At 61.2% G+C, this 56,758-nt stretch carries 49 protein-coding genes and 3 rRNA genes (2 of these 52 running past the window's edge); 31 read left to right on the top strand and 21 right to left on the bottom strand.

Translation table 11 applies throughout. The annotated features are described in order from the left end of the window. Positions 1–1,330, top strand: the end of a protein-coding gene (leuS, locus tag G7Y31_RS11485) for a leucine--tRNA ligase (RefSeq protein ID WP_165009926.1). The gene continues 1,514 nt to the left of window position 1, outside the view; only the last 1,330 of its 2,844 coding nucleotides appear in the window; the start codon falls outside the window, past its left edge; the stop codon is at positions 1,328–1,330. Between the two features lie 4 nt (positions 1,331–1,334). On the opposite strand, the gene G7Y31_RS11480 is transcribed toward leuS, so the two are convergent. Beyond that, positions 1,335–2,537 (bottom strand): hypothetical protein, encoded by a 1,203-nt coding sequence (locus G7Y31_RS11480; protein WP_165009924.1) that lies wholly within the window; start codon positions 2,535–2,537, stop codon positions 1,335–1,337. Between the two features lie 10 nt (positions 2,538–2,547). Next, on the bottom strand, positions 2,548–3,822 hold the full coding sequence (locus G7Y31_RS11475) for a hypothetical protein (RefSeq protein ID WP_165009922.1): 1,275 nt from the start codon (positions 3,820–3,822) through the stop codon (positions 2,548–2,550). 128 nt (positions 3,823–3,950) lie between these two features. On the opposite strand from G7Y31_RS11475, the gene G7Y31_RS11470 reads away from it, so the two are divergent. Next, on the top strand, positions 3,951–4,586 hold the full coding sequence (locus tag G7Y31_RS11470; protein ID WP_235923123.1) for a VanZ family protein: 636 nt from the start codon (positions 3,951–3,953) through the stop codon (positions 4,584–4,586). A gap of 88 nt (positions 4,587–4,674) precedes the next feature. Here G7Y31_RS11470 and G7Y31_RS11465 read toward each other — a convergent pair whose 3' ends face one another. Both G7Y31_RS11465 and G7Y31_RS11460 read right to left on the bottom strand, forming a co-directional pair. Next, positions 4,675–5,271 (bottom strand): hypothetical protein, encoded by a 597-nt coding sequence (locus tag G7Y31_RS11465; RefSeq protein ID WP_165009921.1) that lies wholly within the window; start codon positions 5,269–5,271, stop codon positions 4,675–4,677. A gap of 10 nt (positions 5,272–5,281) precedes the next feature. After that, positions 5,282–6,985 carry an FAD-binding dehydrogenase gene (locus tag G7Y31_RS11460; protein WP_165009919.1) on the bottom strand — a complete coding sequence of 568 codons (1,704 nt, stop codon included), beginning with the start codon at positions 6,983–6,985 and terminating at the stop codon, positions 5,282–5,284. Between the two features lie 215 nt (positions 6,986–7,200). On the opposite strand from G7Y31_RS11460, the gene G7Y31_RS11455 reads away from it, so the two are divergent. Beyond that, complete coding sequence (locus G7Y31_RS11455; protein WP_413227983.1) at positions 7,201–8,508, top strand: MFS transporter; 1,308 nt, start codon at positions 7,201–7,203, stop codon at positions 8,506–8,508. A 161-nt stretch (positions 8,509–8,669) separates the two neighbouring features. Here G7Y31_RS11455 and G7Y31_RS11450 read toward each other — a convergent pair whose 3' ends face one another. Beyond that, the gene (locus G7Y31_RS11450) at positions 8,670–8,840 is read right to left on the bottom strand and encodes a hypothetical protein (RefSeq protein ID WP_165009917.1); all 171 of its coding nucleotides are present in this window, start codon (positions 8,838–8,840) and stop codon (positions 8,670–8,672) included. Between the two features lie 196 nt (positions 8,841–9,036). Then, positions 9,037–10,080 (bottom strand): ABC transporter permease, encoded by a 1,044-nt coding sequence (locus G7Y31_RS11445; RefSeq protein ID WP_165009915.1) that lies wholly within the window; start codon positions 10,078–10,080, stop codon positions 9,037–9,039. 252 nt (positions 10,081–10,332) lie between these two features. Between G7Y31_RS11445 and G7Y31_RS11440 the strand changes: the two genes are divergently transcribed. After that, positions 10,333–11,001 carry a TetR/AcrR family transcriptional regulator gene (locus G7Y31_RS11440; RefSeq protein ID WP_165009913.1) on the top strand — a complete coding sequence of 223 codons (669 nt, stop codon included), beginning with the start codon at positions 10,333–10,335 and terminating at the stop codon, positions 10,999–11,001. 29 nt (positions 11,002–11,030) lie between these two features. Here the strand turns inward: G7Y31_RS11440 and G7Y31_RS11435 are convergent, their stop codons facing one another. Together G7Y31_RS11435 and G7Y31_RS11430 are read right to left on the bottom strand one after the other, a co-directional pair. Continuing rightward, positions 11,031–11,663: a response regulator gene (locus G7Y31_RS11435; RefSeq protein ID WP_165009911.1), complete on the bottom strand. Its 633-nt coding sequence runs from the start codon at positions 11,661–11,663 to the stop codon at positions 11,031–11,033. Continuing rightward, positions 11,660–13,126: a sensor histidine kinase gene (locus tag G7Y31_RS11430; RefSeq protein WP_165009909.1), complete on the bottom strand. Its 1,467-nt coding sequence runs from the start codon at positions 13,124–13,126 to the stop codon at positions 11,660–11,662. The genes G7Y31_RS11435 and G7Y31_RS11430 overlap by 4 nt, the downstream gene beginning before the upstream one ends. Positions 13,127–13,240: 114 nt before the next feature. Here G7Y31_RS11430 and G7Y31_RS11425 point away from each other — a divergent pair, with 114 nt between their 5' ends. The 3 genes from G7Y31_RS11425 to G7Y31_RS11415 all read left to right on the top strand — a co-directional run bounded on the left by G7Y31_RS11425 (position 13,241) and on the right by G7Y31_RS11415 (position 15,530). Beyond that, positions 13,241–14,323 (top strand): ABC transporter permease, encoded by a 1,083-nt coding sequence (locus G7Y31_RS11425; protein WP_165009906.1) that lies wholly within the window; start codon positions 13,241–13,243, stop codon positions 14,321–14,323. Position 14,324: 1 nt separating this feature from the next. Continuing rightward, entirely contained in the window at positions 14,325–15,089 is a 765-nt protein-coding gene (locus tag G7Y31_RS11420) for an ABC transporter ATP-binding protein (RefSeq protein ID WP_165009903.1), read from the top strand. Positions 15,090–15,293: 204 nt separating this feature from the next. Beyond that, complete coding sequence (locus G7Y31_RS11415; protein ID WP_165009901.1) at positions 15,294–15,530, top strand: hypothetical protein; 237 nt, start codon at positions 15,294–15,296, stop codon at positions 15,528–15,530. A gap of 198 nt (positions 15,531–15,728) precedes the next feature. On the opposite strand, the gene G7Y31_RS11410 is transcribed toward G7Y31_RS11415, so the two are convergent. Then, positions 15,729–17,384, bottom strand: coding sequence for an NAD(P)H-hydrate dehydratase (locus tag G7Y31_RS11410; RefSeq protein ID WP_165009899.1), 1,656 nt, complete (start codon positions 17,382–17,384; stop codon positions 15,729–15,731). A gap of 10 nt (positions 17,385–17,394) precedes the next feature. Next, the gene (locus G7Y31_RS11405) at positions 17,395–18,264 is read right to left on the bottom strand and encodes an Fpg/Nei family DNA glycosylase (RefSeq protein WP_165009897.1); all 870 of its coding nucleotides are present in this window, start codon (positions 18,262–18,264) and stop codon (positions 17,395–17,397) included. 208 nt (positions 18,265–18,472) lie between these two features. On the opposite strand from G7Y31_RS11405, the gene G7Y31_RS11400 reads away from it, so the two are divergent. Next, the gene (locus tag G7Y31_RS11400; protein ID WP_165009894.1) at positions 18,473–19,969 is read left to right on the top strand and encodes a DUF1846 domain-containing protein; all 1,497 of its coding nucleotides are present in this window, start codon (positions 18,473–18,475) and stop codon (positions 19,967–19,969) included. Between the two features lie 10 nt (positions 19,970–19,979). Here the strand turns inward: G7Y31_RS11400 and G7Y31_RS11395 are convergent, their stop codons facing one another. Both G7Y31_RS11395 and G7Y31_RS11390 read right to left on the bottom strand, forming a co-directional pair. Then, positions 19,980–21,164 carry an ABC transporter permease gene (locus G7Y31_RS11395; protein WP_165009892.1) on the bottom strand — a complete coding sequence of 395 codons (1,185 nt, stop codon included), beginning with the start codon at positions 21,162–21,164 and terminating at the stop codon, positions 19,980–19,982. A gap of 1 nt (position 21,165) precedes the next feature. Beyond that, the gene (locus G7Y31_RS11390) at positions 21,166–22,044 is read right to left on the bottom strand and encodes an ABC transporter ATP-binding protein (protein WP_165010010.1); all 879 of its coding nucleotides are present in this window, start codon (positions 22,042–22,044) and stop codon (positions 21,166–21,168) included. A 118-nt stretch (positions 22,045–22,162) separates the two neighbouring features. Between G7Y31_RS11390 and trhO the strand changes: the two genes are divergently transcribed. Then, positions 22,163–23,092 (top strand): oxygen-dependent tRNA uridine(34) hydroxylase TrhO, encoded by a 930-nt coding sequence (gene trhO, locus G7Y31_RS11385; RefSeq protein ID WP_165009890.1) that lies wholly within the window; start codon positions 22,163–22,165, stop codon positions 23,090–23,092. 27 nt (positions 23,093–23,119) lie between these two features. Here trhO and G7Y31_RS11380 read toward each other — a convergent pair whose 3' ends face one another. From G7Y31_RS11380 to G7Y31_RS11370, 3 genes are all read right to left on the bottom strand, one after another. Further along, entirely contained in the window at positions 23,120–23,599 is a 480-nt protein-coding gene (locus G7Y31_RS11380) for a hypothetical protein (RefSeq protein WP_165009888.1), read from the bottom strand. Positions 23,600–23,653: 54 nt separating this feature from the next. Further along, positions 23,654–24,673: a universal stress protein gene (locus G7Y31_RS11375; protein WP_165009885.1), complete on the bottom strand. Its 1,020-nt coding sequence runs from the start codon at positions 24,671–24,673 to the stop codon at positions 23,654–23,656. A gap of 115 nt (positions 24,674–24,788) precedes the next feature. After that, entirely contained in the window at positions 24,789–25,277 is a 489-nt protein-coding gene (locus G7Y31_RS11370) for a MarR family winged helix-turn-helix transcriptional regulator (protein ID WP_165009883.1), read from the bottom strand. A 216-nt stretch (positions 25,278–25,493) separates the two neighbouring features. Between G7Y31_RS11370 and G7Y31_RS11365 the strand changes: the two genes are divergently transcribed. The 8 genes from G7Y31_RS11365 to dnaB all read left to right on the top strand — a co-directional run bounded on the left by G7Y31_RS11365 (position 25,494) and on the right by dnaB (position 33,636). Continuing rightward, a complete protein-coding gene (locus G7Y31_RS11365; RefSeq protein WP_196823575.1) occupies positions 25,494–25,892 on the top strand; it encodes a DUF5318 family protein in 399 nt (132 codons plus the stop codon). 242 nt (positions 25,893–26,134) lie between these two features. Further along, the gene (locus G7Y31_RS11360; protein WP_165010005.1) at positions 26,135–28,288 is read left to right on the top strand and encodes a transglycosylase domain-containing protein; all 2,154 of its coding nucleotides are present in this window, start codon (positions 26,135–26,137) and stop codon (positions 28,286–28,288) included. Between the two features lie 3 nt (positions 28,289–28,291). Further along, positions 28,292–29,662 carry a glycosyltransferase family 87 protein gene (locus tag G7Y31_RS11355; RefSeq protein ID WP_165009881.1) on the top strand — a complete coding sequence of 457 codons (1,371 nt, stop codon included), beginning with the start codon at positions 28,292–28,294 and terminating at the stop codon, positions 29,660–29,662. Beyond that, a complete protein-coding gene (locus tag G7Y31_RS11350; RefSeq protein ID WP_165009879.1) occupies positions 29,659–29,859 on the top strand; it encodes a hypothetical protein in 201 nt (66 codons plus the stop codon). The genes G7Y31_RS11355 and G7Y31_RS11350 overlap by 4 nt, the downstream gene beginning before the upstream one ends. A 170-nt stretch (positions 29,860–30,029) precedes the next feature. Beyond that, positions 30,030–30,320 (top strand): 30S ribosomal protein S6, encoded by a 291-nt coding sequence (gene rpsF, locus G7Y31_RS11345; RefSeq protein WP_196823668.1) that lies wholly within the window; start codon positions 30,030–30,032, stop codon positions 30,318–30,320. 42 nt (positions 30,321–30,362) lie between these two features. Next, positions 30,363–30,947 carry a single-stranded DNA-binding protein gene (locus G7Y31_RS11340; protein WP_165009875.1) on the top strand — a complete coding sequence of 195 codons (585 nt, stop codon included), beginning with the start codon at positions 30,363–30,365 and terminating at the stop codon, positions 30,945–30,947. 54 nt (positions 30,948–31,001) lie between these two features. Further along, entirely contained in the window at positions 31,002–31,454 is a 453-nt protein-coding gene (rplI, locus tag G7Y31_RS11335) for a 50S ribosomal protein L9 (RefSeq protein WP_165009873.1), read from the top strand. 721 nt (positions 31,455–32,175) lie between these two features. Continuing rightward, positions 32,176–33,636, top strand: a complete 1,461-nt coding sequence (dnaB, locus tag G7Y31_RS11330) for a replicative DNA helicase (RefSeq protein ID WP_165009871.1) — start codon at positions 32,176–32,178, stop codon at positions 33,634–33,636. 48 nt (positions 33,637–33,684) lie between these two features. On the opposite strand, the gene G7Y31_RS11325 is transcribed toward dnaB, so the two are convergent. From G7Y31_RS11325 to G7Y31_RS11310, 4 genes are all read right to left on the bottom strand, one after another. Then, the gene (locus G7Y31_RS11325; RefSeq protein WP_165009869.1) at positions 33,685–34,248 is read right to left on the bottom strand and encodes a VanZ family protein; all 564 of its coding nucleotides are present in this window, start codon (positions 34,246–34,248) and stop codon (positions 33,685–33,687) included. Positions 34,249–34,283: 35 nt separating this feature from the next. After that, positions 34,284–35,618, bottom strand: a complete 1,335-nt coding sequence (locus tag G7Y31_RS11320; protein ID WP_165009867.1) for an MFS transporter — start codon at positions 35,616–35,618, stop codon at positions 34,284–34,286. 36 nt (positions 35,619–35,654) lie between these two features. Then, positions 35,655–38,051, bottom strand: a complete 2,397-nt coding sequence (locus G7Y31_RS11315; protein ID WP_165009865.1) for a heavy metal translocating P-type ATPase — start codon at positions 38,049–38,051, stop codon at positions 35,655–35,657. Positions 38,052–38,133: 82 nt separating this feature from the next. Continuing rightward, a complete protein-coding gene (locus G7Y31_RS11310) occupies positions 38,134–38,331 on the bottom strand; it encodes a heavy-metal-associated domain-containing protein (protein ID WP_165009863.1) in 198 nt (65 codons plus the stop codon). Positions 38,332–38,652: 321 nt separating this feature from the next. Between G7Y31_RS11310 and trxA the strand changes: the two genes are divergently transcribed. Next, positions 38,653–39,024 (top strand): thioredoxin, encoded by a 372-nt coding sequence (trxA, locus tag G7Y31_RS11305; RefSeq protein ID WP_165009861.1) that lies wholly within the window; start codon positions 38,653–38,655, stop codon positions 39,022–39,024. A 150-nt stretch (positions 39,025–39,174) separates the two neighbouring features. Further along, positions 39,175–39,921 carry a PspA/IM30 family protein gene (locus tag G7Y31_RS11300; RefSeq protein WP_165009859.1) on the top strand — a complete coding sequence of 249 codons (747 nt, stop codon included), beginning with the start codon at positions 39,175–39,177 and terminating at the stop codon, positions 39,919–39,921. On the opposite strand, the gene G7Y31_RS11295 is transcribed toward G7Y31_RS11300, so the two are convergent. Next, on the bottom strand, positions 39,918–41,228 hold the full coding sequence (locus G7Y31_RS11295; protein ID WP_165009857.1) for an NYN domain-containing protein: 1,311 nt from the start codon (positions 41,226–41,228) through the stop codon (positions 39,918–39,920). The two genes, G7Y31_RS11300 and G7Y31_RS11295, sit on opposite strands and share 4 nt — an antisense overlap. Positions 41,229–41,375: 147 nt before the next feature. Between G7Y31_RS11295 and G7Y31_RS11290 the strand changes: the two genes are divergently transcribed. From G7Y31_RS11290 to G7Y31_RS11250, 8 genes are all read left to right on the top strand, one after another. Then, complete coding sequence (locus tag G7Y31_RS11290) at positions 41,376–41,750, top strand: GntR family transcriptional regulator (RefSeq protein WP_165009855.1); 375 nt, start codon at positions 41,376–41,378, stop codon at positions 41,748–41,750. 67 nt (positions 41,751–41,817) lie between these two features. After that, the gene (locus G7Y31_RS11285; protein ID WP_244977399.1) at positions 41,818–42,675 is read left to right on the top strand and encodes an ATP-binding cassette domain-containing protein; all 858 of its coding nucleotides are present in this window, start codon (positions 41,818–41,820) and stop codon (positions 42,673–42,675) included. Further along, positions 42,675–43,733 carry a hypothetical protein gene (locus G7Y31_RS11280; RefSeq protein ID WP_165009853.1) on the top strand — a complete coding sequence of 353 codons (1,059 nt, stop codon included), beginning with the start codon at positions 42,675–42,677 and terminating at the stop codon, positions 43,731–43,733. Before G7Y31_RS11285 ends, G7Y31_RS11280 begins: the two co-directional genes overlap by 1 nt. Positions 43,734–44,474: 741 nt before the next feature. Continuing rightward, a 16S ribosomal RNA gene (locus G7Y31_RS11275) occupies positions 44,475–45,994 on the top strand. A 458-nt stretch (positions 45,995–46,452) separates the two neighbouring features. Continuing rightward, a 23S ribosomal RNA gene (locus G7Y31_RS11270) occupies positions 46,453–49,537 on the top strand. Between the two features lie 125 nt (positions 49,538–49,662). Continuing rightward, positions 49,663–49,780: ribosomal RNA gene (gene rrf, locus G7Y31_RS11265) — 5S ribosomal RNA — on the top strand. Together the 16S, 23S and 5S rRNA genes form the textbook arrangement of a ribosomal RNA operon. A gap of 1,106 nt (positions 49,781–50,886) precedes the next feature. Beyond that, positions 50,887–52,548, top strand: a complete 1,662-nt coding sequence (locus G7Y31_RS11255; protein WP_165010944.1) for a hypothetical protein — start codon at positions 50,887–50,889, stop codon at positions 52,546–52,548. 646 nt (positions 52,549–53,194) lie between these two features. Next, positions 53,195–54,013: a serine hydrolase gene (locus G7Y31_RS11250; RefSeq protein ID WP_196823574.1), complete on the top strand. Its 819-nt coding sequence runs from the start codon at positions 53,195–53,197 to the stop codon at positions 54,011–54,013. 50 nt (positions 54,014–54,063) lie between these two features. Here the strand turns inward: G7Y31_RS11250 and G7Y31_RS11245 are convergent, their stop codons facing one another. Continuing rightward, positions 54,064–55,119, bottom strand: coding sequence for a pseudouridine synthase (locus tag G7Y31_RS11245; RefSeq protein WP_165011004.1), 1,056 nt, complete (start codon positions 55,117–55,119; stop codon positions 54,064–54,066). Here G7Y31_RS11245 and G7Y31_RS11240 point away from each other — a divergent pair. The 4 genes from G7Y31_RS11240 to G7Y31_RS11225 all read left to right on the top strand — a co-directional run. Continuing rightward, on the top strand, positions 55,055–55,204 hold the full coding sequence (locus G7Y31_RS11240; RefSeq protein ID WP_165010948.1) for a hypothetical protein: 150 nt from the start codon (positions 55,055–55,057) through the stop codon (positions 55,202–55,204). The two genes, G7Y31_RS11245 and G7Y31_RS11240, sit on opposite strands and share 65 nt — an antisense overlap. A 58-nt stretch (positions 55,205–55,262) precedes the next feature. Beyond that, on the top strand, positions 55,263–56,159 hold the full coding sequence (locus G7Y31_RS11235; protein ID WP_165010950.1) for a universal stress protein: 897 nt from the start codon (positions 55,263–55,265) through the stop codon (positions 56,157–56,159). Positions 56,160–56,404: 245 nt separating this feature from the next. Then, positions 56,405–56,659, top strand: a complete 255-nt coding sequence (locus G7Y31_RS11230) for a GlsB/YeaQ/YmgE family stress response membrane protein (protein WP_165010952.1) — start codon at positions 56,405–56,407, stop codon at positions 56,657–56,659. A gap of 68 nt (positions 56,660–56,727) precedes the next feature. After that, positions 56,728–56,758: the start of a TetR/AcrR family transcriptional regulator gene (locus tag G7Y31_RS11225; protein WP_206215047.1), read on the top strand. The gene runs 602 nt beyond the window's last position; only the first 31 of its 633 coding nucleotides appear in the window; the start codon lies at positions 56,728–56,730; its stop codon lies off the right edge, out of view.

Genomic DNA, 56,758 nt, shown 5'->3' with positions numbered 1-56,758 from the left:
CCGCCAGCGCTACTGGGGCGAGCCTTTCCCGGTGGTCTACGACGCTGAGGGCCAGGCGTATCCGTTGCCGGAGTCGATGTTGCCGGTGGAGCTGCCAGAGGTAGAGGATTACAAGCCGGTGTCCTTTGACCCGGATGACTCGGACTCGGAGCCGCAGCCGCCGCTGGCGAAGGCCCGTGAGTGGGTGGAAGTTGAGCTGGACTTGGGTGATGGCCCGCGCACCTATTTCCGCGACACCAACGTCATGCCACAGTGGGCGGGTTCCTCCTGGTACCAGCTGCGCTACATTGACCCCACCAATGATGAAGCCTTCTGTGATCTGGAAAATGAGCGCTACTGGACTGGTCCGCGCCCGCAGGAGCACGGCGCCAATGATCCGGGCGGTGTGGACTTGTACGTAGGCGGCGTGGAGCACGCGGTGCTGCACCTGCTCTACGCGCGCTTTTGGCACAAGGTGCTCTTCGATCTGGGGCATGTGACCTCCACGGAGCCGTACCGTCGCCTGTATAACCAGGGCTACATTCAGGCTTATGCCTACACGGACTCGCGCGGGGTCTACGTTCCGGCGGACGAGGTGGAAGAAAAGGACGGCCGCTTCTTCTACAACGGCGAGGAAGTCAACCAGGAGTACGGCAAGATGGGCAAGTCCCTGAAGAATTCCGTGGCTCCGGATGACATTTGCCGTGATTATGGTGCCGATACTCTGCGAGTATATGAGATGTCTATGGGCCCGTTGGACACCTCCCGCCCGTGGGCTACCAAGGATGTGGTGGGTGCACAGCGCTTCTTGCAGCGTTTGTGGCGCCTGGCGGTGAATGAGTCCACGGGCCAGCTGGCCACCACGGATGCCCCGTTGAGCGAGGAGGACCTCAAGCAGCTGCACCGCACCGTGGCGGGTGTGCGCGATGACTATGAGAATCTGCGCCTGAACACGGTGGTGGCCAAGCTCATCGAGTACGTCAACTACCTGACCAAGACCTACCAGTCGGGTGCCCCGCGCGCGGCGGTGGAGCCGATTGCCCAGCTGGTTTCCCCGGTGGCCCCGCACATTGCGGAGGAGCTGTGGAAGCGCTTCGGCCACACGGAGACCATCACCTACGTCGACTTCCCCACTTTCGATGAGAAGTACTTGGTCGATGATGAGGTGGAGATCCCGGTCCAGGTCATGGGCAAGGTCAAGACTCGTGTGCACGTGCCTGCCGATGCCCCCGAGGACCTCGTCCTGGCAGCCGCCCTGGCAGACCCCAAGATTGTGGAGCTGGTTGAGGGCAAGAGCATCATCAAGAAGATCTACGTCCCCGGCCGCATGGTCAACTTGGTGGTGAAGTAGGCGACTAGTCGAATCGGAGTTGTTCGCGTAGGAAGCGCACAATCTCCGCGAGCACGCCCTCGAGGCCTTCCTCCGGGGCTCGATATGTGGGGTGGGCTCGAAGGATGCCCAGGCCTTCGAGGGCGGCCTCGGCAAGTTCCAGGGGCTGGGGCATCGCACCTTCGAGTGTCTCCCCGCGCAGAAGATGCACGGCGTGGAAGCACACCGCTGGAACGGCGTCCGGGTCATAGGCTAGCGGAATGGCCCGCAGTAGCGCGCGTACACCCCAGACTGGTTCTTCCAATGCCCGCAGGCCGTCCTCGGTCACGTGCACGTGGGTCTTGCTGAGTTTTATCCAGCACATGTTGTCGAAAAGCTCGCGCAGGGCGCGGATAGGAATGACTGTCTCCTCATCAGTATTGCCGCGCTGGGAGTCAATTCCAAAACTTTCCACCAGTTCCGCGACAGCCTCGGGAGCCAGCAGACCCGATTCTGTGAGCTCAGGGTGGTCTTGCAGCACATACAAAAACGTGCTGTAGCGGTAGTACAACAGGCCTTTGTCCTCTAGTTGAAGCGGTGGCAGATCATAGTCTGACGCTAGTTCCGGATACTTTTGAAGCAACTCCGCCAGCATTTGCTCAGTCGACAAAAACTTCTCATGTTGCAGCAGGGCCGCGGTGCCGGAGGCTTCTCGCAGACGGTCGATGATGTCTGGCGCATAGCATTCGGTCAAGCGCAGGCGCATCTGCTCTATGGAGAAGTTGGGGAAAGCGTGCATGATCTTTTCCAGTGGCCTGGGCTGGGGTCTTTTGCCAGCTAGTAGGGCTTGCACGGCGTATAGGAACTGGACCATACCCGGGATGGACCCGGCGGCGGGCAGGAGGTCGGGACCGGTGGCATCGATAAGCGCAGGCAAAGCACTCGGCAGCGTGGTGGTGGCTTCATAGGTTAGGAACAGTTGCCAGAGCCCGTCGGTGTCTGCGGTATAGAGAATTTGCTCATTGGATGTGAGAAACTCTGCTGCGGACTCACCATGGATGTCGGCCACCCTGATCCACGGTTTGCTCGAGGCCTGCAGCTCCCCCGGCCCGTTCGTCTCCAGGCCCATAGCTGCGTCCACCATCGCAGTGAGCTCCCCCATGGTTGTCTCCGCAGGAATTGCTATCATCCGGCTGATGCCCAAGGCCTCCGGCTGGGGTGTGATGGTTACTACATAGGCAGGATTCATGTTCTACAGGTTATCCTTCCTGGAAGTCAATGCGGAGGTTGCGGATAATCTCAGCCACAACCCCTTTGCGGGCGTCAACAAGTTGCTGGTCCTGCATCACGCCTAGCGCCTGCAGGAGATCCCGCGTGTAGGTATTAGCTGGTTCGTCTTCCCAAATGGAGTTGCGCTTCCCGCGGTAGAGCTCCGCCATATACAAACCCACCCGCAGTGCACTCTCAGAGACTGTATAGGCATAGGGAATGCTGCCCAGCAGGTGGTGGATACTTTCGTTGGGGTTCTCGTTGAGCGCCTTTTCTATGTGGCCGTAAACGCGCAGCTTGGTGGCTAGCTGCTCTAGCCAGCCAGTATTAACCAGGAAATTGCGCAGTGCTTGCAGCGGCCATACCTGGTTCTCCCGGATGCAACCGCGGTACGCCTCCAACCCTAAGACCTCGATGCACTTCTTAACGGCTCGCGTATTTAAATAGCCGGCGGGGGTCATCTGCGGGTGTTCTGCTAGCACTGCAAAGTATGCTCGCAAACGCCCAGCTACTGCGTCAATGTCGGCCTGAGTCAGCTCTGCGAGCTCCGTGCGCGGGTTTAGGCGCGGGGAATCGTGGAAGATTGAGCCTTCCCGGTCGTCCCATACGTACCACTCGTCTATGGTGTCGCGCTCATCAAAATCCTCGTCCGCAAAGCCGCTGTCACGGCCGCGCGGGCCATCATCGAGCATGGCTATCTCATCCAAATTAAGCGGCTTGGCCGCCATCTCAAAGAGACGCTGAGTAATGGCGGGCTGGTAGCAATCACTCAAACGCTTGCGCATTTGGTCCACGCTGTAATTGGGGAACGCCCCCATCAGGTCTTGGGTGGACTCTGCGTCGATGATGAACCCAGACAGGAGCTGGCGCACATTGCCCAGCATGATCGCCATGCCTTCTAGAGACCCGGCGGCGGGCAGAAGGTCAGGACCGGTGGCATCAATAAGCTGTGGCAATTCATTGCTCAGCTGAGTTTCACCCAAAGGATAAATGCCAATGTTCCACTCGCCCACGGAGGGGCGGTAGACCACCGCTTCCCCGTAGGCGTCAATGTAGTCAATGGCGGGCTCATCCATGACGTCAATAACCTGCACGTCGTCGCCTGCCACCTGCAGGGTCCCCGGTGCAGAAGGCTCCAAGCCTAGGGCCGCGTGGCCGATAAGCAGTAGCTCCCCCATTGTGGCATCGACGGGAATGGCTACGTAGCGGGCGACGTACAGGCTGTGAGATTCTGGCAGGAAGCTCACCATGTGCGCATTAGTCATAGTGTGCAGGTTATCCTAACTCGCGGGTTAGGGACTTGCTGACTCGCTTGCCGGGGGTTTCCGCCCGCCAGAGCGCTCCCGCAGGCCGCACTCAGGATCCGGCCAGGTGAGCCCGCTAGGGTAGGGTGATGCCTTCTGAAGAACCCTTGTCTGCCGATGCCTCCCCCACTCCCCGCCTGCCCACCCCACCGGGTTCCCTGCCGGAGGGTTCCTCTCCGGCAGGGCCCTTTCTGGCAGGCAAGGGATTGCGCCGCAACGCGATAGTGGTGGGCTGCTTGGTGCTCCTTGGCGTGTTGGTAGCCACGCTGGGCAAGCGCTTCATCGACATTCCCGGGGTGGTTAACGCTCAGGCGCACGCCACGCGCAGCCTCGATCTGCAATTGTTCAATGGGTGGCATAACCCCAGTGTGTGGTACGCGCCGTGGACCAATACCTTTGGCAACATTGCGTTGTTTATGCCGGTGGGTGCGGTGCTGCTGGTGCTGGGGCACACTGGAGTGCGCAGGCGCTGGGGCATCGGCGGTGCGGTGGCAATAGGGGTGGCCTTGAGCCTGGGCATAGAAATAACCCAGTACCTGGGGGCACTGGGTTTTAGTGATATTGATGATGTGCTCTGCAACGGCATCGGCGCCGCGGTGGGGGCTGCGCTGATGGCCCGGCTCACTCCCAGGGGCCAAGCGAAGGTGCTGCGCGCCCTTGGGTTTCTCAGTGCCGCAGCGGTGACGTTTTTGCTCTGCGGGCTGCTAGCCGGGATTTTTAGCTAGCTGATCATGCCTACAGTAGCCTCAGGCTCAGCCTCAGCCTGAGCCTCAGCCTCAGCCGCCGGCCGCCAGGCGGCAGCGCTTGACCCCCTTAGCTGTTGAAGGACAAGGAGGCCTCGCTTAGCTCCTGCAAGCGCTGCGCAATTGCCGGCGGGTAGCACTCGGTCAGCCGGGTGCGAATCTGCTCCAAGGGGTAATTGGGGAACACAGAGTTCAGCTGCTCGCGGGCCTCTGGCTCAAGGTCCAAACCGGTTAAGAGCATACGCACCATGCCCAGCAGGGCAGCCATGCCTTCTACGGACTCGGCGGCGGGCAGGAGGTCGGGGCCGGTGGCATCGACAAGATGGGGCATCGCGCACATGGGGTAGGCGACGTCTAGGGGACGGATGATAATGCCCCACTGCCCCACGGAGGGCTGGTAGGTGGCTATCCCGCCGCGCGCAAAGAAGAACTCCAGGCCGGGCTCGTCCATGACATCAAGAACTTGGATCGGGGTATCGCCCGCCGGGTCGGGGCTAAATTCCGGGGCCACCAGCAGTGTGCCCGGCCGGGAGGGATCCAAGCCCAGCGCGGCATGGGCGGTGAGGACGATCTCGCCTACGGTGGCATCGGCTGCCACGACAACGAACCGGCCTATGTCAATGCTGTCATCTTCCAAGCAGAAGTGGATAGTGTGCGCGTTTTCCATAGGCTAAGGATTATACTATACCGCGTGCCAGGGCCTCGCCCACCCGCTTACCGGAGTGAATACACCCACCCAAGAAGGTGCCTTCCAGCGCGTTTTTGCCGTGCATACCTCCGCCACCAAAGCCCGCGGCCTCCCCGCAAGCGTACAGCCCCGGCAATACCGTGCCGTCCGCGCGCAGGCAACGCCCATCCAAATCGGTCTCGATGCCCCCGAGCGTCTTGCGGGTGAGCACCTGCAGGCGCACCGCAATCAGGGGGCCCTTGGCCGGGTCTAGCAGGCGGTGCGGTGCGGCGGTGCGCACAATTTTATCGCCCAAAAAGCCCCGGGCCGTGCGGATGTAGTTGACTTGGGCGTCTTTGCTAAAGGGATTATCTAGCTGGGAGTCGCGGTCTTCGATGAGCGTGCGCAACGCACCGGCCTGAATGTACTCATTGCCCGCGACCTGGTTCATGCCCGCGGCCAGCTCCTCCACGGAATCCGCCACCACCCAGTCCACGCCGTGGTCCATAAAGGCCTTGACCGCAACGTGGGTGCCCGGTCCTAGCTTGCCCGCTAGCTTCTTAAAGGACTTCTCCGTCAAGTCGGGGTTTTGTTCCGAGCCGGAGAAAATAAACTCCTTATCCGCAATCGCCTGGTTAAGCACAAACCAGGAATAGCCATGCCCGGTGCGGCCAATGTGCGCTAGCGCCGCCAGGTTGTCTGAGCCCGGGAATAAGTTGGTGGGCAGGCGCGTGCCGGTGGCATCAAGCCACAGACTCGACGGGCCGGGGATAATCCGGATACCGTGGCCGGGCCAGATCGGGTCCCAGTTAATCATGCCCTCCGGGTAGTGCCACATGCGGTCCGTATTGACCAGATTGGCCCCTGCCGATGCCGCTATATCAATCCCGCGCCCATCCACATGCGCTGGCACCCCGGTGACCATGTTTGCCGGGCACGGCCCCCAGCGATCTTCTGGCCACATCTGCCGCACCTTGTCCAGATTTCCGCCGATGCCCCCCGTACTGATCACCACTGCCTGTCCTCGCAGCTCAAAGTGGTCTGCGACCTCGCGGGAGGAGGCAACGCCGCGTGGGGCGGCATCGGCAAGCAGAACGCTTCCGCGCACGCCGACTACGGACCCGGACTCGACAATGAGCTCATCGACGCGGTGGCGGAAGTGGAACGCCACCTGGCCGCGGGCCTCGGCCGCCAGGAGGGGCTCGCGGAAGACGCGCACCACCTCCGGGCCCGTGCCCCAGGTCAGATGAAACCGCGGCGCCGAGTTGCCGTGACCGGAGGCACTGCCACTGCCGCGCTCTGCCCAGCCGATGGTGGGCAAGACATTAAGCCCCAGCTCTTTGAGGTAGCGGCGCTTCTCCCCTGCCGCAAAGCGCACGTATTCGCGGCCCCATTGGCGCGGCCAGTGGTCATGCGGGGCGTCGTCGTAGTCTGCGGAGTTTGCCCAATCCCGCCACGCCAATTCCTCTGAGTCTTTGACCTGCATCATCTTTTGCTCTGGCGAGCCCACGTAGAACAACCCGCCTAGCGACCAGAACGCCTGGCCGCCCAAGTTGTTACGGTTTTCTTGGTCCAGGATGATGACGTGGCGCCCGCCCTTGACCGCCTCGTGCGCCGCGACCAGGCCAGCTAGCCCGGCGCCGACGATGATGACTGAATTCTGTGCAGCGTCATTGTGTGCAGCGTCATTGTGTGCACCGTGTTGTTGTTCCATGCACAAAGCCTAGGCCATATAGCCGCTCGCCGTGACGTGTAACACCCCGGGGTGCAAACGCGGTAGGGTAATCGGGTTTGTACGCGCCCGCCCGCGGCTGGCACAGACCGCCGTGACCGGCCCAGCCCCCGCTCGACCATAGACCCCGAGGTTTGCCCATTGTGAATAACTCAACTCCCCACCCAACTCCCGCGTCAGCCCCTGCCTCAGCGCCCTTGCCTGCCGATGCCCCCTCTGGCCTCAGCGCCGAACACCGCAAGGTCCTGGGTGGTTCCATGGTGGGTACCACCATTGAGTGGTTTGACTTCTTCATCTACGCCCAGGCCGCTGGCCTGATTTTTGCCACGCAGTACTTTGAGCCGCTGGGCCGGGATAATCCCTCGGTGGCAGAGATTATCTCCTGGGCATCGCTGGGTATTTCCTTCCTCTTTAGGCCCTTGGGCGCAATTATCGCCGGGCACCTGGGGGACAAACTGGGCCGCAAGCCGGTGTTGGTGGTGACCTTGGTGGGCATGGGCCTGGCCACCATGCTCATGGGCCTGCTGCCTACCTATGCCTCCTGGGGCATTGCGGCGCCGATCATTTTGGTGCTATTGCGCATAATCCAGGGCCTATCCGCCGGCGGCGAGTGGGGCGGGGCGGCCATGCTGGCCGTGGAGCACGCTCCGGCTGGCCGCCGTGGCTTTTTTGGGTCTTTCCCGCAGGTTGGCGTGCCAGTGGGCATGAGCCTGGCCACCATCTTCATGCTGGTGCTTACTGGCGTGCTCAGTGAAGAACAGTTCATTGCCTGGGGCTGGCGCATCCCCTTCTTATCCTCGGTGGTGCTCATTGGCGTGGGCTTCTTTATCCGCCAGGTGGTAGAGGAATCCCCCGCGTTTGCGGAGATGCAACAACTCCAGCGCCAGTCTTCTGCCCCGCTGGGCACGTTGTTTAAGCAGCACGCCCGCACGGTGGTGACCTGCGCGCTGATCTTCGCTGGCAATAATGCGGTGGGCTATTTTGTCATCGCCTACTTTGTCTCCTATGGCACCAAGGTGGTGGGCTATTCCCGGGTAGAGGCGCTGACCGTGACGCTTATCGGAGCCTTTTTGTGGCTGGTCAGCACGCCTATCTACGGCGCGCTGTCAGACCGTATTGGTCGTAAGCGTTTGTTCATCTTCGGCTATGTGGCCACCATTGCCTGGGCTTTTCCCACCTGGTTGTTGGTAGATAGCGGTAATACGGTGCTTTTTGGCATCGGCGTGGCCGGGGTGGCCGCCATCCAGGGCTCCACTTACGCGCAGCAATCCGCGATGTATGCGGAGATGTTCCCCGTTCAGGTCCGTTTATCCGGCACCTCTATTGGCTATGCCCTGGGCTCCATTTTGGGCGGGGCGTTTGCGCCGATGATCGCCGCCATCTTGCTAGAGCGAACCGGGACCTCGATGGCCATTGCGGGATATGCGGTGGCTATTTGTGCGGTGTCCCTGGCTGCGGTGTGCACGGTGCCAGCGAGTATTCAAGACCGTGATCTGCACGCTTAATCTTCCTGCCAGCTGCGCCCGCTAGGGCAAGGAATGCATTCGTCTGAGCCCCGAGCCTTTTCCCAGCCCTACTCCGCCGATGCCCCCTCCTTCCCCAGCCCCGCTGCTTCCGGGGGGCGTGGCAGCTGTGCACAGTCCGTCCCGGCGGCAGTGCAGTAGCCTCACCGCTGGATACGGTTGACGGCCAACGCTGCCATGATCGCAACAGCGAAGAATACCTCGCCCGCGATAACTGTCTGATGCCGACCAGCAAGCCAGATTGCGATGATGGCGCCTATGATGCCAACAGTGAGCGCGTTCGGGTGAATATTCATTTGCTTCTTCTTAGCCACAATAGTGCCTTTCTAGTGCCGTTTTGGGGCAGCTTATCCCAGTTGCTAGAGGCCAGTCTGTCTCGTGTGCGGAAGCGGTTTAATCCGGATAAGCCAGATCATCCCTTGTGATCTGGCTATCCAGGATAGGGGCTTGTGTGGCTTGCGGCAATGGGGACCGTCGGGAGCGACTGCCCCCTCAGGGGTGGCTAAGGTTTTAGGACATCAGCTTGCGCTGCCGGGCAGCCCCGATGCCAAGCAGCAGTAAGCCAGCAAAGACATACCCTGCCAGCGTCCATACGTTGTGTGCGATGCTGGCCTGCGGGAAGTAGTTGACACTGCGCAGCAAATCTACCGCGGCGCCGATGGGTAGGTATTGGCCTACATAGCCCCAGCCGCCGGCGATGAACTCCTTCGGAGCCAAGGTGCCTGCCAGCGGGTTGGATAGCAGCATGACAAAGAGAGCGCCCAGGGCAAAGCCCGCCTTGCCAATAAGTGAGCGCAGGCCCACCACTAGGCAAGACACCGCGCCAATACCCAGGGCGTAGACCCCCGCGACCGACCAGAAGCTGCCTGGCAACAAGTCAAAAGCACCGCCGACAAGACCGGTTACTAATGCGCCGGCTAGCGGAGTGTAGACCAGCAAAGCCACTAGGCGCTGAGCATTGCTACGCAGAGCGAAAGAGGTCAGTGCTGCGCCGATAATGCCACCCATGGCAATTGGAATAACTGACATGTTTAGAACCATTCCGGAAGCATCCGAGGCAGATAGCGGGGCGACTTCCGTGACGGTGACGGTGGGGGCACCGGCAGGCTGGGTATTGGCAGGTTGGGTATTGGCAGGCTGGGCATCGGCAGGCCGGGCACCGGCGGGCACTGGCATAGCGGCGGCGGCCTTGGCGGCCATCTCCTGCAGCGGCGCGCGCAGGTTGCTGATGATGGCATTGTGCGCGGTGCCAGCGGCGGGTGCGGTGAGCAGCTCGGGGCTGGGGCCCAAGACGACGGCGCCGGAGACCTCGCGTTGCTCGATGAGTGTGATGGCGCCTTCGCGGGTATCGACCGTGGTGATGTCAAAGAGGCCGGGCTTGGTGGACTCGAAGGCTGCGGTGACCTGCTCAACTTGCTGGGCGTTGCCGACGATGGCTAGGGGCACGTCTTTGGGGGTTTGGGTGGCCATTGGCCACATGAAGGCCAATACGAAAAGGGCGACGGCTAGTGGGGCGCCCAGGCCCACGGCCACGGCCTTGGTCCACGTGTTCATGGTGACTCCTTAAATACATAGTGACTACTCGGAGCTTCATGGAGATTGCTCGGAGAAGGTCAGCAATTCAACAACTGTTGAGAACCTTAATTCAACAGTAGTTGAAAGTCAATGACCGTTGAGATATGGAGCGTATGTGCTGGTCAAGAGGCGTGCTGGGTTACGGTGAGACGCATGCGCGAGGCCCGATGTGCAGGAGCCGACGCCTGCGATGGTCGCAGCGAGGTAAGGCCTGCGGGGTAAGGTAAGGGAATGACCAAAGGTGCCGCACAGAAGAAAATGGGCCGCCGCGCCGGTGCTCCTGCCCGCGAGGACATCCTGGAAGCCGCATGCCAGCGCTTTAGCGAGGTTGGCTATGAATCCACCACTATTCGTGCCGTGGCCACCCAAGCCGGGGTGGACCCGGCACTGGTCATGCACTACTTCACCAACAAAGAGGGGCTGTTTAACGCAGTGGTAAGCACCCTGCACGTCCTGCCTGAAGAACTCGCGCACGTGCGCAACCTGCGCGATCTGCTGGTGATGTATTTCGGCCTGTGGGAAGACCCACACATGGGTCCGCGTCTGCGCGCGGTGGTGCGCAGCGGTGTGGGCTCGGACCGCGCTACGGGACTGCTGCGGGAGTTCATTACTGGCGAGATCCTCACTGCCCTGGAGCGCTCCCCCTTTGCCGGGGTGATAGAAAATGTGTCGCGCGCACAGACCCGTGGCGGCGACGTGCCTGGCAGTGGCGCGCCTGGTGGCGAGAGCGCTGACGGTGCGGCCCAGGGCTTGCCAGAAAGGCTACCCTTCCTGGGCAGCATGTTGCTGGGAGTGGCCATTAGTCGCTACATCGTGGGCGTTCCCGCCGTAGCGCAACCTAGCCTGGAGGAGTTGGCGGACACCCTCTTGCCGGGAGTGGAGGCCCTGTTTAAGAGCTGAGCCCGCCCGGGTGCCGGAGTGGGGCGGGGTTAGGAGATGAGTTTGCGCTCGCGCGCCACCGTTACCGCCGCGGTGCGCGTATCCACGCCGAGCTTTTGGAAGATGTGGACCAAATGCGTCTTGATGGTGGCCGGGGAGACAAAGAACTGGGCGGCCAACTCCTTGTTGGTAGACCCGGCAGCAAGTGCTTGGAGGATCTCACGCTCGCGCGCAGTCAAGGACTGGTCCGGGGTAGCCAAGCGCTGGGCTAACAACCCGGCCACCGTGGGCGAAAGAGTGCGCTGGCCTGCGGCCGTAGCCACCACCGCGGCGTGGAGATCCTGTGCCGGGGAGTCCTTGAGTAAATATCCCAATGCCCCGGCTTCCAGAGCAGCGACAATGTCGGCCTCGGCGTCAAAGGTAGTCAGAATCAACACCGGAGGACCCCCTGCGGCGCGCAGACGCCGAGTGACCTCAATGCCATCAACGTGTGGCATCTGAATATCGCTGACCACCACGTCCACGTGGAGGTGCTGTGTCCCGCCGCCCAATAGGCCGAGCTCGTCGAGCACACGGCCATCGGCCCCCTCGGCGGCGACCTCAACATCCGGGAAAGAATCCAGAATTGAATGCAAGCCCGCGCGGACCACGGGATGATCATCGAGCAAGAGCACAGAAATCATGTGTCCTCCTTCACGTTAGTCGCACCAGGCAGCGGGAAACTGGCGCTAAGCGTGGTGCCGGTGGGGGCAGCGGAACTGCTTTCTACGCTAAACTTCCCGCCGGCTTCTGCCACCCGAGCGCGCACCCCTGCCAGCCCAAATCCGGACATTGCACCTGGCGCAAGCGCAGCCGCACCCGCACCGTCCTCCACACTTCCAGCCGCATCTACGGACTGAGGCGTGGCATGCAACCCGCGGCCATTATCCACTACATCTACAGTCAGCTCACCAGCGAATACGCCAAGGCTCAGCACTACCGTCGTCGCTCCTGAGTGCGTGATGGCATTGGCCAAACCCTCGCGCGCCACGCGGTCCACCGTATCTACCAACGCAGAGGGCAACGCCTGCTCTAAGTCTCCCATGGTTTCCAGACGAATCTCCTGCTGTGCTTCGAGCACCCGGGCACGCTCCTGGGCAGCATCGACCAGCTGGGCCAAACGGTGAGCCAGGACCACGGCGGGGGTGTAAGCGGCATCGGCAAGAGGGGCATCGGCAGACTGGGTGCGGGCAGATTGGGCGCCGGACCACTCGCGCACAAAGCGGCGGGCCTCATTGAGGGAATCCTGGGCCACCGCCTCCAAGCTGCGTAGATGCGCGCCGGGGTCGGGGGCCTGGCGGGCAGCACGCGCCAGCAACACGATGGAACTCAACCCCTGGGCCACGGTGTCATGCAACTCGCGGGAAAGGCGCTCGCGCTCCGCCAGCTCGCCCGCGCGGCGCTCCGTGCGCGCCAAATCCGCCTGCGTGCGCTGGAGAGTGTGCGCCAGCTGCTTGTAGCGCGCGGCCTCCTCCCGGATGGTGACGTAGCCGAAGTAGACCGCAGCAGCGAAGGCTGTACCAATAGCCGGGCCCACCGCTGCGGCCACGGTCCAGGTTTCGGGGTAGCGCCAGGCTGGGACAAACGCCGCCACCGCCCACAGTGCCAACACCGCCAGCAGATTGGCCGGGCGCGGCACATAGCGCAAAACTATAAAGACCAGCGGAAACTCCAGCCACATGAAGTCGCGGGCGTGGACCATCAGTCCAATCCACACCAGCACCAACGCGGCGAGGATCGTACGCAGGGCCCAGGTTCGGCGTGGGCTGACTGTCGCCGTTGCATTGCCTGTCGGCACCGCTTGGCCCGGTCGCCTGCCTGACCATCTGCCTGACTGTCTGCCCGGTCGCCTGCCCGGCCACCTGCCCGGCCGCAGCGCCACCCCAGCGAGCAGCAACACAGCAAACGCGGTGGCCAGTGCCAACACCAGCCCATCCCAGCTGCCATCCAGGCGGGCGCGAGTAACCCCAAAGCCCCACAGCAGGGCAAACATGGCAAACAGTCCCCACCGCAGGGCGGGCAGGACATGGGCAAAGGCGGGGCTGGCCGGGATAGCGGCATCGGCAGATACAGCAGGCACGGCATGCCCGGCAGGGTTTACAGTCATAACCCCACCGAGCCTAGTGGCCGCGGGGCGTAGGCGGCATCAACCATGTGGTTGAGATCGAATTCGCCCACCGGGGCGATGCCCCACCACCTGCCCCCGGGCCACGATGGAAGCATGTTTGTTGCTTGGAGAGAAATCCTGGCCGCGCGGGGACGCGTGGGCCTTATTGCTGGCGTGGTTGGGCTGATTACGGTCCTGCTCATTATGCTCACCGGCCTGACGGAGGGCCTGTCGCAGCGCAACACCTCCGCCGTGGAGGCTATTGACCGCACGGTGTCCGCGCGCGGATGGGTGTTTTCTACTCCGGAGCCGTCCTTTACGGAGTCGCAGTTTACCCAGGCCGATTTTGCCGGAGAGCTAGCCGGCGCCGTGCCGGTGGGAGTGGCGCAGACTCGCCTGGAAAGTGCGGATTCCACCGCGAGCGTGGCCATGTTTGGTCTACCTGAGGGCTTTGCGGCTCCCGGCGGGCAGATTACCGCTGAAGGCGTGCTGGTGTCTGCCGCCGCCGCTGCGGACCTCCACGTGACCGCTGGGGATAGCCTGCGCCTGGGCGGCCAGCCCACCACCGTGGCAGCCGTGGTGGACAATGAGTACTACTCCCACGTCCCGGTGGTGTGGGGTCCCACGCAGCTGTGGTCCCAGGTTGCGCACGTCCAGCCCGGCGTGGTGGCCACTGTTGCGGTTCTGCCCGACACTGGGTTTGCTGATGCACCTGAGCTTGCCGATGCCCAGTCTGTCGATGCCCCCGCCCCCGCCGCCGTCCCATTGCGCACTGCTCTGACCGGCTTGCCTGCCTACAGTTCTGAACGCGGTTCCCTGGTGACTATGCAGGGCTTCCTCTATGCGATTGCCGCCTTGGTGACGGTGGCGTTCTTGAGCGTGTGGACTGTCCAGCGCACCCGCGAGCTGGCTATTTTGCGCGCCTTGGGCGCGGGCACGGGCTACTTGCTGCGCGATGCCTTGGGCCAGGCTGCGGTGCTGTTGGCTTTGGGCACCGGCACTGGCCTGCTGGTGGCCAGCCTGGCTGGCTGGGCATTGGTCGCCCTGGGCGGTGGGGCCATCCCGTTTGTACTCACCTGGGCTACCGCGGTGGGCCCTGCGCTGGGGATTTGGGCGCTGGGCATGCTGGGCGCCCTGCTGGCTACTCGCCGCGTGACAACAACTAACCCACTGATTGCTCTAGGAGGGCAAGCCTAATATGACTGCTGAAGGTACTTCACTAAACTCTGCCGCAGCTACCCCGGCCGGCAACACCCCGGCCGCACCAGCCGTCGACTCTGGCCTGGTGCTCCACGACATCACCGTGCGCTACCCCGACGGCAACCGCACGCTCACCGCGCTTGATGGCGCGAACGTGCGCGTGGCCCCCGGCGAAGTGGTGGCGCTAACTGGCGAGTCTGGCTCCGGTAAGTCCACCCTGCTCTCTGTTGCCGGCGGGCTCATTGTTCCTGATGCCGGGCGCGTTGTGGTGGCCGGCCAGGACATTGCCACCGCACCGGACCGGGTGCGCACGCAGGTGCGCCGCGAACACATTGGTCTAGTTTTCCAGCAGCCCAACCTGCTGGCTGCCTTGCGGGTGCGTGACCAGCTGTTGCTCATGGACCACCTCCAGGGCAAGCGGGCTACGGCTAAGCGGGCGCGCCGGGCTGATGAGTTGCTTGAGCGCGTGGGATTAGGTGGTCTGGGTCAGCGGCGCATCGGCGAGCTTTCCGGTGGGCAGCGCCAGCGCGTCAACATCGCCCGGGCTCTGATGTCCGCGCCCACGGTCCTGTTGGCCGATGAGCCCACCTCCGCCCTCGACAGCGCCCGCAGCGCCGACATTATGACTCTGCTGCAGGAGCTCACCCACGAGTTCGACATCGCTACCCTCCTGGTCACGCACAGTCAGACCTTAGCCCAGCGTGCCGATGCCCAGGTCCGCGTCGTCGATGGCCGCGTCACCGCTGTCGTGGGCGCGGCCTAAGGCGCTGCACGGATGTGCTGCCTAGAGTGCTTCGCAAAGGCACCATGTAGCCCCGCCTGGCCCGGCCACGTAGCCGGCCCGGACCGACTGCGTAGCCCGCCTGGCGGCCAACCGCCTGTGCAGCGTCCAGCCGTCTGCCTGGTGGTCGCAAATTTGTTCTAAAACCCCTTGCGCGGGTGTCTGGGGCGGTTTAGACTGTGCGGCATGAAGCTCGGGGATTACTTAAAAGCACAGACCTGGGGTATCCGATTAGTGGCCCAATGCACCGGCATGACCGTGGAGGACTTCCAGGCCGCCGGTGCTGACCCCACCAAACCCGCCGCAGCGGGAATAAACCGACCCCAGCGGCTAGTCCCGCCCAGCAACCATCTCGGCGATGGGGAGCAAATCACCCCGGCCAGCTGGTCAGTTCCGCGCGCCCACCACGACCGCCGCACCTGAGAGTCCCCGCTGGTTAGTTTGGCTTGCGCTGACGCATTTTCTCCGCAAACACGACATTGTGTTATGGGCGGGGAGGGGCTTCCGCGCCGAAAACGCGTCACTATTTAGGTCGGTGTAATGGCATACGATGTCGAAGCGCTCGACCAGCAGTGCGCAAGAGGTCAGCCGGTGGCGGGGAGGCGATTGGCGTGGAGGTGCTTAGCGGTTGGAGCGGAGGAGTTTGGCGGTGGCGCGGGGGAGGGCATTGGCGATTCGGCTTGCCGATGCCCCCGCATACCCCTCCGGCGTCCACGCCGCCAGGGCTGCTGCGTGAGCGTGGATGGCAATGGCAGAAAGCACGCACTGGTGGGCTGCTTGCCCACCTTGGGCCAGCAGGGCTCCAAGCAGCCCGGCCAACACATCGCCAGAGCCTGCGGTGGCGGCAAAAGAGTTTCCGGTATTGACTGCCCACAGGCCACCGTCCGGGTCGGCGATGGTAGTGATCCGCCCCTTGAGCAGCACAATGCTGTGTAATTCCCGCGCCAGCGTGCCGGCGAGTTCCCCGCGGCTGCGCGACTCCAAGTGCGACTCTGGGCCCGCTTCCCCGCCAGCGCCGCCAGCAGTCGCGCTACCTGCTTTCCCGCCAGCGCCGTCCCTGGGGGCGCACACCGCGCGGTATAGCCGGGCAAACTCGCCCTCATGGGGAGTCAGCACGCTCACCCCGCGGCGCTGGCGCAACAGCTCGCGCAGCGCGCTGTCCTGGCTCAGCAGGGTCAGCGCATCGGCGTCAATGACCAGGGCAATCTCACCGGAGTCTATCTGCAACGCCGCGGCTAGTTCTGCCGCTGCTTGTGCGTCGGTGCCTCGCCCGGGGCCAATGACTAGCGCATCCATTCGCCCGGCCGCATCCAGCTGCGGGTGCACCACCACCTCGGGCACCGCGGCGATTATCGCAGCAGCCGGACTGGCGTGGCTAATCACGCGCACCAGCGCCGGGGTGGCGCGCACCGCGGCGGTTGCGGCCAGCACCCCAGCCCCTGGGTAGGCCTGGCTTCCGGCCGCCACGCCCACCACCCCACCGGAGTACTTATTGCTGCGCACCCCGGGGGTGGGGTCCACGATGGCCCCGGTGCTGCCGGCATCCCTTAGCCCCGCCCCCACCTCCGCGCCGGCTTCTTCCAGGCTGGCTTCGTGGCACAGGTAGCCAGCCGGGCGGCCTGAGCGTTCCAGTTCCTGGGCAAAGCTTGCCGATGCCCCCTCCAGTTTCAGGTCCGCCACCATCACCCGCCCGCATTCCGGGGCGTGCAGATGCCCGGTGCGTGGGTAGCCGAAAGTGATGGTGACATCGGCGTGCACGCACTGCGAGTGGGCGTGCCCGGTGTGGGCATCGACACCTGCGGGCATATCCACCGCCAGCACCCGAGTTCCCCGAGCTCCGGACTCCCGAGCGTTCCGGTAGTACTGCCATGCCACCCCGTCCAGCCCCCGGGCGGAGCCGAGCCCGGCAACCGCGTCGATGATCAGTGCGGGGGTGGGCAACGGGGCATCGGCAGACTCAAGCACCACTGCCCCTGCGGCACGCAACGCGTCAAGGGCGGGCGCGTGCGCGGAGCCTGCGCACAGTACAGCGGTGACGGGAAAGCCAGCGCGGGCCAACTGGGCGCCCGCATAGAGGCCGTCCCCGCCATTGCCGCCGGGGCCTGCCAGGATGAGCACGGGCGCAGCGGGCGAGGGCAACGGCGTATCGAGCATGGTCTGCGCAACCTCGGCTACTGCCGTGGCCGCGAGTTGCATTAACTCATCCGGTCTGGCTTGGCAGGCCAGCAGATTGGCCTCGGCGGCGCGCACGGTGGCGACATCAAAAGCAGGAAGCATGCGCCCCAAATTACCCGCGCTGGCAGGCCGGGCACCAAAACAGATTGCGGCCTTCCAACACGCGGGCGGCAACCGGGGTGGAACAGACATAACAGGGCAAGCCTTCGCGGCGGTAGACGTAGACCTCCCCGCCGTGGTCATCTTTGCGTGGGGCCCGGCCCATTGCCTCCGGGGTGTGTTCCGGGCGTACCGTATCAATACGCGCGCTGTCCACGCCGGCGCGCATGAGGTCGACCAAGTCCGCCCACACCGCATCAAACTGCGCGCGCGTGAGCTCCTTGCCTGGGGTGGTGGGGGCAATTCCTTGGCGAAAGAGCACCTCCGCGCGATAGATATTGCCCACCCCGGCGAAGAGCTTTTGGTCCATCAACAGTGACGCAATACTGCGCGAGGAACGCTGGACCTGTGCCCACAGCTCCTGCGGGTCGGCGTCCGCACGGATGGGGTCGTGGCCAATTTTGGCTACTGCGGCGGCGTATTCCGCGGGGGTGATCAGGCGGCACCACTGTGGGCCGCGGAGGTTGGCGGCGAGGGGTTCGGCGGGGCTGGCATCGGCATCGGCAGGCTGGGCGGCGAGGGGTTCGGCGGCATCGGCAGGCTCGAGGCGCAGGCGTACCTGGCCCCACACATCCGCGACGGGCTCGAAACGCAGCTGACCAATCAGCCCAAGGTGGATGTAGACAATATGCTCCGGGGAAGGGGCATCAAAGTGCAGGAACAAGTGCTTGCCGCGGGCCTCGGCACGCTCCAGGCGGGTGCCATCGAGCACGGCGGCCTCCCGGGCAAAGCGGCCCTGCGGGCTCGTAACATGCAGCGGGGTGCTGCGGAAATCGGTGTTCAAACGCCCCGCCAGGTGGTGGATGAGGTGACCTTCAGGCATAAGGCCTCATGGTAGTCGGGTGCCAGGGCATCCCCGCGTCGCTCGCCCCGCTGGCGGCGCAGGCGTGTAAGCTAGTCGTGCGGAATGAAAACGCCTAAACGTTACGGAGTATTCCCACGGTCTAGTACCGGTCCAACTCCGGTCCAGCACCACGGGAGTACCACCTGGGCGCGAGGGCACCGAGGCTAGCGCTGAAAGGGCTACGTTCATGACGCACACAATTGGCTTTGACCGCGAAAAATACATCACCATGCAGTCGGAGCATATTAATGCCCGACGCGAAGAAATCGGCGGCAAGCTCTACCTGGAGATGGGCGGCAAGCTCTTTGATGACATGCACGCTTCCCGTGTGCTGCCCGGGTTCACCCCGGACAACAAGATCACCATGCTGGAGCGGATCAAAGATGACGTGGAGATCCTCATCTGCATCAACGCCAAGGACATCCAGCGCCAGAAGGTCCGCGCGGACCTGGGCATTTTGTACGAAGATGACGTGCTGCGCCTGGTGGATGTGTTCCGCGCGCGGGGCTTTTTGGTCAATAACATTGTGATGACGCAGCTTGAGCCCGGCAATGCCCAGGCGGAAGCCTTCATCGAGCGCGTACAACGCCTGGGGCTATCTGTGGCCCGCCACCGCGTTATTCCCGGCTACCCCTCCAACACGGATCTGATTGTCTCCCCGGAAGGCCTGGGCCGCAATGACTACGCCGAGACCACCCGGGACCTGGTGGTGGTCACCGCCCCGGGGCCGGGCTCCGGCAAGCTGGCCACGGCGCTGAGCCAGGTTTACCACGAACACCAGCGCGGCGTGCAGGCCGGCTACGCCAAGTTTGAGACCTTCCCCATTTGGAACTTGCCGCTGGAGCACCCCGTCAACCTGGCTTATGAGGCCGCGACGGTGGATCTTAACGACGCCAATGTCATCGACCACTTCCACCTGTCCGCGCACGGGGAGTCGACCGTCAACTACAACCGCGACGTCGAGGCCTTCCCCCTGCTCAAGGTCCTGCTAGAAAAGCTCACTGGCACCACCCCCTACCAGTCCCCCACCGACATGGGCGTGAATATGGCAGGTTTTTGCATTACTGATGATGCCGCCTGCCGCCGCGCCGCCGAGCAAGAAATCATCCGCCGCTACTTCAAGGCTTTGGTTGAGGAGGCCCGCAATGGGCTGGACTCCACCCAGTCGGAGCGCGCCGCGGTGGTGATGGCCAAGGCAGGCATCAAGGCTACGGACCGGCGCGTGGTGGAACCCGCAAGGGCGAAGGCGGAGGCTACGGGAGAGGCGGCATCGGCAATCGAGCTTGCCGATGGCACCATCATCCAAGGCCGCACCTCCGCACTACTGGGTTGCTCCGCGTCGATGCTGCTTAATGCCCTCAAGCACCTGGCGGGGATTGCCGATGAGGTCCACCTGTTGTCGCCGGAGTCAATTGAGCCGATTCAGTCCCTCAAGACGAAGCATCTGGGCTCGCGCAACCCGCGGCTGCACACCGATGAGGTGCTCATTGCCCTGTCTTCGTCTGCTGCAAAGGACAACAACGCCCGCCTGGCACTGGAGCAGCTTAAGAATCTGCAGGGCTGCGACGTGCACACCACCACTATCCTGGGCTCGGTGGATGAGGGCATCTTCCGCAACCTGGGTGTGCTGGTGACCTCTGACCCGGTCTTTGCGCGCAAGCAGGCGCTGTACCAGAAGCGCTAGGCCTTGGCTTTTAGCCCTTAAGCCGGAGAGCCTGACGCCATGTCAGTTTCGAGCTGTTGTGGAGGATGGCGATTCGGTAGATTCGGGCCACCAGCCAGATGGTGGCGGTGGTGAAGGCTAGCAAGAGGAACATGGACAGGCAGAATTGCCAGGTACTAAAGTTTCCGGCGGCGTATTGCAATGGGGCATGCCCCACGGATAGCGGCGGTATCCACGCAAGCCAATACATCCAATCAGAGTCGACTTGGCTAAAGAACGTCGCCGGCGTGTAGACGATAACGAAGATGAGCAACATGATGGGCATTTGTGTGGACTGTAGGTCTTCTGTGCGCTGGACCATTGCGCCTGCTGCGGCGTACATGGAGGAAAAGAACAGCAGTCCCAGGAAATAGCTCACGAAGAGCACGGGGATAAGGGACCAATTCAGCTCCGTTGAATGCAAGATGCCAGAGGCGCGGAGACTGAGCGTTCCGACGCCGAGGACGGCTGCTGTAGCAGCTACTGCGAAGCTCACGTTGCCGATAATCTTTCCGGCCAAAAAGTCGAGCGGCTTTACCGTCGCTACGATGAGCTCGATAATCCGTGAGGACTTTTCTTCTGTGACTCGCGCGCCCACGTTCGCGGCAAAGAGTGTCACGGACATCATTAAGATGAAAATCCCGCCGAGGGTGGCACTGAGGTCCCACTCATTTCTGTCGGGGGTGGGCTCGACATTGTTGTCTACTTGTTTCTCGACTAATTCGATAGTCGGCGTAGCGGCAGCGAACTGCTCAGCGCTGAGGCCAAGTTCGTTGAGGGTTGCCGACAATGACATGTCGTGCTGCAGGGTTTGTGCAAAAGCTTGCAGGCGTGGTGATGGCTGTCCATCATGAACAAAGGTCAGCTGCTCCCCTTCGTGGATGAAAGCTGCTGCAATGTCTCCGTCTCGAACGCGGCTTTCAACGTCAGTGGGGTTGCTGGCGGCTTCGATGAGGAAATCGGGGTCGGATATAGGGGAGGGGTCTATGCCTACCAAGACAATGGTCCTCTCTGAGGGATCGCTATCTTGGTTTAGAAAGTGCGCGCCGATAAACGGCCCGGCTACCAGGACAATCAGTAAGATGCTGAGGGTGACCATGATGCCCCGGCTACGCAACGATTGTCGAATCTCGCGTGCGGCGACGCTCATAATGGTGTTGCTCGAAGAATAAGCCATGCTAGCTCACATACTTTCGGAAAAGATCGGAGAGGTCAGGGATAATTCGATAGAAACCATGCACGTCACCGGCGTTAACGGCTGCGTGGAGTGTAGGTTGCTCAGCTTCCGGGCTGGGAAGCTCCACGGTGACGTGCGTGTCTGACTCCTCCAGGACTCGGACGCCTTCGGGATACCAGCCACGCGAAGTGGTGAGCACACGGTAGACCAAGGGGCCTTGATTTCGGAGATCTGCAACGGGCCCTTCTGCCGCTAGGGTGCCACCGGAGAGAATCCCGATCCGATCACACATGCGCTGTACTAGATCTAGCTGGTGTGAAGAAAAGATAATGGGGACACCTAACTGGGCTTTCTCTTTGAGAATCTCGCTCATGACTTCTACCGCCAGCGGGTCCAAACCAGAGAAGGGCTCGTCGAGGATCAGGAGCTCGGGGGAATGGACCAGTGAAGCAGCTAACTGCACCTTTTGCTGGTTGCCGAGGGACAAGGAATCAAGCTTATCGTTCATGCGCTCCCCTAGCCCCAAGCGCTCCAGCAGCTGTTCTGTCTGCGCGCGAGCCGCTGGACCGTGCAATCCATGAAGCTTAGCCAAAAAGACGAGTTGCTCCGCGATTTTCTCCTTGCCGTAGAGCCCGCGCTCTTCCGGCATGTAACCAATACGCCGCCGAACATCATCATCCACTGGCCGCCCACCGAACAAGACCCTTCCAGAATCTGCAGCGAGGACGCCTATCGCAATGCGCATGGTGGTTGACTTACCAGCACCGTTGGATCCCACGAATCCGAAGATCTCTCCCGCGTTCACAGCAAAGGATAGCTGGTCCAGGACTTTCTGTGGCCCGAAGCTCTTCTCGAGCCCCTCAAATACCAGATTGGAAATGTTGTACTCCTTAACATCATGAAATCCGCCCGGACTGGCTAGAGCCCTAGGTAGTCTCCCACGTTAGTCCGCCGCCGCAATTTCGAGCCCGCCGCCGCGCGGGCATAGGATGAAGGGCGTGAGCATCGGCAAAATTCTTCTGTACTACTGCTTTACTCCCATCGAGGATCCGGCCGCAGTCATGCTGTGGCAGCGCACCCTGTGCGAGTCCCTGGGGCTCAAGGGGCGCATCCTCATTTCCCCGCACGGTATCAATGGCACGGTGGGCGGCGATATGGCTGCGTGCAAGCGCTACGTGCGGGCTACGCGCGAGTACCCGGGCTTTAAGAAGATGGAGTTCAAGTGGTCCGACGGCAGCGCGGCAGATTTCCCACGCCTGTCGGTTAAAGTCCGCGAGGAGATTGTGGCCTTCGGCGCGCCGGGCGAGCTCAAGGTCGATGAAAACGGCGTGGTGGGCGGCGGCGTGCACCTCAAGCCGGAGGAGGTCAACCAGCTGGTGGCAGACCGCGGCGGGGAGGTGGTCTTCTTTGACGGCCGCAACGCCATGGAGGCTGAGATTGGCAAGTTCAAAGGCGCGGTGGTTCCGGACGTGCGCACCACCCACGATTTCATCCGCGAGCTGGAGTCCGGCAAGTATGACTGGATGAAGGACAAGCCGGTGGTCTCCTACTGCACCGGCGGAATCCGCTGCGAGATTCTCTCTGCTCTGATGCTCAACCGCGGTTTCAAGGAGGTCTACCAGATCGACGGCGGCATTGTGCGTTACGGGGAGAAGTACGGCAATGATGGCCTGTGGGAAGGCTCCATGTACGTCTTTGATAAGCGCATGCACCACGAGTTTGGTCAGGGCGTGACGGACCCGGGCTTTATCCAGCTGGGCCACTGCGTGCACTGCCAGGCTGCAACCAACACCTTCCACAACTGCATTAACGAGGACACGTGCCGCCAGCAGGTCCTCATCTGCGACGAGTGCGCGCAGCACGTGGCCACCCAGCATTGCGGCCGCCCCGATTGCGCCGAGGTTGCCGCCGCCCTAGTCGCGCCTTAGCTGGTCCCGGGGAGTTGGTTGAGGGAGTTAGGCTGCAAAGAAGGTGTCGTAGAGGACCTGCAGGACGTCGATGGCCCAGATCATGAAGTGCAAAGTCAGCGCCCAAAACACTCCCATCCAGGCGCGCCAACGCAGGTAGCGGTTGAGTTTGCGCAGCATGATCACCCCGGAACCCACCACGCCGAGCAGCGGGAAGAAGATGGCCAGACCCATCCACACCGAACGTGTGGTGGTGGTGCACAGCCAGGCGGCATCGCCGGACTCGCACCACGGCCCGGGGAATTGCCGCAAGACGAGTAGGGAGCCCAGGCCGCACACCAGTGATGCCACCACAATGCTAATCAGGAACCAGAGTGCCTGGCGGGAAGACTTGCGGTTTTGTTCGGCCAGCCAGGCGGGGTCGGGGGCATCGGCAAGATCGTCAAAGGAGTGCGGGGCCGGCGGGCGCTTATTGGTATAGTCCGCGTCCGAGGACAGGTCATTTTCCGGGTGGTTAGGGTAGGTCATGCGTTTCCTCCCTGGTTGGCGTGGTTGCGGGTGTAGCCGGAGTGTGGCCGCAACTTATTGGGCAGCTGGGTGCACCAGCACCGGGACGGGCAGGTGCGGCAGAATCTCTGTGGCAGTCGAGCCCAAGAATACCCGCGCCAGCGAACTCATGGGGCTTGAGCCCAGCACCATGATGTCGCTCTTCTTCCACTTGATGGCATCCACCGCGCCGCGCCAGCCGGTGCCAATGCCAATCTCCGCGGAGACGTCAATCTGCGGGAACTCATCCGCCACCAGGTCGCGGGCACGGTCCATGGCGGCCAGCGAGTGCTCGCGCCAATCGGAGGTCAACTGCTGCGCGACGCTGAGCTTGTTGTGGAGTGGGGCTTGTACCAGGCCGGACGGTGAAAAGGCGATGATGCGCAACGGCACCCCCAGGCGCACCGCAAAAGCAGCAGCGGCCCGCAGCGCGGCGGTGTCGCCCTGTTGGTGTTCCTCAGTAAAGGCGAAGTTGACGCGCTTGATGCCGTTCTTTCCAAACTTCAGCCCCCGCGGGGTCAGCCCCAGTGCCACCGGCGAGTAGTGGAGCAGCGCGTCCGCCGTGGTGCCCGCCAGCAGGCGGTGCTTGGGTGCGGATTGTTCGGGGCTGAGCAGGATGAGGTCTGCGCGGAAGGCAGCGGCGGCATCGGTAAGCAACTGCGGCTGGTTGGGGCCATCATGCAGCAGGGAGAACTCCTTGGCGCACTGTTGCTTGTCGATGCCACTTTCCGCCAGCCTTTGCTCCACCTCCACCGCGCAGGCGGCGGCCTCTGCCCGGAACCACTTCTTGTACTTCCCGCCCAGCTTGGACAGGGAGGTCGTGGACCAGGGCTGGATGAAGGTGGACAGCACCTGCAGATGAATGGGCGTGGTGCGCCCGAGCCAGGCGGCGTAGTCGATGGCCTCCGCGCGCGCGGCTTTATGGCTAGCGCCAGCATCCGAGCCTGTCGCGCTGGGGGTGCCGGGAGTCCAGGACACCAGAATCCGCAGCGGGAGCTCCGGATCCGCCTTGGCGGCTAGACCAAATTCGGCGGGTTGCTTGTGCTTCTTTCCCATGGGAACCACCTAGGCGAACGGGTAGTGGGCCAACGTGTAGCGGCGCTCGGCGGCTAGCAGCCGGGCGACCGGCTAGGGCTGTTCAGCCACGGACTACTAGCAGCCGGGCGACCGGCTAGGGGCGAATCTTGTAGCCCGCAGTCGGGTTGTAGACATTGGCCAGGTGGGTGACCAAGTCTGCGAGAGTGTGGGCCTGTTCCAGCTCCTCCGGCGGCAGCCAGCGCATGATTTGGGCCAGGGCCTCGGAGCGCTCGTGCGAGACGACATCGAGCTCTTCTTCGCCCTTGGGGGTCAGCGCCACCAACACGCCGCGGCGGTCGGTCTCGTCCCGCATGCGCTCCACCAGGCCGCGCATCTCCAACTGGTAGAGGGCGTTCGACGCGGTAGGCATGCGGATGAGCTCCGCCTGGGCAATCACGGACACGCGCGAGGGCCCGCGCGAGCGCAACTGGTTCATGATGGACACCTGGGAGGTGGTCAGGCTTGAGCCCTCTGTGGTGCGCTGGAAGATGACCATCAGCTTGTTAAGGGAAGGCTGCAGACGGGAGGCAACCTTCAGTGCGTCTTCGAAAGTCGAAGGCGATTCAGTTCCTGGTTCAATCATAGAAACTAAATGTAGCGCTAATTTTCTATTCGCGCCACTTTCCCAGCCTGCGGGGGAGATTCAGGGGGTTTTATGGGTTGCCAAGGAAGGGGCAGACGGTGGGGATCGAGGGGGTATCGGCAAGCAAAGCTTGGGAATAAACCTGCAGGCTAGAAGGTTGGGGCAAAGGCTAGCACGCGCCAAGCCCAGCGCAACAACCACCAAGGAGGACGCAGGATGAACGGGGGTAATTTTCCGGGAATCAGGACCAAGCACCACGTCTCCCACGAGTGGGAACGCGCCACTGCGCTGCGGCGGCTGCACCAGGGGAACCTGCGGCGCGAGGATGTCTGCGACGCCGACTTTTTGCTCCGGGCCGCCGCCCGGCACCACGGCGTGGACAGCCCGCGCCCGTGCCCCGTGTGCCAAGCCCCCGCGCGGGTAACCCTGTGGATTTTCGGCGACGCCCTGGGCCGGCGCGCAGGCAGTGCTCGCCCACCGCAGGAAGTAGCCCAGATTGCCCGGGAGCTGGCGGCAACAGCGGGCGCGGCGGCGCAAGAATTTACCGTCCACGCGGTGGAGGTGTGCCCCACATGTCGCTGGAACCATTTGCTAGAAACCGCCACCGTCTATTAAGCGTGTTAAATTTGGAGGTTTAGAAGAGGTAGCGTCCCTGGCCAGGCGACGCGGCAACCGAAGCGAACCCTGAAGTAAAGGCGTAAACGGTGACTGAACCACAAGAATCATCCACCAGCTCCACGGCACGTGGTGGCAGCGCACGTGATGGCGCTGCCCGGGATGGCGCAGCCCGCGGCGGGCGTAAGCGCCGGCGTGCCAAGGAGCAGCAGTCCCGGCGCTGGCCCTGGGTGCTGCTGATTATGTTCCTGGCCATGGTGATTATCCCCCTGGGTCTCTTTGGCTACGCCTATAGCCAATACACCGTGCCCAGGCCGGAGGAGCTGGCCTCCAAGCAAATTGCCACCATTTATGCCAATGACTCCACCACGCAGCTTGCGCGCCTGGTGCCGCCGGAGGGCAACCGTACCCATGTCACCCTGGACCAGGTGCCCACCCACATGGAAGACGCCGTGCTGGCAGCCGAGGACCGCGAGTTCTGGACCAACTCCGGATTCTCCTTTACCGGCTTTGGCCGCGCGGTGGTGGGCCAGCTCAAGGGTGATGACTCCGCGGGTGGTGGCTCCACCATTACCCAGCAGTACGTCAAGAACACCCTGGTGGGCAACGAGCGTTCCTACGTGCGCAAGGCGCGCGAATTGGTCTACTCCATCAAGATGACCCACGAGTGGGATAAGGAGACCATCCTTAACTCCTACCTGAACACGGTGTACTTTGGGCGCAATGCCTACGGCATCCAGGCGGCATCGAACGCGTACTTCGATAAGAACGTCGAGGACCTGACCGTGGAAGAGGCCGCACTGTTGGCCGGGGTTATCCAGGCGCCCTCGGCGTGGGACCCGGCAGTGGACCCGGATGCCTCCCAGATGCGGTGGAATTACGTGCTGGACGGCATGGTGGAAACCGGCGTGCTCGATGCCGCTGAGCGTGCTGGCATGCAGTTCCCCCAGACCCGCAACCCCGCGGAATACTCCGCGTACACGGAGGCCACCGGCGCCAATGGCCACATTAAGAACCAGGTGATTCGGGAGCTGGCCAGCGTAGGCATTTCTGAAGAGGACGTCCAGACCCGCGGCCTGCAGATCACCACCACCATCGACATGAACGTCCAAAACGCCTCCCTGGAGGCCGTGGATACCGCCCTGGCGCCGCTGCAGGAAGATGCCCGCGCGGCCGCAGTGACTGTGGACCCGGCCACCGGCGCGGTGCGCGGCTACTTTGGCGGCCACGACGCCAACGGTTGGGACTACGCCAATGCTCCGCTGCAGACGGGTTCGACGTTTAAGATCATCGGCCTGGCTGCCGCGCTGCAGCAGGGTATTCCGCTGAGCACCTACTACTCTTCCCTGCCCTACCAGCTGCCCGGCACCAACATTGTGGTCAACAACTACGACGGTTCTAATGGCTGCGGCACCTGTTCTATTGCGGAGTCGTTGAAGAACTCCTACAACACCCCCTTCCAGCGTCTACAGGAGGATTTGGAGAATAAGTCCCAGGACACCGCAGACATGGGCCACGCTTTGGGTATTGCGCCGTCGCTGCCGGGCATCGAACACACCTTGGCTGAGGAGGGCCAACGCCCCTTCGACGGCATTATCCTGGGCCAGTACCCCTCCCGGGTGGTGGACATGGCCACGGTGATGGCCACGCTGACCAACGACGGCGTGTGGCATGACACCCACTTTGTCAACCGCGTGACCACCAATACCGGCGAGGTCCTCTACGAGCGCCCGGATGACAAGGGGCAGCGCCGCGTCTCCAGCCAGGTGGCGCGCAATGTTATCGAGGCCATGAAGCCCATTGCCGCGTGGTCCAATGGTGCGCTGGCCGGTGGGCGCGAGTCCGCCGCCAAGACCGGCACCTCGCAGCTGGGAGATACCGGCACTAACCGCGACACGTGGATGATCGGCTCCACTCCCCAACTGGCCACCGCCGTGTGGGTGGGTACCGCGGATAATACTTCCGCCATCTTTAGCGCTTGGGGCGGCAACATGTTTGGATCCGGCGCGCCCACGCAAATTTGGAAGTCCATCCTGGATACCTCGCTGGCGGAGCAGGAGTTTGCCTCCTTCCCGGCTGCTAGCCCGGTCCGTTATGGCACCGGCACTGCGGGCTCTGGCTACTCCGGCGCCCTCTACGGTGCTGGCACCTGGTCCGGCTCCAGTGCGGATACCGCAGGTGCCTCCGCTGCCGATGCTCCGTCTGCCGATGCCCCCGCACCCGCCCCCGAGCCTGCTCCCGCACCGAGCCCTGCGCCTGCCCCGGCACCGGGGGCCGGCGCCGGTGGCGGGGTCGGTGGTGCTGGTGGCGCCGGTGGTGGTGCCGCGGGTGGTGATGGCCTGACGGACTTGGGCGCCCGGCTGGGTGATGCCCTCAATGATCTCCTTGGCCAATAAGCCATGAGTATTTCTGGCTTGGAACGCGAGCCGCTGGCGCGCGGTGTGGTGGAGTTCTTCGGGGGTCCGCGCGGGGTGCATGCCCGCGGGCCGGTGCCTGTACTGCGCTGGGTGCTCAGCGTGGGGTGGGTGTTTTTGGGCTTCGCTTTCCTGGCCAAGGCCAATTGCTCCGGTGGGCGCCGCCTGGAGGATGGCTCCATTGGGCTTAACTGGGCGGGAAGCCGCCAGTACACCTCCTTTTGTTACAACGACATTGTGCCGCTCTACGGCGCCCGCGGGCTGGACCAGCCGGGGTTTGTTTACGCCTACTCTTGGGTAGAGGACGGCACTACGCGCTACATGGAATACCCGGTGCTTACCGGGCTCTTCCAGGGGTTGATGGGCTGGATAGCCCGGAGTACCTACGGCGCAGTGGAGTGGCTGGGGGTGCCGGAAGCCGGCTGGTACTTCACGCTGACTGCCCTGGCGATGTCCCTGATGTGGGTGGCTACCTTGTTTATGTTGAGCCAGCTACTGGGCACCCGCCAATGGGACGGCCTGGTGGTGGCCGCCAGCCCGCTGGTTGTCATGCACGGCTTTACCAACTGGGACATTCCCTCCATCATGCTCGCGGTTGCTGCCCTGGTGGCGGTTAGCCACGGGCACTCTGTCACGGGTGGGGTGTGTATTGGCTTGGGCGCTGCGCTCAAGTTGTGGCCGGTATTTCTTTTGGGTGCGTTCTTTGTGTTAGCGGCGCGCAACCGACGCTGGAAGCAGTTCGGGGCGCTGGTGGCTGGCGCGGGGGCATCGTGGGCCATAGTCAATGCGCCTCTGGCCTGGGCCTACCCGGAAGCCTGGGGTGAGTTCTTCCGGCTCAACTCCACCCGCAGCTGGGAATGGACCACCATCTATGCGGTGGCAGGCCGTGAGTTCGGCTTTAGCGCTTCCCCGGAGGCTATCAACATCTTTTCGCTGGTGAGCTTTGCGTTGGCGTGCGCGGCGATAGCGCTCTTTGGGCTCCGGGTGCAGCGTACCCCGCGCGTGGCGGAGCTGGTCTACCTCATCCTGGTGGCATTCCTGATGCTCAACAAGGTCTGGTCCCCACAGTATTCCTTGTGGCTGCTGGTGCCCGCCGTGCTGGCTCTTCCTCACTGGCGGCTGCTGTTTAGCTGGGCTGTGGCCGATGCCCTCTTGTGGCCCATCCTGATGTGGCACATGCACGGCGTGGACAACAAGGGAGTTCCCGGCGGCCTGCTGGACATTGCGGTGCTGACGCGGGATGGGTTCATCCTGGCCATTGCGTTGCTCATTATTATGCAGATGCTGGGCAAACTTCCGGACAAAGTACTCGCAGCTAACGGATACGACATACTGGCGGGAGATTTCCGGAAATGATCATCACCATCGTGGGTATAGTCTCCATTACGCTGGGCTTCTTTTGCGTCCTGGGAGCCTATTGGGCCTACCAGCGCACCACTACCGATGCCAACCGCCGCCTGCCAATCATCCTGGGACTTCTAGGCCTGCTGTTTTTGACCATCATCCCGGCAACGTCCGCCGTGTTCTTTGCGGCGACGCACGGGCAGGGCTAGGTGGCGGGCGTGGCGCGAGCCGAGGCGCGGGATGCCGGCAAGAAATTTCGGTTTTGACCTGCACATGCGGTATCATTGTCGGGTTGCTTGACGCAACGTACCCTCCTGCCATATCCGCCAAGGTGATATGGCCTAAACCAATTACTAGACCATAGGAGGTGATGAGGTCCGTGCGTCACTACGAAGTCATGATCATTTTGGATCCAACCCAGGATGAACGCACCGTTGCCCCGTCCCTGGACAAGTTCCTCGCCGTCATTCGTGAGGATAACGGCAAGGTAGAAAACGTTGATATTTGGGGCAAGCGTCGTCTTGAGTACCCGATCAACAAGAAGGACGAAGGCATTTATGTCGTCGTCAACCTCGAGTGCGAGTCTGCATCTGTGCTCGAGCTCGACCGTCGTCTGAACTTGAACGACAAGGTTCTGCGCACCAAGGTTCTGCGCATCGACAGCAAATAACGGATACTGGGTACATCAGTAACCAACGTTTAAGGAGAAACCATGGCTCAGGGAGACACCAACATCACGGTTGTTGGCAACATTGTTGCCGACCCGGAATTGCGTTTCACTCCTGCGGGAGCAGCTGTCGCTAATTTCCGTATCGCCTCTACCCCGCGTCGCTTCAACTCGCAGACGAACCAGTGGGAAGACGGCGAGGCAATGTTTCTCACCTGTAACGCTTGGCGCAGCCTGGCAGAAAATGTTGCGGAAAGCCTGACAAAGGGAATGCGCATCATCGTCACCGGGCGTCTGAAGCAGCGCAGTTTCCAAACCCGCGAGGGCGATAACCGGAGCGTCTACGAAATTGACGTCGACGAGGTTGGTCCCTCCCTGCGGTACGCCACCGCACAAGTTAACCGGAACCCGCGTGAGGGCGGCAACGGCAACTACGGCGGTAATGCTTCCCAGGGTGGCAACAACCAAGGTGCTAACAATTATGGCGGCGGCCAGCAGTCCCAGCAGGGTGGTTTTGGTGGAAATCAGAACTTCAACCAGCAGGCACAGCAGGCCCCGGCGAATGACCCGTGGAACTCCGCACCGCCAGCAGGCGGGTTCGGCGGCGCTTCTGATGAACCCCCGTTCTAACCGCTGTTACATGCAAAATTCATCGATTTAAAACTCAAGTGAAAGGCAGGGATCATGAAGCTGATCCTCACCGCTGCCGTTGAGAACCTCGGCGCCGCAGGCGAAATTGTTGAGGTTAAGGACGGCTACGGACGTAACTACCTGCTTCCGCGCGGGCTGGCCATCGTGGCTACCCGTGGCGCTCAGAAGCAGATCGAGGGCATCCAGCGTGCCCAGCAGGCACGCGAGATCCGCGACCTGGACCACGCACGCGAGATCCGCAACCAGCTCGAGCAGCTCAGCGACGTCAAGGTTGCTGTCAAGACTGCTGAGTCCGGCAAGCTCTTCGGTTCCGTTACCGCTGATGACATTGTCACCGCCGTCAAGGCTGCTGGTGGCCCGACCCTGGACAAGCGCATTGTGGTGCTGCCCAAGGGCCTGGTTAAGAAGACCGGCAACTACCAGGTCGAGCTGAAGCTGCACGCTGATGTGCTCGGCAAGGTGAACTTCTCGGTCGTCGCCGCCTAAGCGTCGCACGACGGTTTCCCGCCCACAGGCTCACCGCCACGGCAGGGAAACACAACGACAACAGCACGCCGTAAGGCCCGCGCTGACCACTATGTGAGGTGGTGGATGGCGCTGGGCCTTGCGGCTTTTTCGGCTGCGCCACGTGGTTGTTTCCTCCGGGCAGCGTCTCGTGGTCGCTCATTCGGGCTGCGCCTCTTGGTTGCTCCTTTGGCCTGCGTCTCTTGGGTGCGCTCGCGGTGTGCCCCTCCGCCCGCGCGGGACCTGTGGATAACTGTGAAAATCTGTGGAGAACTGCAGCCCTGGGCGACCCATAATGAACAATTTGTCACTTGGATGTGCGGCGCAAAACCTCCTGCTGAGCGGGTTATCCACTGATTTGGTGTTTCTTTTCACAGGGCCGAAAACCAGCATTGACCTGCGATAACCATAGTGCCTGGTCACGGGCGTGAGGAAGTTATCCACAGTCAGATGGGGAGCAATCCACGCTCAGAGGGGGCCTAAGCTGCGGATTCTACAGGTGGCTGTGGATAACTCACCGGAAAGGAACCCGTTGTCCACAGTCGGGGTGAATTGCACGGGGGCATCGGCAAGCACTAAGCAAGGAGAAGAACGCATGGGGAGCGGAAGAAATAGACGGAAGCAAGGTGGGCTAGAGTGATAAGCTACAGCCGCGCGAGCCGGCGCGGCGAAGTTGCATGTAGGAGAGGGGACGTGAAGCACAGTGACCAATCCCAGCTTTGATGACGGCAGCTACGTGCCACCGGAACCGGAGGAGTCCTTCCCGCCAGAGCCAGCAGAGGAGTTTTCAGGCCGCGCCAGGCGCAATACCGGAAGCCGGGAAGACTACGGCCGCTACAACGAGTTCCGGCGTCCGCCAGCGGATCAAGAGGCCGAGAAGGGTGTGTTAGGGGCCATTTTGCTCAGCCCCAAGGTTGCCGGTGAGGTGGCCGAAATTTTGCGCCCCACGGACTTTTATTATCCGGCGCATACGTTGATTTTTGAAGCGGCGATGGACCTGTTTTCCGCAGGCAAGGACATTGACCCGGTGGTGCTGGGCGACTACCTGGACCGCCATGGCCGCCTTGAGCGCGCAGGTGGAGCACCGTATATCCACACACTGATGCAGTTTGTGCCCACCACTGCGAACGCTCGGTATTATGCGGAGATTGTCGCGGAGAAGTCCGTGCTGCGCCAACTGGTCGACGCCGGCACTGAGGTGGTGCAGCTGGGCTACGAAGCGACCGAGGACGCCGATGTGGAGTCCGTGCTGGACAGGGCGCAGCAAGCGGTATTTAAAGTCTCCAAACGCACCCAGACCGAGGACTATAAGCGGCTGGAGGACTTGATTGACCCCACCATTGACGAGTTGGCCAAACTGCAAGACCGCGGCGGCATGGCGGTGGGTGTGCCTACTGGATTTACGGACCTGGATACGCTGACCAACGGGCTGCACGCCGGGCAGATGATCATTATTGCGGCGCGCCCGGGTGTGGGTAAATCGACGTTGGCCATGGACTTTGTGCGCTCGTGCTCGTTGCACCACGGCAAGACTTCGGTGATTTTCTCCCTGGAGATGTCTGCCTCTGAGATTATGATGCGCCTGCTGTCTGCTGAGGCAGAGATCAAGCTGACTGACATGCGCTCTGGCAAGATGTCGACGGAAGATTGGCGCAAGTTGGATGAGACCATCACGCGGATTCAAGAGTCCCCGCTCTACGTCGATGATTCGCCGAACCTGACCATGATGGAAATTCGCACTAAAGCGCGCAAGCTGAAGCAGCAGGTGGGACTGGACTTGATTGTGCTGGACTACCTGCAGCTGATGAGCTCCGGCAAGAAGGTGGAGTCGCGCCAACAAGAGGTCTCCGAGTTTTCGCGTAGCCTCAAGCTTCTGGCAAAGGAGTTGGAGGTGCCGTTGATTGCAATTTCGCAGCTTAACCGCGGCCCGGAGTCGCGTACAGACAAAAAGCCGCAGATTGCGGACCTGCGCGAGTCGGGTTCGCTGGAGCAGGACGCGGATATGGTCATGCTGCTGTACCGCCCGGACTCGCAGGACCGGGACAATGAGCGCGCTGGTGAGGCCGATGTGATCCTGGCCAAGCACCGCGGCGGGCCCATCGATACGGTGGCCGTGGCACACCAGCTGCACTATTCGCGGTTTGTGAACATGGCGCGCGGCTAGGGCGCCGTTGGCGGTTGGTCTATTGCCGTGCTGGTTCAGTCGGCTGATTCAGACGGCTGGGGTGGTGGCGCTGGCAGGGCTGCTTGCACCGTCAAGGTCTTTGACCAGCTCCGGATTGCCCAGCCGCGGGCCCAGCGCGACAAGGACTGCAAAGACCACGCCCAAGGCGACCGCCAACCACATCCACACCCGGTAGAACCGCGGCCCGCACCACTTGGCGAAGACCGCCCCGATTGCCCCACCCAGGGTATTGAAGAGCAGATCATCTATATCGCTGCGGCCCAGGCTGAATAGGTATTGGGAAACCTCGATGCTCAGGCTTAGCGCTGCTGCCCAGGCGATGGCTGGCCCTATGCGCTCGCGCCACATGAAGAACAACACGCCCACGGGGATGAAGAAGGCCAGGTTCCCGCCGTAGTCAAACAGCGGTGCAAACCAACTGCCCTGTCCTAGGCTATCTAGTGGCACCAGGTGCAGCTCCCGGGCGCGCTGGCGCGCAGGCTCCCAGAGGTAGCCGATGCGATAGAAGGACTTCAAGGTGGTCAGCGCGACCACCACCGCAATATACGCGACGGTGGCGGTGGCTAAGAGCCGACGGTTGGAAGGAGACATGGGCATCTACCCTAGTGCAGCGTCGCGCCACTAGCCTAGTGCAGCGCTTTGCCGCGTTGCTCGGGCAGGGCGCGGGTGGCTGCAGCCGCGATAAAGAAAGCCGCGGCGAAGAGGGCAAACAGCCATTCGGTACCCGCGTGCGCCAGCACCACGGGCACCAGCAGCGGGGCCAGTATGGAGGCCAAGCGCCCAAATCCGGCCGCAGCACCGGTTCCGGCACCGCGCAGGTGGGTGGGGTAGAGCTCTGGCCCGATGGCGTAGAGCGCCCCCCAGGCGCCCAGGTTGAAGAAGGACAGCAAGCAACCGGCGGTGAGGATCATCGCCGTGCTATCTGCCGTTCCGTAGAGACCAGCGGCTACCGCAGAGCCCACCAGGAACGCGGCCAGGGTGGGGCGCCGGCCCCACACCTCAATGAGCCATGCCGCGGCAGCGTAGCCCGGAAGCTGCGCCAGCGTGATAATCAGCGTGAAGCTAAAGGACTTCACCAAAGAAAAACCGTCCGCCACCAGCAGGGAGGGGATCCAGATGAACGCGCCGTAGTAACTCAGATTCACGCAGAACCAAATGGTCCACAAAGCGGCGGTGCGCCGGCGCAAAGTGGGGGACCAAATGTGCCGGGAGGTCACTTCATCTTCGCGGTACACAGGGGCAGCGGCACGGCCGTCGATCTCACCGGCCTCTGCCTCGAAGGAGGCCACAATTTCTTCAGCCTCTTCGTGCTGCCCGCGGGATTCGAGGAAGCGCACCGACTCCGGCAAGCCCAGGCGGACGTAGAGCGCGTAGAACGCCGGCACCATGCCCAACGCCAGGGCCCAGCGCCAGCCCACAGGGGAGGCGCTGACCACAAATGTGCCGACGACCGCCGCCAGAATCCATCCCACTGCCCAGAAGGCTTCCAAGATGACCACCATGCGGCCGCGCACCCGCACCGGGGCGAATTCCGAGATCAGGGTGGAGGCAACAGGAAGCTCCGCGCCCAGACCTAGGCCGATGACAAAGCGCAGCGCGATTAGCATCCCCAGCCCGGTGGCTAGGGCCGAGGCCCCGGTGGCTAGACCGTAGACCAGCAAGGTGAGGGCGAAAATCTGCCGCCGGCCAAATTTGTCGGCCAGCAGCCCGCCGAAGGTGGCGCCCAGAGCCATGCCCATGAACCCCACGGAGGCCAGCCACGATGATTGCGTGGGGGTAATCCCCCAGTGAACGGCCAGTGCGGCCATGATGAAAGAGATGAGCCCCACGTCCATGGCGTCGAGCGCCCAGCCCAGCCCGGACCCCAGCAGCAGCCTCTTGTGCTTTGCGGTGACCGGAAGTCTGTCCAGGCGCTCATTGCGCGTTAACGGGGTGTCTACACGATGATCAAGTTGTGCCATGCCCTTTCATGCTAGAGCCTGCGCGCATATTTTTTGTCACTTTGCAGAAATTGGCTGAAAATTACGCAGACGCAGGGAGTTTGTCACCACAAATACGGAACTAAACGCCATCGCCATACCCGCAAATAGGGGGTTTAGCCATCCAAGCGCCGCCACGGGGATGAGGATGACGTTATACGCGAACGCCCAAAACAGGTTGCCTTTGATGGTGCGCAGTGTTCGCCGCGAGAGCCGAATAGCCACCGCCACCGAATTGAGGTCATTGGTCATTAGCGTGATGTCCGAGGCCGCAATGGCCACATCGGTGCCCGCGCCCATCGCTAGACCCAGGTCGGCCTGCGCGAGTGCGGCGGCGTCATTGACGCCATCGCCTACCATGGCTACCACTTTGCCTTCGGACTGCAGCTGGCGCACGAAGGCTACCTTGTCCTCCGGCATGACCCCGGCCGTGACGTGCTCAATGCCCACTTCCTGTGCCACGTGCGCCGCGGCGGCCTCGGCGTCTCCAGTAAGCAGGTGCGGGGTCAGGCCCAGGCTGCGGAGCTGGCCGATGCCCCCTGCCGAACTCTCCTTTACTGTGTCCCGGACCTCTATGGTTCCGGCTTCTGTGCCGTCAATGCTCACCGCCACCAACGTTCCCGTGCCGGAATAGGGCGCGGCGCTGCGCCCAACGGCTACTTCGTGGCCGCTCACGGTGGCGCGCACGCCCTGCCCGGGAATGGCGCGAAATTCGCTAGCTGGCTCTAGCACCGGCGGTCCCGCGGGCTCGTCGGATTGCCCGCCCGCCTGTGCGTCTGCCGGCCCGCCCGCATGTGCATCCGCACGCACGCCGGGTTGCACCCCTGCCTGCGCATGGGCCCCCACAATCGCCTGGGCAATTGGATGCTCAGATCCGGCCTCGGCTGCCGCGGCAAAGCGCAGCAGCTCATCACGGGAGTACTTCGTCCGCGAGGCCGGGGTAACGGCGCTGACCGTCATCTTGCCTTCAGTAATGGTGCCCGTCTTATCGAGCACCACCGTATCCACCTTGCGGGTGGACTCCAGCACTTCCGGGCCCTTGATTAGAATGCCCAGCTGGGCGCCGCGGCCGGTGCCCACCAAAATGGCGGTGGGGGTAGCCAACCCCAGGGCGCAGGGGCAGGCGATAATTAGGACGGCGACGGCGGCCACGAAGGCGGGGGCAGGGGCATCGGCAAGCCAATGCACCATCAGTGTCAGCAGCGAAATGCCAATGACCACCGGGACAAAGACCTGCGCAATGCGGTCCACCAGACGCTGCACTGGTGCCTTGGAGGCCTGCGCATCGGTGACCAGCTGCGCCATGTGGGCGAGGACGGTATCCCGGCCGACGCGGGTGGCGGTGACCTCCAGGAGCCCGGACGTGTTGAGGGTGGCGCCCGTGACGGTATCTCCAGGGCCCACCTCCACGGGCAGGGGCTCCCCGGTGAGCATGGACTCGTCCACTGCGGAGTACCCCGCGCGTACTTGGCCGTCCGTGGCTATCTTTTCGCCGGGGCGCACCACAAAGGTCTCGCCCACGCGCAGCTGCTCGATGGGGATGCGCACCTGCGCGCCGTGACGCAACACCGCCACGTCCTTGGCGCCCATGTTGAGCAGAGTTCGCAGCGCAGCGGAGGATTTACCCTTCGCGCGCAACTCTAGCCAGCGCCCGAGCAGCAGAAAGGTTATCACCATGCCCACGGACTCCAGATAGATATGGTCCATGTGCGCATGGTTGGCGGCGAAGGTCATGTGCATCTTCATTCCGGGCTGGCCGGCGTTACCGAAGACAAGCGCGTACAGCGACCAGAAATACGCCGCAGTGGTGCCCAGCGAAATTAGCGTGTCCATGGTGAACGCGCCGTGGCGCAGGTTGGCCCAGGTCGCCTTGTGGAACGGCGCCCCGCCGAAGACGTAGACCACAGTGGCCAGCGCCAACGCGACCCATTGCCAATAGAGGAACTGCCAGGCCGGCACCATGGAGACCACCATTAGCGGCAGCGATAGGGCCGCACTGAATAGGGTGCGCCGCAGCAGGTCCGCTTCCTGCTTGCGCGCGGCGTCCTGCGCCGGTTCTGCCGATGCCCCGTGGCTTGCCGATGCCGCCCCATCCCCCGGCTCCACGGAGTTTTGTGCGGTGGGTTCGGTCCCGGGCTGCACGGCGTTTTGTGCACCCGGGGCCGGCTGGGGGCCGTGGGGCGCGCCGGGCGTGTGGGGAAAGGCATCATATCCGGCATTCTGGACCGTGCTGATGAGCATTGCCACGTCAATGTGCTGCGGGTTGAAGTCGATGGCGGCGGACTCGGTGGCGAAGTTGACCGTGGCGTGCACCCCTTCGAGCTTGTTTAGCTTGCGCTCCACGCGTGAGGAGCACGAGGTGCACGTCATGCCGGTGACGCCGAGGTCAATGTGGTCAAGAGTTTGCTGTGGCATTGGCTTGGACTCTGGGTGAAGGTGGGCGGCTAAGGGGGAGGGCTGCGGGGCCTGGGAGGGGTTGAGGCGGGTGCGGGCGGATTTAGGCCAGCTGGTAGCCGGCCTCTTTAATGGCTGCGGCGATCTGGGCGTTACTAAAACCTTCGCCTTCCACCTGGACGGAGCCGGTGGTGTGGTCAGCATTTACGCTGGTGACGCCGGGGATCTCTGCGATTTCCTCTTGGACGGAAAGCTCGCAGTGGCCGCACGTCATGCCGGTGACGGTGTAGGTCTGGACCATGAAAACTCCTTACATAGCTGGGATGTACTACCGCCCAAGAATATACCCCTGCCGGGTATGGCGCAAGGGGGTAGTTGGGTTGGACTGGGGCGGGCTGAGGCAGAGTCGGGTTGGGCTGAGGCAGGTTGAGGCTAGAGCTTGCCCAGTTGGCGCAGATCTTGCCTTGTTGGTACAGCGTTGGTACGGCTGCGGAATAAACCCCAACCAGGTACGGTTGATAGGAACAACCCCGGCAAAACGGGGATAATGATAGGTCGCGTTGAGCTTTTGCGGACTTCGTGGCACTGGACATTGCACTATGAATTAAGGAGTTAGAACTCTATGGCAACCATCGACGTCACTGAGAAGGATTTTGAAACTACCGTCAGTGCGGACGGCATTGTGCTGGTAGACGCCTGGGCTGACTGGTGCGGACCCTGCAAGCGCTTTGCGCCGGTCTTTGAGGGGGCATCGGACAAGCATGAGGACGTCACCTTTGCCAAGCTGGACACCGAAGCCAATCAGGGGCTGGCGGGTGCCTTGCAAATCCAGTCCATCCCCACCCTGATGGCCTTCCGGGATGGAGTGTTGGTCTTCCGCCAAGCCGGTGCGCTACCGCCCGCAGCTCTAGAGGATCTGATTACTCAGGTCAAGGACCTCGATATGGACGAGGTGCGCGCCCAAGTAGCAGCGCAGCAGGGCGCTGAAAACTAGCGCTGAAAACTAGCGTTGAAAACTGGCGCTGAAAGCTAAGCGGACTTGAGGGTGCTGGCTTAAAAGCTGGCCCCGGCTAAGATGCGCTGTCCCACGTAGACTGGTGGGACAGCGCATTTTTCTATACCACCACGAAGGAGTATTTCATCCATGGCTAACCCGGTGAGCAAGGGCTGGAAGTATCTGATGGCGTCGTTTGACCAGAAGATTGACGATAACGCCGACCCCAAAGTTCAAATCCAGCAGGCTGTCGCCGCCGCCAAGAAGCAGCACCAGGAAATAACGGAGCACGCTGCGGAGATTATTGGCAATAAGTCCCGGCTGGAAATGCAGCTCAACCGACAAATTGAGGCTGCGGAGAAATACCAGCGGCAAACCCAACAGGCGCTCCAACTTGCAGACGAGGCTTCTGCGGCGGGCGATAGCACTAAAGCGCAGGAATATACCCAAGCTGCGGAGGTTGTAGCAGCGCAGCTAGTGGCTGCGGAACAAGAGCTGGAGGAGCTGAAGGTTCAGCACCAGGCCGCCACCTCTGCAGCCGAGCAGGCCGCCGCTAAGCAAAAAGAGTCCGAAGCCCGGTTGCAGGAGCAGCTAGCGCAGGTGGACCAGCTCATGGCGCAGGCAGACCAGGCCGCCATGCAGGAGAGTAATGCCAAAGCAATGGATTCCCTCAATGACCTCAATCCGGAGGACTCCGTGCCTACCCTGGATGCGGTGCGCGCCAAGATTGAGAAACGCTATGCGGACGCCCTTGGCCACCAGGAACTGATGGAGGGCACCCACATTCAGGACTTTGTCCAGGCGGAGACCGAGATCAAGGCCAATTCCCGCCTGGCGGAAATCCGCGCCCAGATGGAGCGTAAGAAAGAGCTCGAATCTGGCGAAGACGCCCGCTAGTCGCGGAGGTTAAGTAGTACGCCGCGAATGCCCGAGTGGAATCCATCGCGGAGATTGACGCGCTGGGTTTCCGTCAGGGTGTATTCATGCAAGGTTTCGCACGCAAACTGCAGTAGGGGACGGTCCACCTCCGGTGGCAGTCCACCGCCAGAGAGTAGGTGCGCTTGGTCGCGCTGCTGCGTGGTTGCCGCATTTTCATACCACCAGCTGGCGTACTGGCGTCCCACGTCGAAGGGGGTCTGGAAGCCCGCGGAGGTCCACACTTCTTCCGGCAGCGGGACGTAGCGCGAGCGCAGCTTGCGACGCGGCGCCATCATCGACGGCTTGGGCGGGCCGGAAGGGCCGGCAGTGCGCGGTTTGTCCGTGGCGCTCTCCGGGGCTTCGGTGGAGTCTGCGCGGGTCTGCGCGCGCGACTCTGCCGGAGAGACTGTCCTGGTATCGGGCGCAGAGCCCGGGGTGGTGTCATCCGGCGAGTCCTGAGCAGTGGCTACTGCAGAGTCGGCGCTAGCGGGGGCATCGGCAAGCTGGGTGGGGGCTGCCGCGGCGGCATCGGCGGCGATGGTGTCGGTAGAGGCGGCATCGGCAGACTGGATAGGAGCAGCGGTAGGGGAAGCGGGCGCCGTGCGCGGGGCGGAAGCGAAAGCCGCCTCGGCCTCTGCGGGCTCGGCGTACCCAACGGCTGCGGTGTCCTGGTCAGGTGCTGCTGCGGCAGGGTCTTCCTTGTCGGGGCGTTGCTCGCGAATAACCGGCGGTAGCGGGCCCTCGAGGACCTGGATCTCCATGGCATCGGCGAAGTCCTCACGCGGGTCCAGAATGGTGGTGCTATCGCACGCGTGGCGCAGGTTGGAGGACATGGAATCCCAGCCGAAGCCATAGAGGTGAACGCGAATGCCAGCGAGCACGGCCTCCTCCACGCCGGGGATCATGTCTGCATCCCCGGAGACCAGCACAAAGTCGGTGACCTGCTGTTTCATGGCGGAGACGATCATGTCTGCCACCAGGCGGGTGTCCACTCCCTTCTGCGTGCGGCGATCGCCCCACTCGATGAGCTGGCCGGTGCGCAGTTGCACGCCATCGCAGGTGCGCAAGGCGCGCTGATAACGGTGCGGGCCATTTTCCGGAATGCCGTCGTACCAGTACTGGCGCTGAATCTTCTGGCCAAGCTGGTTTTCAATCATAGCGCCCATGGTGTTGACTACCTCGGGCAAGTCGATCTCTAGCTGCGCGCGCGCCCCGGTCTCCCAGGCGTTATAAAAACTGGCTAACAGATACGAAGTATCGACGAAAACGAGTGTTCTCTCTAACATTGCCTAATCCCTAATGCATTTCTAATTAACTGGTGCCTCCTAGTGTGCCCGAAAACTGCCAAAACTGCGATAAGAGTGGACAAACTCCCAGGAATGTTCTACGGTTAGTTACTGAAGTAACCAACCAACTAAACCGCAAAGGCCATCATGGACAACTCCACCCAACCACTGTTCCGGCAAATCGCCGCCCTGGTTGAGGACTCCATTGTGGACGGCACCCTCCCTGAGGGCACCCAGGCGCCCTCGACTAATGAGCTCGCAGCTTTCCACAACATCAACCCGGCAACCGCCAGAAAGGGAATCGCCTTGCTCGCAGACACAGGAATCCTGGAAAAGCGTCGCGGCATCGGCATGTTCGTTGCTGCAGGAGCTACCGAAGTCATTCGCACCCGGCGCCGCAGCCAATTTGCGGCGGAATACGTCGCGCCGCTAGTGGATGAGGCCGCCCGCCTGGGTTATACCCGGCAGCAACTCCAGGAGCTGGTGCATCGCGTGGCAGAAAGCCGAGGGCTGTATTCGTGAGTCCGCGCCGAAAGTCTTCGTCTGAAAAATTCACCGACAAACTACGTAAGAAAGCTGAGATTGATCAATGAGCAACCACATCGTCACCGCGCACGAGCTGGAAATGCGCAACACCCCGCCCCTAAACTTTTCCCTGGAGCGCGGGCTTACCCACGGCCTGGTAGGGGCCAACGGTGTGGGTAAGACTACGCTGTTGCGAATGATTGCCGGGCAGCGCAATGCCCGTGGCCTGCAGGTATTTGGTCACGCGCCGTTTGACCTGCGCTATGTACTGGACCGGACCATTTTGATGGGCATTGATAACCCGCTACCGGATGGCTGGAACGTAGCTACCCTGTGCAAGCTGGGCCGGGCGCGCTGGGAGACCTGGAACCAGGACCGTGCCGAGGAACTCATCGAGCGCTTCGAGTTACCCAAGAAGAACTATTCAGGTCTTTCCCGTGGGCAGAAATCCGCCATGGGCATCATTATGGCGTGCGCTTCCGGCTGCGAGTTGATGCTGCTTGACGAGCCCTACCTGGGCCTCGATGTCGCCAAACGGGAGGTCTTCTTCGAGGTTCTGGCCCAGGAGCACGGCCGCACCATTATTATCTCCACCCACCACCTCAACGAGCTGGCAGGTCACCTGAACACAGTGCTTTTGCTTGCCGATGCCCCCTTGGCAGGCCAGGTTGGCGACATCCTGGAGGCCGTGGTGTCCCTCAGTGGCCCGGCGGGGCTAGTGGACCAGGCGATAGAGCAGCTGCGACTGCCCATCTTGGGCCGGGAAAGTTCCCCCGTCGGGGATAAAGTCCTCATCGATGCCCGCGGGCACCGCGTGGACGAGGTCTTTGAAGCTGCCGCGCATCTGCGCTTGCGCGCCCAGGAAGTCAGCCTGGAACAAGCAGTCACCGCGTTGGCAACCACCGGGGCAGGTGAGCGCTAATGAGTACCCGCATGAGTCCGGCGCGGCGCGAAGTGCGCCTCTGGTTCGGGGTAGTGGACAAATATAGCTTGGTGGTGTTGCCCTTCTTTGGCCTGCTGTGGGGCATAGGTACTGCCGATGCCGCGCCGCTGTGGCAGTGGCTGTTTGCCGTGGTACTGCTGATCATGGTGACCATGCCCAAGCTAAATAGCAAAGCCATCGTGGCGTTGGGGATTACGCGCAGGCAAGAACACCTCTACAAGGTAATTCTGGCCGTGCTGACTTTTGCCAGTGGAGCGGTGGGATTGTTTATAGCTGGCAGACCTTTGCTGGTGCTTCCGGCTCTCGCAGCCTTAATGTGGATAGTCATCCGCCCGCCCAGGGACCCCGAGCGAGATGCGTCGCGGGACACGGATGAGGAGCGACAGGCAGAACTAATTGCTCACAGCGATGGGCGCGACTCTTTCGGCCGCCTTCCTGCAACGCCGCTAGTACAACTGGTGGTGCGGCCTCTGTGGTGGCGCCTGCCCGTCCTGTGGGCAGTGGTCCTGGTGGCGTTGGGCGTCGCGGAATTGCTGCAGCACTTCGCAATAGCTGACGGAATACTCAAAATCATTTTCTTCGGTGTGTTATTTACTCAGTACGCGCTGCTGGGCAACGACTCAGATACCTTGCGCGATTACGTCCATTTCGGTGGAACGCGCCGCGAGTGGACTACAGCGGTGGTAGGTATCCACTTATTGGGCATGGCCTGTGGGTTCGTTGTGCTTGCAGCGGTTGCCCTGTGGACGGGCGCATGGCCCATGGGCCTGACCGTCATTGTGCTCATGCTGCCAACCTTGCTGACTACCCTGGGCTTGCAGCCGGCATCCCTGCGGTGGAGTTGGCTGCTCGGAGTTTTCTTCCTGGCGGTCGGTGCGGCGGCGTTCTACTACACGCAAATCTGGGATGGCAGCCAGCTGGTGGGCTTGGGTATTGCCTTGGTCGCTGTGGTCGCCTGGGTGCCCACCACGTTGTTCTTGGCGCGGACTTATGACACCAGCGCTCCGACCTTTGCGGACTGGTTCGGCCTCAGCTAGTTGTTCCATTCCTTCGACCCCCCAATTTTGCAGTTGCTTGCCGATGCCGCTGTGGGTTGGGGGTTTGTTGGTGGTTGGGGTTGTTTGGGTGGTGGTTGGTGTGGGGTGGATATGGGGTGTGGGCTGGGGATTTGTGTTGGTGGTGGGGTGTGTGTAGATTAGTTCAAGTCAGCGCGACCGACAGCGCCCCGCTTACAGCCCGCTTTTTGTTGGGTCTGGTTGATTGCGGTGAGGCGGTAAGAAAACAGTTGCTGATGTTCCTCCTTTGAAGCTTGCTAGAGTGTTTCTGGTGTGTGGATGTGGGTGGGGATGTTGTTTGAGAACTCAATAGTGTGCCAATGTACTTTTATTTTTGTTTGTCTGCTGTGGCGGTCATTGTGGTGGAAGTGTGTTGTGCTGGCTGCGCCTGTTTGGTGGGTGTGGTTGGTTGGTGTGTGCCGGGTGGTGCCCTGTTCCGAATGTGGGGTGTCACTGTAATAGAACTGATAATTTTTGGTTTGGTGCATACTGTTTAAGAGTCGCATTTTTGCTGTGGTGGCGTTTGTTGTCATGGTGGTAACCGGACCGTCTGGGCTTCCTCGTCGGTTGTTGGGTGGTTCGGGTGATTTTTTCTTTATGTAGTAATTTTTTGGATTAGCCAGTCCGCTGCTGCTGTTTGTGGTGGTGGTTTGGTTTGTCTTTTTTGTCTAGGTTTGGGCTTTTCACGCCCTGGTCCGGCGCCTGTTTGGGTGTTGGTGCCTTTTTGTGGAGAGTTTGATCCTGGCTCAGGACGAACGCTGGCGGCGTGCTTAACACATGCAAGTCGAACGGAAAGGCCTCTTGCTTGCAAGGGGTACTCGAGTGGCGAACGGGTGAGTAACACGTGGGTGATCTGCCCCTAACTTCGGGATAAGCTTGGGAAACTGGGTCTAATACCGGATAGGACCATGCTTTAGTGTGTGTGGTGGAAAGTTTTTTCGGTTAGGGATGAGCTCGCGGCCTATCAGCTTGTTGGTGGGGTAATGGCCTACCAAGGCGTCGACGGGTAGCCGGCCTGAGAGGGTGTACGGCCACATTGGGACTGAGATACGGCCCAGACTCCTACGGGAGGCAGCAGTGGGGAATATTGCACAATGGGCGGAAGCCTGATGCAGCGACGCCGCGTGGGGGATGACGGCCTTCGGGTTGTAAACTCCTTTCGACAGGGACGAAGCGTATGTGACGGTACCTGTATAAGAAGCACCGGCTAACTACGTGCCAGCAGCCGCGGTAATACGTAGGGTGCGAGCGTTGTCCGGAATTACTGGGCGTAAAGAGCTCGTAGGTGGTTTGTCGCGTCGTCTGTGAAATTCCGGGGCTTAACTCCGGGCGTGCAGGCGATACGGGCTGACTTGAGTGCTGTAGGGGAGACTGGAATTCCTGGTGTAGCGGTGAAATGCGCAGATATCAGGAGGAACACCGATGGCGAAGGCAGGTCTCTGGGCAGTAACTGACGCTGAGGAGCGAAAGCATGGGTAGCGAACAGGATTAGATACCCTGGTAGTCCATGCCGTAAACGGTGGGCGCTAGGTGTGAGGGACTTCCACGTTTCTCGTGCCGTAGCTAACGCATTAAGCGCCCCGCCTGGGGAGTACGGCCGCAAGGCTAAAACTCAAAGGAATTGACGGGGGCCCGCACAAGCGGCGGAGCATGTGGATTAATTCGATGCAACGCGAAGAACCTTACCTGGGCTTGACATATGCAGGATCGGCACAGAGATGTGTTTTCCCTTGTGGTCTGTATACAGGTGGTGCATGGTTGTCGTCAGCTCGTGTCGTGAGATGTTGGGTTAAGTCCCGCAACGAGCGCAACCCTTGTCTTATGTTGCCAGCACGTTGTGGTGGGGACTCATGAGAGACTGCCGGGGTTAACTCGGAGGAAGGTGGGGATGACGTCAAATCATCATGCCCCTTATGTCCAGGGCTTCACACGTGCTACAATGGCCGGTACAATGCGTTGCGATACTGTGAGGTGGAGCTAATCGCTTAAAGCTGGTCTTAGTTCGGATTGGGGTCTGCAACTCGACCCCATGAAGTTGGAGTCGCTAGTAATCGCAGATCAGCAATGCTGCGGTGAATACGTTCCCGGGCCTTGTACACACCGCCCGTCACGTCATGAAAGTTGGTAACACCCGAAGCCAGTGGCTCAAACTCGTTAGGGAGCTGTCGAAGGTGGGATCGGCGATTGGGACGAAGTCGTAACAAGGTAGCCGTACCGGAAGGTGCGGCTGGATCACCTCCTTTCTAAGGAGCTTTTAGTGTTGGGGTGTAGTTACACCCCACATCATTTGTATGTCGCGCTCCGTCGGGGCGCGACGGTTGGTTGAGTGTGCGAGTGTCATGCTGCCAACGTTTTTAATCGGAGTGGAGACACACCAGTTGATGACACTTTTTTGTTGTGGTGGTCGTCGCAGCAGGTTTTGACAAGCAAGAATGTGTTTGTGGGTATGTTGGTGCATTGTTGGGTGTCTGGGGCATCATTGTGTTGCTCATAACCCATGCTGGTTGCGTGGTGCCACCGTGTGGTGGTGTTGCGTGGTGGTGTGGGGTGTTGTGTGAGAACTGTATAGTGGACGCGAGCATCCGTGACAGTGCTGCCCTTTTTTGTGGGTGGTGTTGTTGCGTGTGTGATTTCTTTGTTCTTTTTGTGTTTTGTGTAGTTCACGCCTCGTAGCCGGGCTTGGCCTGGGTACGTGGTTTGTGTGTTCGTTATTAAGGGCGCATGGTGGATGCCTTGGCATGCTGAGCCGATGAAGGACGTGTAAGGCTGCGTTAAGCCTCGGGGAGTTGTCAATTAAGCGTTGATCCGAGGATGTCCGAATGGGGAAACCTGGCTGCCGTTATGGGTAGTGACCCTTCAGTGAATTCATAGCTGTTGTGGGGGCAACGCGGGGAAGTGAAACATCTTAGTACCCGTAGGAAGAGAAAATAATAATGATTCTGCTAGTAGTGGCGAACGAACGTGGATGAGGCTAAACCGTGTGCATGTGATACTTGGTAGGGGTTGTGTGTGCGGTGTTGTGGGGCCTGATGTGCGGCAGCTACCACTGTCGTGCCAATGCGCATGTTGTTAGGTGAAGTGGTCTGGGATGGCCTACCGGAGAAGGTGAGAGTCCTGTAGCTGAAGATGTGTGTGGTTGGTTGTTGGTGTCCCCGAGTAGCAGCGGGCTCGTGGAATCTGCTGTGAATCTGCCGGGACCACCCGGTAAGCCTAAATACTCAGTGTGACCGATAGTGGATAGTACCGTGAGGGAATGGTGAAAAGTACCCCGGGAGGGGAGTGAAATAGTTCCTGAAACCATGTGCTTACAATCCGTCAGAGCACCTGAAAGTGTGTGATGGCGTGCCTTTTGAAGAATGAGCCTGCGAGTCAGCGGCATGTCGCGAGGTTAACCCGTGTGGGGTAGCCGTAGGGAAACCGAATCCTAATGAGGGTGATTTGTTTAGTGGCATGTCCTGGACCCGAAGCGGGGTGATCTACCCATGGCCAGTGTGAAGCAGCTGTAAGAGGTTGTGGAGGCGCGAACCCACGTAGGTTGAAAACTGCGGGGATGAGCTGTGGGTAGGGGTGAAAGGCCAATCAAACTCCGTGATAGCTGGTTCTCCCCGAAATGCATTTAGGTGCAGCGTCGTATTAGCTTGTTGGAGGTAGAGCTACTGGTTGGTTGAGCGGGACTACAATCTTAGCAATGTCAGCCAAACTCCGAATGCCAGCAATGTGGTGTACGGCAGTGAGACTGTGGGGGATAAGCTTCATAGTCGAGAGGGAAACAGCCCAGATCGCCGGTTAAGGCCCCTAAGGGTGTGCTAAGTGGAAAAGGATGTGGGATCGCGAAGACAGCCAGGAGGTTGGCTTAGAAGCAGCCATCCTTGAAAGAGTGCGTAATAGCTCACTGGTCGAGTGGTTTCGCGCCGACAATGTAGTGGGGCTCAAGCACACCGCCGAAGCCGCGGCAAGACACACCTTGTGGTGTGTGTTGGGTAGGGGAGCGTCGTGCACGTGGTGAAGCGTTACCGTAAGGCGGCGTGGAGTGTGTGCGAGTGAGAATGCAGGCATGAGTAACGAATTGGAAGGTGAGAATCCTTCCCGCCGGATGACTAAGGGTTCCTGGGTCAAGTTCGTCTTCCCAGGGTGAGTCGGGACCTAAGGCGAGGCCGACAGGCGTAGTCGATGGACAACCAGTTGATATTCTGGTACCCGTATTTCCGCGCCCATGATAAAGCACTGATACTAACCACCACAAACGCGCTTTCTGGTCTTTGGCCGGGTTGGGTGTGTGCGTCGTGGGGCCTGATGTGTGGTTCAAGCGATGGGGTGACACAGTGGGGTAGCCATGCCGCTTAGTGGATTGTTGGTGTAAGCGTGTAGCCGGGTGGTGTAGGTAAATCCGTACCACCGTTTGTTGGTAAGACGTGATGCGTAGCCCATATGGGGTGAAGTTGGTGATCCCGTGCTGTCGAGAAAAGCCTCTAGCGATGTGGATGTATGGCCCGTACCCTAAACCGACACAGGTAGTCAGGTTGAAAATACTAAGGCGTTCGGGTGAACTGTGGTTAAGGAACTCGGCAAAATGCCCCCGTAACTTCGGGAGAAGGGGGACCGCACCGTGTGAGCACCCTTTGCGGTGTTAAGCGTGGTGTGGTCGCAGAGAATAGAGGGAAGCGACTGTTTATCAAAAACACAGGTCCATGCGAAGACGTGAAGTTGATGTATATGGACTGACGCCTGCCCGGTGCTGGAAGGTTAAGAGGACCGGTTAGATACCCTTGTGGTGTCGAAGCTGAGAATTTAAGCCCCAGTAAACGGCGGTGGTAACTATAACCATCCTAAGGTAGCGAAATTCCTTGTCGGGTAAGTTCCGACCTGCACGAATGGCGTAACGACTTCCCTGCTGTCTCAACCACAGGCCCGGTGAAATTGCACTACGAGTAAAGATGCTCGTTACGCGCGGCAGGACGAAAAGACCCCGGGACCTTCACTATAGCTTGGTATTGGTGTTTGGTTCGGTTTGTGTAGGATAGGTGGGAGACTGTGAAGCTATCACGCTAGTGGTGGTGGAGTCGTTGTTGAAATACCACTCTGATCGGATTGAGCACCTTAACCTTGGCCCATGATCTGGGTTGGGGACAGTGCCTGGTGGGTAGTTTAACTGGGGCGGTTGCCTCCCAAAATGTAACGGAGGCGCCCAAAGGTTCCCTCAGCCTGGTTGGCAATCAGGTGGTGAGTGTAAGTGCACAAGGGAGCTTGACTGTGAGAGTGACAGCTCGAGCAGGGACGAAAGTCGGGACTAGTGATCCGGCACCTACTTGTGGATGTGGTGTCGCTCAACGGATAAAAGGTACCCCGGGGATAACAGGCTGATCTTCCCCAAGAGTTCATATCGACGGGATGGTTTGGCACCTCGATGTCGGCTCGTCGCATCCTGGGGCTGGAGTAGGTCCCAAGGGTTGGGCTGTTCGCCCATTAAAGCGGCACGCGAGCTGGGTTCAGAACGTCGTGAGACAGTTCGGTCTCTATCCGCCGCGCGCGTTGAAACTTGAAGAAGGCTGTCCCTAGTACGAGAGGACCGGGACGGACGTACCTCTAGTGTGCCAGTTGTTCCGCCAGGAGCACCGCTGGTTGGCTACGTACGGAAGGGATAACCGCTGAAAGCATCTAAGCGGGAAGCCTGTTTTAAGATGAGGTTTCATTTGAGGTCCCCTAAAGACGATGGGGTTGATAGGCCAGACCTGGAAGCATCGCAAGATGTGAAGGCTACTGGTACTAATAGACCAAAACAAACACACCCAACACCAAGTGTTGGATGGTCCTACCAAGCACAAACAAACACACACCTGTGTGCGCGTCCACTATGCAGTATCTGACACAACACTGCAACACACCCACACTCTGTGGTGTGCCCCGCAGATGTGTCGGTGGTTGATAGCGGCAGGGAAACGCCCGGACCCATTCCGAACCCGGAAGCTAAGCCTGCCCGCGCTGATGGTACTGCACCCGGGAGGGTGTGGGAGAGTAAGTTACCGCCGACACTACAAACACAACAACATAACAGAATAAAACTCAACCGGCCCGGCCCACACCCCCACCACACAACGAGGGGACCACGTGGACCGGGCCGCACAGCGTTTTCCCACACCAACCACCCACCACAACAACCCACTCTAGAATGACCAAGTCTCCAGGTGAGCTTCTTTGTGGTGGGTGGTGTACAGAGATTTTTTCTCACGGTCACGGAACCTTCCGCCTCTTTCGGCAGTCTAATAGACAAGGACACACCGAAAGGAGTCGGAAACCGTGGCGTCAACACACTACGCGACCACCACACCGGGTATAAACCCTCGGGAAAACCCCGGCACACCCCGTGGCATGGGCACCACACCCCGTGGCGTGGGCACCACACCCACACGGGCACTAACCCTAAAAGGACAACGCACCCCAATCAGCATTGTTGCCGCAGTGGCTGCAAGCGTCCTAGGGCTAACCGGGTGCGCCACCACGCCCCCACAAATCCCTGACCACCCGCCTGTTCCCACGCACGCCAGTGAGCACGTCAGTGAAACAGCACCCGATAACGCTGAAGCAGCCGAGTTCGCAATGCCAACACCAGGACCATTCGACCCCAATGTGCCGGGGTTCAAGCCTTTCAAGCCGTGCGAAGAAATTCCAGATATGGCGTTGGCTGCGATTGGGGTCCAAAAGAAGGGGGCAGGCTCGAGTTATGAACCCTTTGGATGTCCAATCGAGGCTAAAAGCCTCTTGCCGTCTGGCACGATCGAGCTAGTGGATTACCCTTATAGCATCAGGCAGCTCGTCGACCACAACATCTTTGAGTTAGCGGACGAGCCGGGAGCAAGGATCGACAGAAGCGCAGTGCTCATCGCCCCCGAAGTTTTCACTGGGGGATACTGCTTGTCCGGAGTCGAAACTCCTAGGGGGTTCTTGGGGGTGGAATACACGCAATGGCTTAATCAATCAAGCGGTAGTTCCCTGTGCGAGGTGCCAACACAAATCATTCAAACTCTATATCAGGAGGAAAGCTATGCACATTGATCTGAGTTCATATTCTCAAGCCGGGGAGTCGATGGAGCGGCTCAGGCTTGCTCTACTGCGCGCAAATTCGAATACTGCTGGTGGCATGTCATCTGCGCTGTCATCAATTGGTGGCGTCAGTGCAGCCGGGGCTATTCATGGTCGGTTTTTGCAGGGGGATCCGGCGTCTGCGCAGGAGACGTTGCGGAAGCTCACCAGCCAGTTGGACTGGATTGCGGGGCAGTTGTCGAACCAGGCTACTGCGTTTGCGTGGCAGGATTCACTGGCGGCGAAGACTCTGGACATGTTGCATGTGGGGATTAAGGCCTCAGATTTCCAGGAGGTTCGCTTTGTCGATCAACCCCCGGCAGACTACCAAACCCTTGACTTCGTCCCGCCGGTAGTCATGCTGGCTGGGCTAGATATTAGCCAGGTGGCTGCCGAAATCAACGCCATCGACTTAGCCTCAGTCGTAGCGTCCAGCAGCCGCTGGAATGACCTACATATCGCTGCTACAGAAGCAGTCACACAGCTGCAGTCGATCGCTGGGGTGCTGGCGAGTAATAACTCCGGGGAAGCTGTAGACCGCGCGGTAGAAACCTTAAACACAGTCGCTACTACCGGCACGGATTTTGCTGCCAACGCATTGTTGATGCAGGCGCACACATCCTTGTTGAACTCCCTGGGGATTATGGCCAAACTCCACGCAGCTACCGCCGAGGCCGTCATCCGGGCAATCCCAGACCTTGCAGCCCAAAAAGTCGCAGAACGCGCCGCAATTGCCTCCCTGCAGGGCCATCTGCAGTTCATGGTGGATGCCTCACTGCCAAAAATTGGTAATCTGGCTAGCCCTGAGATGGCTGCCGGTGGTGGCCTGGCTAAGGCTGGTATGAACGCGGTTGCTGGTAGCGATGGGCGCTACGGCACTGATTCATTGGCTATTCCGAAGGCCATGGCAGAGGCTGCCATGGCAGGCCAACTAGGCCCAGGATCCTTCGAAATCGTCGACGGGTTGTTGCACCCGGTGGCGGGCATGGGGGCTGATGATGCCGGGGTAGAAGAGTTTGTGCGTGGTCTTGGCCGGGATGTTGCGGGCATGTTTGGCAACTCAGTCTTGCCCGCTAATGTGGGGGAGTCGTTGACTGGTCCCACATCAGCGACACTATCCGGTCCAGGCCATGGCGCAGGCGCTGGTGCTGGTGTACTGGGTGGTGCGCCCATTGGTGGCGGCGTGAATGGTGGCCTGGTGAAATTGGGTGCAGTGGGCACAACCCCGTCAGGTGCCGGTGCTGGTGCTGGTGTCCTTGGTGGTTCTGGTTGGGGTGGTGCTATGCCAGGGCTGGTTGCCGGAAACACTAGCGGCCGCCACGCCGCCGGGCGGACAGGTGGTGTGCCAGTTGCAGGTGGTGGTGCGTTTGGTGGTGGTTCTGGTGCCGGTGGTATTGGGGCTACTGGTGGTCTTGGCGGGGCCGTTGGCGGTGGTATCGGCGGTGGCGGTGTGCCAGGTGTTGGCGGGGGTGGTATCCCAGGGGCCGGGTCAGGTGGTGCCGGAATAGCCCGCGGGGGTGTCGCACCGGCGGGGGCTGCTGCGCAAGGTGGGAGGTCGATGATGCCGGTAATGGGCGCAGGCGGAGCCGGTGGGTCGAATAATCGGGGTCGGGTCAAGGCGGTGACGACCAAGATTGAACAAGACGCCAACAAACGAGCTCTTATTGGTGACTTGCCGCCAGCAATCCCAGGCGTTATCGGCGCATGGGTGCGAGACTAGGGGGGTTGCGTTTTGCACTCCGAGAGCTAAAAGGGTGACGCGTTTTCTCCGCGAACACGACATCACGCTATGGGCGGGCAGTGTCTAAAGTGCAGAAAATGCGTCACTATGTTTGGAGACCGCAACGCTTTTACCGTGGAGGCCACCAACGCGAAAACCCCAAGGCGATGCTTTCGGGGTCGCCGGGCGCGCCACCCCTGCAACAGTTCACTGCAGCCACCAGGCTCTCGTAGTAGCGCAGTGATCCGTATGCCTTGAGGGCGATGTGTTGGGAAAAGAGGTGCGTCATCGTGAGTACCCGTTCAGGGTGATGCACGCCCCAGGTGGTGCAAGCTCAGGATGATGCACGCTCGCGATGGGGGCGGGGATTTTCCGTAATGCTAAAACTTATTGGCTAAACTGTTAGGCACTTGGAGTACTTCACCGCGCACAGGACACAGTTTTGCGCCGGTCAGAAAAGGGGACGCTGATGGAAATATCCGAGACTTCGCAGCGGCATTGTCCGGCAGACGGCGTGGGACGTGGGCGGCGGTACCGGGCTCGCGCGCTGGCGATAGGTGTGGTGACTGTGAATATTGCCGGGTCTGTGCTTGTACCAGGTGCCGGTGCGCATGACTTCGGCTCTTCAGTAGCAAACCCCGTGGCGATGGCAAGTTCTTCGTTCCCGGTGGGTGAGAGGAGTCAGGCGCAGGCCAAGGTTGTCCTGATCCCGGGACTAGCACCCTTGAACGTGGACATCCCTGTCGGGGTGCGGGTACCGGAGTATCTGATCGCTCCCAATATCGTGCCGGGCTACCCCGGCGTGCAGGTGCTCGATCGGGGTGTTCGTCCAGGAACTGCAGCGCCAATAGTCGCTAACGCTACGATCCACGGGGTTCACGGGCGCACCGCCATGGCTATCGTGACGGACCAGGGTATCGCAGCTACCCCGAATGCCTATGAGGCGCGCCCGGCGCTATCGACAATCAAGTTGCTGTTGGTCGATTATGCTCTTCATCGTGGTGACGGCTCTGCGGCAGACCGGGTTCTAGCGGAGCGGGCAATTCGCGCTTCTGATGATGCCGCCGCTTCCGCACTGTTCCGCAAATACCCGCAGAGTATTGACGAGGTTGCGCGGGCGCACGGAATGACCGCAACCCGGAGCAATGGCTACTGGGGCAACGCTACTACCAGCGCGGCCGACTTGGCCCGCTACCTCAACACCATCAAGCGGGAGGACCCGGGCTCTATTGTCCTGCAATGGATGCGAGAGGCCTATCCGGTGGCTGCCGATGGCACAGTCCAGAACTGGGGCACGCACACATTGCCGCGCATTCAGGGCACCAAATGGGGTTGGTCCGACATGGGGGCACACTCAGTGGCGAGCGCCAGCTTCGCGGACAACTACACCGCAGTGGCGCTTACCTGGGGTGGGCCAAAGGAACAAAACGCCGATGTACCCGTGGCAATCGGCTACGTGGGCTAACACCGCCTACGCCCGGGTTTCCACCCTAATGTTGCGCTGAGACGGCAGGCTTAAGGCTGTGACCAGTCGCCGTTGGAGACGAAGGCGCGGGGTTGGCCGCTAAGTGGATCAGCAAACTCGATACGCTTAGCCAGCAGGTGCATGGGGATGGTCATGTCTTCGTCCTCTGCAGGAAGGATGGTGGGGTACACCGGATCGCCGAGGATAGGTACTCCGGCACACCACATGTGCAGACGCAACTGGTGGGTCTTGCCAGTAGCTGGGTGCAACACATAGCGCGCAAGTGGTGGTTGCGGGCCGTGGATAGCCTCAAAGGTGTTCTGCTCGGAGGCACTCAGAGGGGTGACACTACCCAGGGTCGTGATGGCGTTGATGGGGCCATCTACTAGGCGGCCTTGGATTTCCCCGGGAGACTTTTCAATGCGGCTCTCCCACTGCAGCGGAGTATCGAAAGGCCCGTAAGCGGCGATGGCCTGGTAGGTCTTGTGCACTCGACGCTGAGAAAACAACGTCTGGTAGGCACCCCGAACCGCGCGGTGCTTAGTAAACAGCAACACCCCGGAGGTAAGGCGGTCTAGCCTGTGCACGGGGCTAAGCTCATCTATACCGGTCGCACGCCGCAGGCGCACGGTCGCTGTTTCTACAATATGGCTGGCGCGGGGCATGGTGGCCATAAACGGTGGTTTGTCGGCCACCAAGATGTCCTCATCTTCATAGAGCACTGGTATGTCATAAGGCACGGGTTCTTCTGGTGCAGGGGTGCGGTAGAAGTAGACGTCGGTGCCGGGGGTGAGGATGGAATGGGGGGATAGTGGGGTGGCATCGGCAAGCACAATGCTGCCGGAAGCAAAGCGATCCTGGAGGGCCGCGGGGCCATCGTCGGGATGGCGATGCCGCTGGGTACTAATCAAATGCCACACGAAGTCCCATGCCGTCGGCGCGGGACCGAAGTCGGCGGGCACACGGGCGCGGGTGGGGTTGAGGCCATCTTTAATGGGCAAAGGGCTGTATCCTTTGCCACGTTGTACTATCCTCTTCCTCATGGACTTTAACGCACTCCTTGAACCGTTGATCAACTTCTTCTCCCATGGTATCGGTGCGGTTATCGCGCAGATCGGACAGTTCCTGTACGGCTTGCTGTACCCGTCTAATGCGGAGGCAGCGCACATCATCACTGAAGCCGGCAAGTAAACCCGGCGCCGACCACGGGTTATAATTTAGGTATAACCTCTTCGAAAGGATTGTCCTCATGGCCAAGGAAGACATTGTTGTTGTCGCAGTTGATGGCTCGGAAGCCTCGAACAATGCGGTACGGTGGGCGGCAAATACGGCAGCAAAGCGGGGGATTCCGCTGCGGATTGCCTCTAGCTACACCGTGCCGCAGTTCCTTTATGCGGAAGGAATGGTCCCGCCGAAGGAGCTTTTCGATGACCTCCAGGCAGAGACCCTAGAGAAGATTGAGGCCGCCCGCGCGCTGGCGCACGAGGTGGCGCCGGAAATCAAGATCGGCCACACCATTGCAGAAGGCTCGCCGATTGACATGCTGCTGGAAATGTCTAATGACGTGACCATGTTGGTGATGGGCTCGCGGGGCATGGGCGGACTGTCCGGCATGGTCATGGGTTCTGTGTCTGCGTCTGTGGTCTCCCACGCGGCTTGCCCGGTAGTGGTGGTGCGTGAGGACAACCAGGTCACCGAAAACACTAAGTATGGGCCGGTGGTTGTGGGCGTGGATGGCTCCGAAGTCTCCCAGAAGGCGACCGCCTACGCGTTTGCGGAGGCCGATGCCCGCGGGGCTGAGCTGCTGGCCGTCCACACCTGGATGGATATGCAGGTGCAAGCTTCCCTCGCCGGCCTGTCTGCCGCTCAGGCAGAGTGGGCAGAGGTGGAAAAGGAGCAGGCTCAGCTGCTGGATGAGCGCCTGGCGCAGTTCCAGGAGCAGTACCCCAACGTCCCGGTAAAGAAGCTGATTGCCCGGGACCGTCCGGTGCGGGCTTTGGCCGATGCCGCCGAGGGCGCCCAGCTGCTGGTTGTCGGCTCCCATGGTCGCGGTGGCTTCAAGGGAATGCTCTTGGGTTCTACCTCCCGTGCGTTGCTTCAGTCCGCACCGTGTCCGATGATGGTGGTTCGCCCCGAGTCTGAGTAGTCACGCCGGACCCGGCACTCGCGGGTGGGCTCGCCCGCCGCCTGCGGGTGGGATTGCCCGGCACCTGCGGCTGGGGGACCGCGCTGCGGCCCCCACGGGTAGACAAAATACGGTACCTGTGTAACATTCAGCTAACGATTAGGTCTGCGTCCAGTAACAATGCTGGACGCAGCTAGCATTTCCAGGGAAAAGTGTGCATGATGGTCTAAGAACCTTTTAACTTCCTGAGAAAGAGAGATATTCAGATGAATTTCTTTGGTTGGATTATTGTGGGCCTGGTCGCTGGCTGGCTGGCAGAAAAAATCATGGACCGTGACCACGGGTTGTTCACTAACCTGATCGTCGGCGTGGTGGGTGCCTTCATCGGTGGTGGCATCCTCAGCCTCTTCGGCATCGGCGGAAGCAACGGACTGATTTTCTCCATCCTGACCGCCACCTTGGGTGCGGTGGTACTGCTGTGGATTCTGGGTCTGATCAAGGGCAAGAAAGCCACCCAGTAATCGACAAAATTAGTCATGGACGGACCGGTTTGTCTATATTGAGTAGATGAACCGGTCCGATTAGTTTTATCCCCACCCCAAGGAGCGCTGTGACTGCCC

It is taken from the genome of Corynebacterium lizhenjunii, from assembly GCF_011038655.2.
Taxonomy (GTDB): domain Bacteria; phylum Actinomycetota; class Actinomycetes; order Mycobacteriales; family Mycobacteriaceae; genus Corynebacterium; species Corynebacterium lizhenjunii.
Note: the sequence above shows the minus strand (reverse complement) of the source record. Positions and strands in the feature narration are given on the sequence as shown.

What these genes read in the sequence shown, in the direction of transcription:
- G7Y31_RS11480 (WP_165009924.1), bottom strand. Translation starts at nt 2,537, where the DNA reads ATGAATCCTGCCTATGTAGTAACCATCACACCCCAGCCGGAGGCCTTG.
- G7Y31_RS11475 (WP_165009922.1), bottom strand. Translation starts at nt 3,822, where the DNA reads ATGACTAATGCGCACATGGTGAGCTTCCTGCCAGAATCTCACAGCCTG.
- G7Y31_RS11470 (WP_235923123.1), top strand. Translation starts at nt 3,951, where the DNA reads ATGCCTTCTGAAGAACCCTTGTCTGCCGATGCCTCCCCCACTCCCCGC.
- G7Y31_RS11465 (WP_165009921.1), bottom strand. Translation starts at nt 5,271, where the DNA reads ATGGAAAACGCGCACACTATCCACTTCTGCTTGGAAGATGACAGCATT.
- G7Y31_RS11460 (WP_165009919.1), bottom strand. Translation starts at nt 6,985, where the DNA reads ATGGAACAACAACACGGTGCACACAATGACGCTGCACACAATGACGCT.
- G7Y31_RS11445 (WP_165009915.1), bottom strand. Translation starts at nt 10,080, where the DNA reads ATGAACACGTGGACCAAGGCCGTGGCCGTGGGCCTGGGCGCCCCACTA.
- G7Y31_RS11440 (WP_165009913.1), top strand. Translation starts at nt 10,333, where the DNA reads ATGACCAAAGGTGCCGCACAGAAGAAAATGGGCCGCCGCGCCGGTGCT.
- G7Y31_RS11435 (WP_165009911.1), bottom strand. Translation starts at nt 11,663, where the DNA reads ATGATTTCTGTGCTCTTGCTCGATGATCATCCCGTGGTCCGCGCGGGC.
- G7Y31_RS11430 (WP_165009909.1), bottom strand. Translation starts at nt 13,126, where the DNA reads ATGACTGTAAACCCTGCCGGGCATGCCGTGCCTGCTGTATCTGCCGAT.
- G7Y31_RS11425 (WP_165009906.1), top strand. Translation starts at nt 13,241, where the DNA reads ATGTTTGTTGCTTGGAGAGAAATCCTGGCCGCGCGGGGACGCGTGGGC.
- G7Y31_RS11420 (WP_165009903.1), top strand. Translation starts at nt 14,325, where the DNA reads ATGACTGCTGAAGGTACTTCACTAAACTCTGCCGCAGCTACCCCGGCC.
- G7Y31_RS11415 (WP_165009901.1), top strand. Translation starts at nt 15,294, where the DNA reads ATGAAGCTCGGGGATTACTTAAAAGCACAGACCTGGGGTATCCGATTA.
- G7Y31_RS11410 (WP_165009899.1), bottom strand. Translation starts at nt 17,384, where the DNA reads ATGCTTCCTGCTTTTGATGTCGCCACCGTGCGCGCCGCCGAGGCCAAT.
- G7Y31_RS11405 (WP_165009897.1), bottom strand. Translation starts at nt 18,264, where the DNA reads ATGCCTGAAGGTCACCTCATCCACCACCTGGCGGGGCGTTTGAACACC.
- G7Y31_RS11400 (WP_165009894.1), top strand. Translation starts at nt 18,473, where the DNA reads ATGACGCACACAATTGGCTTTGACCGCGAAAAATACATCACCATGCAG.
- G7Y31_RS11395 (WP_165009892.1), bottom strand. Translation starts at nt 21,164, where the DNA reads ATGGCTTATTCTTCGAGCAACACCATTATGAGCGTCGCCGCACGCGAG.
- G7Y31_RS11380 (WP_165009888.1), bottom strand. Translation starts at nt 23,599, where the DNA reads ATGACCTACCCTAACCACCCGGAAAATGACCTGTCCTCGGACGCGGAC.
- G7Y31_RS11375 (WP_165009885.1), bottom strand. Translation starts at nt 24,673, where the DNA reads ATGGGAAAGAAGCACAAGCAACCCGCCGAATTTGGTCTAGCCGCCAAG.
- G7Y31_RS11370 (WP_165009883.1), bottom strand. Translation starts at nt 25,277, where the DNA reads ATGATTGAACCAGGAACTGAATCGCCTTCGACTTTCGAAGACGCACTG.
- G7Y31_RS11365 (WP_196823575.1), top strand. Translation starts at nt 25,494, where the DNA reads ATGAACGGGGGTAATTTTCCGGGAATCAGGACCAAGCACCACGTCTCC.
- G7Y31_RS11360 (WP_165010005.1), top strand. Translation starts at nt 26,135, where the DNA reads ATGTTCCTGGCCATGGTGATTATCCCCCTGGGTCTCTTTGGCTACGCC.
- G7Y31_RS11355 (WP_165009881.1), top strand. Translation starts at nt 28,292, where the DNA reads ATGAGTATTTCTGGCTTGGAACGCGAGCCGCTGGCGCGCGGTGTGGTG.
- G7Y31_RS11350 (WP_165009879.1), top strand. Translation starts at nt 29,659, where the DNA reads ATGATCATCACCATCGTGGGTATAGTCTCCATTACGCTGGGCTTCTTT.
- G7Y31_RS11340 (WP_165009875.1), top strand. Translation starts at nt 30,363, where the DNA reads ATGGCTCAGGGAGACACCAACATCACGGTTGTTGGCAACATTGTTGCC.
- rplI (WP_165009873.1), top strand. Translation starts at nt 31,002, where the DNA reads ATGAAGCTGATCCTCACCGCTGCCGTTGAGAACCTCGGCGCCGCAGGC.
- G7Y31_RS11325 (WP_165009869.1), bottom strand. Translation starts at nt 34,248, where the DNA reads ATGTCTCCTTCCAACCGTCGGCTCTTAGCCACCGCCACCGTCGCGTAT.
- G7Y31_RS11320 (WP_165009867.1), bottom strand. Translation starts at nt 35,618, where the DNA reads ATGGCACAACTTGATCATCGTGTAGACACCCCGTTAACGCGCAATGAG.
- G7Y31_RS11315 (WP_165009865.1), bottom strand. Translation starts at nt 38,051, where the DNA reads ATGCCACAGCAAACTCTTGACCACATTGACCTCGGCGTCACCGGCATG.
- G7Y31_RS11310 (WP_165009863.1), bottom strand. Translation starts at nt 38,331, where the DNA reads ATGGTCCAGACCTACACCGTCACCGGCATGACGTGCGGCCACTGCGAG.
- trxA (WP_165009861.1), top strand. Translation starts at nt 38,653, where the DNA reads ATGGCAACCATCGACGTCACTGAGAAGGATTTTGAAACTACCGTCAGT.
- G7Y31_RS11300 (WP_165009859.1), top strand. Translation starts at nt 39,175, where the DNA reads ATGGCTAACCCGGTGAGCAAGGGCTGGAAGTATCTGATGGCGTCGTTT.
- G7Y31_RS11295 (WP_165009857.1), bottom strand. Translation starts at nt 41,228, where the DNA reads ATGTTAGAGAGAACACTCGTTTTCGTCGATACTTCGTATCTGTTAGCC.
- G7Y31_RS11290 (WP_165009855.1), top strand. Translation starts at nt 41,376, where the DNA reads ATGGACAACTCCACCCAACCACTGTTCCGGCAAATCGCCGCCCTGGTT.
- G7Y31_RS11285 (WP_244977399.1), top strand. Translation starts at nt 41,818, where the DNA reads ATGAGCAACCACATCGTCACCGCGCACGAGCTGGAAATGCGCAACACC.
- G7Y31_RS11280 (WP_165009853.1), top strand. Translation starts at nt 42,675, where the DNA reads ATGAGTACCCGCATGAGTCCGGCGCGGCGCGAAGTGCGCCTCTGGTTC.
- G7Y31_RS11255 (WP_165010944.1), top strand. Translation starts at nt 50,887, where the DNA reads ATGTCATCTGCGCTGTCATCAATTGGTGGCGTCAGTGCAGCCGGGGCT.
- G7Y31_RS11250 (WP_196823574.1), top strand. Translation starts at nt 53,195, where the DNA reads ATGGCAAGTTCTTCGTTCCCGGTGGGTGAGAGGAGTCAGGCGCAGGCC.
- G7Y31_RS11240 (WP_165010948.1), top strand. Translation starts at nt 55,055, where the DNA reads ATGGACTTTAACGCACTCCTTGAACCGTTGATCAACTTCTTCTCCCAT.
- G7Y31_RS11235 (WP_165010950.1), top strand. Translation starts at nt 55,263, where the DNA reads ATGGCCAAGGAAGACATTGTTGTTGTCGCAGTTGATGGCTCGGAAGCC.
- G7Y31_RS11230 (WP_165010952.1), top strand. Translation starts at nt 56,405, where the DNA reads ATGAATTTCTTTGGTTGGATTATTGTGGGCCTGGTCGCTGGCTGGCTG.